Source organism: Ochrobactrum sp. XJ1, from assembly GCF_024701725.1.
GTDB classification, from domain to species: Bacteria; Pseudomonadota; Alphaproteobacteria; order Rhizobiales; family Rhizobiaceae; genus Brucella; species Brucella anthropi.
The window spans coordinates 284,091-339,973 of record NZ_VDGD01000006.1 but is presented as its reverse complement, the minus strand read 5'-3'; the positions used below and the strand labels follow the sequence as shown (position 1 = coordinate 339,973).

The window sequence follows — 55,883 nt, the reverse complement described above, 5'->3', positions numbered from 1 at the left end:
GGGGTCGCATCGCGCAGGTGGTGATTGCGGTCTCACTCGCAGCGATAGCGATTAAGCTTTATATTTGGCTGTAGGATCACTTTTAAGGTGACATCTACCTTCTAAAGTGATTTCAATGATTGCACTTGTAACAAGCGGGTGCAATCAAATGGCCAGCATTACCATCCGTAATCTCGATGATGACGCCAAGGAACGGCTGCGTATCAGGGCAGCGCAGAACGGGCGCTCCATGGAAGAGGAAGCACGCATTCTGCTGGCCGGGCAGGATATAGCTCCACAGGCTGTTGCAGTGTCTCCCGGCGCGGGTGCGTCGCTGGCCGGGAAGCGCATTCTTCTCATTATCGGTGGTGGCATTGCCGCCTATAAGACGCCGGACCTCATCCGCCGTCTGCGCGAACGTGGCGCGCATGTGCGCCCGTTGATGACGGCTGCAGCGCAGCAATTCGTGACACCGCTGACCATTGGCGCAGTTTCTGCCGATCATGTCTTCACCGATCTGTTCTCGCGTGAGGACGAGCAGGATGTCGGGCATATCCGGCTTGCCCGCGATGCGGACCTGATCGTCGTCGCGCCTGCGACTGCGGACCTGATGGCGAAGATGGCGAACGGGCTTGCCGATGATCTGGCCAGTGCGGTGCTGCTTGCTCGCAAAGTTCCAGTGCTTGTTGCGCCTGCCATGAACCCGGCCATGTGGGAGAATCCCGCGACCAGACGCAACCGCCTGACGCTTGAAAAAGACGGCGTTCGCTTCATCGGCCCGGAGAGAGGGGAGATGGCGGAAAGCGGTGAAGCCGGAACCGGACGTATGAGCGAGCCGTTGGCGATTGTCGCGGCGATCGAGAACCTGCTTGCTCCGCAGGCAAAGCCGCTTGCAGGCAAAACCATTGTCATGACGTCCGGCCCGACGCACGAGCCAATTGATCCGGTGCGCTACATTGCCAACCGTTCGTCGGGCAAGCAGGGCCACGCTATTGCGGCGGCGCTGGCGCGGCTCGGCGCGACGGTGCATCTGGTGTCCGGCCCGGTCACCATTCCTGACCCCGAAGGCGTCGATGTCATTCATGTCGAGACGGCGCGTGAAATGAAGGCTGCTGTGGAGCGGCATCTTCCTGCCGATGCGGCAATTATGGTTGCAGCGGTTGCCGACTGGCGCACGGCCAATGAAGCCGGACAGAAGATCAAGAAGAAACCCGGTGAAAGCGCGCCGACGCTTGCCATGGTCGAAAACCCTGACATTCTGGCCGGCGTCGGTCATAGCGACAAGCGCCCCGGTCTTGTGGTGGGCTTTGCGGCTGAAACGCAGGACGTGGCCGGAAACGCGAGAGCCAAGCTTGAGAAGAAAGGCGCGGACTGGATCGTCGCCAACGATGTTTCGCATGCGCCGGATGGCAGCAGCGTCATGGGTGGCGACCGCAATCATGTCCGCATTCTAAGCCGTTCCGGCATCGAGGAATGGCCGGAAATGAGCAAGGAACAAGTGGCTGAAAAACTGGCGGAGAAGATTGCTGAGCGGCTTTTGGAAACGAAAGGCTAAGCGTTCTTGAGCGATGCCGGTTTAGAAAAACTCGTCCAGCAAACGGTAATAGGCAATTTTCGTTTCGTCGATTGCCGGGCCGCCATAAATGTCGAGAAAAGGCTGTACCCATTCGTCGCCCAGATTGTAGCGAATGCTCCAGCAGGCTAGTGCAAGATCCTGATAGCGGTCTGCACGGCCGAGCCTGCCGCAGTCGATAAAGCCTGTGAATGCACATTCGCTGGCCATGAAATTTGGCAAGCAAGCATCGCCGTGAGTCACGACCACATCTTCCTGTGACGGTTTCAGGCGGCAAAGTTCGGTGAACAGGTCTTTGGCGCTGCGGCCTTCGCGCTCGTCATCGAAATCATCTTCATCGACGGCACCGGCTTCGACCCGCTTGCGCGCGTCTTCAATGCGACGGTCCAGCCGGTGGTCGAAGGGACAAGCGGCGGGATCGACGCTGTGCAGCGCCTTCAAGGCTTTCGCGAGAATGGAGACGATGCGGTCCGCCGGGAGAGTGCCGACAGATGAGGCGAGGTCCGATCCGGCAAGGCGCGTCATCAAAAGAAAGTGGCGGTCGGCCTGCGTCTCGTACGTAACGACCTTGGGGCAAGGCAATCCCTGCGTTGCGAGCCATTCGAGCCGGGCGCCTTCACCGGCAAGTTCGCTGACGGTACTTGCCGGTTCGATTTTCAGAACGAGCGGTTCATGTTCGTCATGATCGAGAAGCAGGACATTGGCGGTCGAGCGGCCAAGCTCATCCTGCTGGCTGCTATAACCGGTAAGCCGATGCAGCAGTGCATCGGGCAAATCGAGAGCAGCCAGAACAGGATCGGTCATATCACCTTACCGTATCAGGCCTTGTCGCGGACCTGATAGTCCTTGACGGTGGCAAAGCGAATATCCTTCCAGCGTTCGGCTTCGTAATTGAGAGAGAAGCCGTTCTGGGCAAGGAAGACCGGATCGTGATCGAGGTCGTGGGCGATATCGGCACGATGCGAGGCGATGAAACGGTCGAGTTCGGCCGGATCATCTGCCGTAATCCACCGGCAGACCGAGAAGCGCGACATTTCAAAGCCGACCGGCAGCGAATATTCCACTTTCAGGCGTTCGGTCAGAACGTCGATCTGAAGAGCGCCGACGACGCCGACAATGGCTGGAGAACCGTCATCAGGCACGAAGAGCTGTACGACGCCTTCTTCGGCCATCTGCTGCAGCGCTTCACGCAGCTTCTTGGCTTTCATGGCGTCGTCCAGACGCACGCGGCGCAGGATTTCCGGCGCGAAGTTCGGCACGCCACGGAACAGGATATCTTCACCCTCGGTCAGCGTGTCGCCGATGCGCAGCGTGCCGTGGTTCGGAATGCCGACCACGTCGCCCGCAAAGGCTTCGTCGGCAATCTGGCGCGAACGTGCGAAGAAGAATTGCGGCGCAGACAGGCTCATTGGCTTGCCGGTGCGCACCAGCTTTGCCTTCATGCCGCGCGACAGCTTGCCCGAGCAGACGCGCAGGAATGCGATGCGGTCGCGGTGGTTCGGGTCCATATTGGCCTGAATCTTGAACACGAAACCGGTCATCTTGTCTTCGGTGGAGCCAACCATGCGCGTGTCGGCCTGCTGGTCGCGGGGTGAGGGGCCGAAATCGCAGAAAGCTTCGATGAGGTCGCGCACGCCGTAATTCTTCAGCGCCGAACCGAAATAAACCGGCGTCATATGACCTTCGCGGAAGGAGGCGAGGTCGAACGGACGGCAGACGCCGCGTGCCAGTTCCACGCCTTCGAGCCATGCCTCGCGTTCGTTTTCAGGCAGCAGTGCGGCGGCTTCTTCCGGGCCGCTGACCTTGGTTGGCTGCTCTTCATTGTCCTGACGACGCATCGTGTCGTTATGCAGGTCGAAGGTGCCTGCAAAGCTCTTGCCTGAGCCGATAGGCCAGGTGATCGGGGCCGTGTCGAGTGCCAGCTTTTCTTCGATCTCATCGAGGATTTCGAGCGGGTCGCGCGCTTCGCGGTCCATCTTGTTGACGAAAGTGACGATGGGAATGTCGCGCATACGACAGACTTCGAACAGCTTCAGCGTGCGCGGCTCAATACCCTTGGCGGCGTCAATGACCATGACGGCGGAATCCACAGCAGTCAGCGTGCGGTAGGTGTCGTCTGCGAAGTCTTCGTGGCCCGGTGTATCGAGCAGGTTGAAGATGCAATCCTTGTATTCGAAGGTCATCACCGAGGTGACGACCGAGATGCCGCGGTCGCGTTCGATGTTCATCCAGTCCGACCGGGTCTGGATGCGGTCCTTCTTGGCCTTCACCTCACCGGCGAGCTGGATGGCGCCGCCGAACAGCAGCAGCTTTTCGGTCAGCGTGGTCTTACCGGCGTCCGGGTGCGCGATGATCGCGAATGTGCGGCGCTTGGAAACGGGATGGTCAGCGGGCATGAAGAAACTCGTGATGGCGAAACGTTGGGCTGCGCGTGAAAGCGCGCCGCGAAGATGTTGGGGAGCATCTAGCAGGACTTGGCCGAAAGGTCGAGTTCAAATGAAAAAGCGGCGCAGTGCGCGCCGCTTTGCCAGTGATCTGTGATGTTTATCGGCTCTTGATGCCAAGGCCGAAGGCAATAAAGGACCAGCCCTGGAAGATCAGGTCTATCGCCAGGAAAAGACCAAGAATGAACAGGCTGTTGACCGGCCATTGCATGGCGATGATGAGACCGAGCAGCATGGTGATGACACCGGCTGCGACGATCCAGCCCCAACCGGCGGACGGTTTCGATTTGAAGCCGAGCCAGATGCGGAAAGCGCCGGAGCCGAGAAGAGCTGCCGCCAGAAGGAAGGTCATCACGCCAGCCGCCAGCACCGGATTGATGAAGGCGACGATACCGGCTGCCGTGTAGAGCAGGCCGCTCAGGAGCCAGAAGAAGAAGCTGCCCCATGTTTTGACGCCGAAGGCGTGAATGATCTCGATGACGCCGCCAATCAGCATCATCAGGCCGACATAGTAGACCGAGACTACGGTGGCCAGAACGAGATTACCGAAGGCGATGCCTCCGAGGATCAGCAGTGCGACCCCAAGGGCGACGAACCACCCCCATTTGCTGGAAAGTTCCTTTGGAAAGGTCGGGCGGTCGAAATCATTATGAGCTGTTGCCATGAGACGTCCCTCAAATTGTCATGCCTCGGGAACAATATAAGGCATGTCCGGGATTTGACCAGCTTTTGTGCGAGGCGGGTGGGATCATCGTTGTCTACTCTGTTCGTTCGCTCGACCGCGCATTATATCTCTTTGCTATTGCAGTCGTTTTCCGCTTAAAGTTCATGTGATGTTCGATCTCGTTTCCCACTACTGGCCGCATATCCTGTTCGTTCTGTCGGGCGTTCTGGGCGCGATTGCCGCCATTCACGCGACGATGACGAAGGACGAGGTACGCACGGCCATCGGCTGGGTAGGCGTGATCGTGCTGTCGCCCATCGTCGGGGCGGTGGTCTATGCCATTGCGGGCGTGAACCGTATCCGGCGGTCGACGCTCACCCACCAGCGCGCCAATATGGGCAAGATCGCGCTCTATCACCTGTCGCATTTCGATACGACGAACGACCTCGTGCGCGCCGCCTTCGGACGCCAGTTCGGGGCGATGAAGATATTGGGCGATGCCGTCAGCCTCTATGATTTCACCAGCGGCAACAGCATCGAGATGCTGGAAACGGGGGACGAAGCCTACGCCGCTATGCTCGACGCGATAAGCAGAGCCGAGCGCAGCATCATGCTGGAAACCTATATTTTCGACCGGGACGCCATTGGCGAAAAATTTGCCGATGCTCTGGGTGATGCGGTCAAGCGCGGTGTGGAAGTGCGGGTGCTGGTCGACGCTGTCGGCGCGCGCTATTCCTTTCCGAGCATCGTGAAGCTTTTGAAGGACAAGGGTGTTGCCGTCGATGTGTTCAACGGCAACATCATCATCGGGTTGCGCCTGCCTTATGCGAACCTGCGCACCCACCGCAAAATTCTCATTGTTGACGGCAAGATCGCCTTTACCGGCGGCATGAATATCAGAGCGGGTTTCGTGCGTGCGATCGCGGGCAAAGCGGTTGCCTTCGATACGCATTTCAAGCTTGAAGGCCCGGCGATTGCCGATCTCTTCCATATTGCATCCGAAGACTGGCGCTTTGCGACCGGCGAACTTCTGACCGGCGAGGCATGGAAGATAGCGCCGCCGGAAAACCCGCCGGGAACGGGAACGCTGGTGCGTGTCGTCGGGTCAGGCCCCGACAAGAATGTGGAAACCAACCAGCGCATGATGATGGGCGCTTTCTCGATTGCCGAGCAGCATATTCTCATCATGACGCCTTATCTTCTGCCGGACCGTGAACTGATCAGCGCGCTGGTGACGGCGGCGCGGCGCGGCGTGTCAGTCGATATCGTCGTGCCGGGCGTCAACAATCTGAAGCTGGTGGATCGCGCCATGCGCGCGCAGTTCGACCAGCTGTTGAAGGATGGTTGCCGCATCTGGCGGGCAGGCGGCGCTTTCAATCATTCGAAACTGATGACCATCGACGGTGCTTGGTCTTATGTCGGATCGTCCAATATTGATCCGCGCTCGCTGCGACTGAATTTCGAGGTCGATCTTGAAATTCTCGACCGCGACGTGGCGCGTCAGGTGGAAGAACGCATCGGCAAGGTGATCGAGGGTAGCCGCGAGGTCAATCTTGCGCGTCTCAAGAACAGGCCATTTCTGGAGCGTCTGCTGGACCGGATTATATGGCTGGGTTCGCCGTATCTCTGAGAATTATCCCGTCCTGCTCGTGAATATTTCCGGGCTGAATTCTTCCAGCAGGCTCGTTGCCGATTTGAGGTCAAGATGCGCCTTGATGGGCAGGTGATCGGATGCCAGGCGCGCCAGTGGCGTGTTGTGCACTTCAACCGATGTGACGAGATTGTGCGGTGCTCCGAGCACGCGATCCAGCGCAAAAACCGGGAACCGCGACGGGAAACTCGGGACTGCTGTGGCGACATGGTTGAATGTCGGCATGAGGGCAGCGAGCGACGAGCGCTTGCCGATGCGCCATTCGTTGAGGTCGCCGATGAGCAGGGTCGGCACCGTATCGGCCTCCTGCAAGGCAGTAAGAATACTTTCGGCCTGCTGCTCACGGGAGCGTTTCAGAAGACCAAGATGCGCGGCGATCACGCGCAGGGGGCCTGCCGGAAACTGTAGGTCCGCAACCAGAGCGCCGCGCGGTTCAACACCGGGAAGCTTGAGCTGCTGCACATTGCGCACCACGCCTTCACGAAACAGAAGCACATTGCCGTGCCAGCCGTGGCCCTTGGGCATTGTCGCGGTAATGGGGACCGGGACGAGCCCATGGCGGCGCTCAAGCAGGCCGAGATCAAGCAGGCCGGAACGCTCGCCGAAACGCCTGTCGGCTTCCTGCAGGGCAATCACATCCGCGTCGATTTCACTGATGACTTCAGCCGTTCGCTGCGGGTTGAACTGTTTGTCGATACCGATGCATTTGTGGACATTGTAGGATGCAATGACGATATCACCGCCGGTAATATTGGCGTTGAGCGGCCTGAAACCCGGCCTGTTCCGGATAGCAGTCAGGATGGACTTCGATATCCGGTTTGGTTCTTTCTTTTTCAGCACCCGTTTTTCACCTGTCAGGTATTCTGTTCTGAAAGACTATGACTATGCCGGAGAAATGAACCGGCGATCAGTCTTTATATAGTCAGATTGTATCTCTGTTTGAATAGCAATTCCCTACACAATCAGGCGATCTCAATATCCGAACGCGGAGGATGTTGGCATAGTTCCCAACCTCATCTTGCAATGAAACGGATCAGCCTGTCAGTGAGGCCGGTATAGGGCGGCTTGATGAGGTCGCTCGGAGCCGGGGCATATTTGGTCAGGACGGGCATTGCCTTGGAAAAGGTCAAAAAACCGTCATGGCCATGATACTGGCCCATACCGCTTGCACCCACCCCGCCGAATGGCAGGCTGCTGCAGGCGAAATGGTAGAGCGTGTCGTTGACGCAGACGCCGCCCGCAACGATACGGCTGAGCATCATTTCAATTTCTGCAGTGTTATCGCTGAAGCAGTAAAGCGCCAGCGGGCGGTCAAGCTTGAGAACAAAGCCGATTGCATCGTCGAGCAGGCGATAGCTGACGATTGGCAGAAGCGGGCCGAAAATCTCCTCTCGCATGATCGTGCTGTCGGCGTCAGGTTCCAGCACGAGCGCAGGCGCCGTTGATCGCGGCTGTTCGGAGCCTGCCGGAAGCTCAATGACGACCTCGCTCCTGTTTGCGGCATCGGCCAGGAGTTCCGACAGTCGCGCTTCCTGAGCATCGTTGATGATCGTCGTGCGGTCTTTTTCCGCTGATGCGCTGCCGTAACGTGCCTGCATTTCGGCACGCAGAAGGTTCACGAATTCGTCGCGCTTGCTGTGATGGATCAGAACATAGTCAGGTGCGATGCAGGTCTGCCCCGCGTTGAAGAATTTTCCTGTCGCGATCGCTCGGGCGGCGCGTTTTAGATTGGCGTTTTCGCTGACGATGGCAGGTGACTTGCCGCCAAGCTCAAGCGTCACCGGGGTCAGGTTTGGTGCCGCCGCCGCCATGATCTTGCGCCCGACAGCAGTGGAGCCGGTGAAAAAGAGATGGTCGAATGGCAGTGATGCAAATTGCGCTGACAGGGAAGCATCGCCAAGCGCCACGGTAACACGATCCTCCGGGAACACATCGGCAAGCATGCTTTGCAGGAATTCGGCTGTGCGCGGTGTGTGTTCGGACGGTTTCAGGAAAACGTGGTTTCCAGCTGCTATCGCCGCGACAAGCGGCGCCAAGGCCAGATTGACCGGATAATTCCACGGCGCGATGATCCCCACCACACCGAGCGGAACATAACGGATTTCGGCCTTGGCTGGCCACATTTTCCAGCCTGCCTTACGGCGTTTCGGTTTCATCCAGCGCTTGAGATTGTGCAGGGCATCATCGATTTCGGCAAAGACGACACTGGCTTCACCGAGCAGGGTTTCGTGCAGCGAGCGATTACCAAAATCCGCGCTGATGGCCTTCGCCATTTCATCCAGTCTTGCTTCGAGCCGCTCGCGCAGGCGCTTCAGGTCGTCCAGACGCTGCTCATAGGCCGGGCGGTCTTCAAGCCATGCGTGACGCAGGCGCTCGAATGAGAGCTGCAATGCCTGTTCTTCAGTCGCCATAGGCAAAATCCTCGGTCGAGCGGGCAAAGAGGAATTGCGCAGCATAATAGGTTGCAAGCACCCATAGACCGTTCAGCGGAATGTCGAGGCTGAAGCGTCCATAGGCAAGCAGCGTGTCGCTTGCCATGAAGAAGAGGCCGCCTGCTGCCGCGAGCCATGCGGCATAGCGCTGTGGCGTTTCCGGCTCGGTGCCGAGCGCGCGGCTCATCGCCTGCGCCGCCATGATGCCGAGCGCTGCGGCATAGATGACGACCGGGATTTTCATCGACGTCGGCAGCGACGACCAAAGGCCTGCTATGATGGCCAAGGCTGCGATGGCAAAAAGGACGAAAACGCCTTTATGCGCGGCAAAGCGCGTATGGCGGCAAAGCGCATAGATATAGGCGCAATGGGTGACGAGAAAGCAGATCAGGCCCGCCATGAAATAATCGCCGGGCAACATCAGGAAAAAGTCCCCGAGTGCTGCAAAAGCCAGGCCAAAGGCGACGGCAAAGCCATAGGATTTCGATTTGGGGCGTTCGGCGCAAAGGACGGCGGCGAGCAGCAGCAGGGTTGCGGTTGGCTTGGTCAGATAGTGCAGCCAGCGCCAGGCGGAATCCTCGCCACTATAGCTCATGAGACTGCCCGCAATGGCGCAGATCGCGCAGAACAGAAACAGGCCGTAAAGCGTTCTGTTTCTCCCGAATTCCAGCAAGCCTTTACGGCGCATATTCGCTCCCCGTTATTATATTTGTAAGCAAATGAATTAGAGCAAAGGACGTCGGATTGTGCCGCCAATTACGAGATCAGCGCAATAGGCACAATTCATAGGGCTGTTGACAAAGCCTTGCCGAAGGGGCGGGTTCTCTACTCCAATGGTTCGGGAAGCCCGGCTGGAATCAGGAAAGGTTCTTACGTCGCTCGATTTCTTCTTCCGATGGGTGGTCCATCGCAAAAGATCCGGTCTTGAGTTCGCCTGAACGCTGATAATTGGCAATGATGACGCCGCTGGGCGATGTGGTGGAGCTGACCAGCTTGAAGGCTGATGGCACGGATTGCCCGTCGAAGAGACGCTTACCTTTGCCAAGGACGACCGGATAGATCAACAGCCGCAACTCATCGACCAGATCGCTGGCAAGTAACTGATGGACCAGTTCGCTGCTGCCCGAGACTGACAGGTCAGGGCCTTCCGTGGCCTTGATAGCTCTCAATGAGGCGATGATATCGTCGCCCAGCAGTTCACTGTTCTGCCAGTTCAGGCTTTCCGGCCTGTGCGTCGCGACATATTTCGTTACATCATTGAACATTCTGGCGATCTCGCCTTCGCCGGATACGAAGCCGGGGTCGTTGGGGTCTGTTACCTGATGCGGCCAGTGGGCAGCAAAAATATCGTAGGTGCGTCTGCCCAAAAGCAGGTCGAACGGCTTGGAAAAGCTTTCACCCATGGCTCCGGCAACCACATCGTCCCAATAGGGCACTGTCCAGCCGCCATATTCGAATTGGCCGGTACGATCCTCCTCCGGCCCACCCGGCGCCTGCATCACGCCGTCGAGGCTCAGGAACGTTCCAACAATGATCCGTCGCATGATTTTCCTCCCAGAAAGCCCGCCACGCGGGGCCTACCTTACAAGGTAGGGGCGGATCAGGATAGATGCGGACTGTCAGGAGGTATTTCTGCCGCCTTGCGTCTCTTGCGCTCTAGGAACGATGCCAGATCGTCGCTTTGTTTTTCTGCCAGCCGTTTCGGTGCAGCAGGGGTGAGTCGTCATCAGCCAGCGGCCAGCCGATGCACAGATAGAGGCTGAAGCGCCAGCTGGGCGGAGTCTTGAAAAGCGTTTCCATTGCATGTGGATCGAGAATGGAAACCATACCGACGCCAAGCCCGAGCGATCTTGCCGCCAGATTGAGATTCTGGACCGCCATTGCCGTGCTGTGCTCCAGCGTAATGGCCATGGATTGTCTGCCGAGGCCTTGCCCTTCGACGGGCGCAGTCTCGGTAAAAATGGCAAGCTGCACTGGAGCAACGCGGATGCCTTCCAGTTTCAAATCGCGGTAATGCTCCGCGCGCGAGCCTTCATAGATTTGTGCGGCCGACCGGTTGGCTTCCAGAAAGTTGTCGTGCACCGCTGCACGTATTGCAGCAGTTTCAACTGAAATCACGCGCCAGGGGCGGGCATTGCCGACGGAGGGAGCATAATCCATCGCTTCGTGCAAAGCATCGATGATTCCGCCGTCTATGGCTCTATCGCTGAAGTGACGGACATCGCGCCGCCATTTCAGCAATTCGAAGAAAGCGTCGCGTTCTGAGGGAGAAAACTGCATCGACTGCCAAATCTGTTGGTCGGATTAACCGGCTTGAAGCTTGATCCTGTCGGGACGACAATCCAGAAACAAAAAAGCCCGCTTGCGCGGGCTTTTTGGGGTGCTTCTGGACCTTGGTAGTGGTCTGAAGACTTGGAAATGGTGCCCAGAAGAGGACTCGAACCTCCACGCCCTTGCGAGCGCCAGCACCTGAAGCTGGTGCGTCTACCAATTCCGCCATCTGGGCGACGAGGACCCATCTAAGGGGTCGACCTGTCTCTGTCAATCGCGTTTTCGACATTCAGCCAGCTTTTTTTCAGCCAATGCTTTTTTCGCGTTGAAATGAGGGACGGGCGCGCTGACGCGCCCGACGAATTCACAGCCAAACAGCTATCAGGCTTCGAGAATTTCCTTCGAAGCGACAGTCGAATCGGCATTGAGCCGATAAACGACCGGAACACCGGTGTTGAGTTCCTGCTTGAGAATCTGTTCCGGTGTCAGACCATCGAGCGCCATGATCAGTGCGCGGAGCGAATTGCCGTGGGCTGCAACCAGAACGGTTTCGCCGCGCAGCACGTGTGGCTGCACCGTGTGCAGATAGTACGGCCAAACGCGCGCGCCGGTATCCTTCAGGCTTTCGCCGCCCGGAGGCGGGACGTCGTAGGAACGGCGCCAGATATGGACCTGTTCCTCGCCCCACTTGGCGCGGGCATCATCCTTGTTGAGGCCGGACAGATCGCCATAGTCGCGCTCGTTCAGGGCCTGATCGCGGATCGTCTTGAGATCAGACTGACCGAGCTGGTCCAGAATGTGCTGGCAGGTCACCTGCGCACGCGACAGCGCAGACGTATAGGCGATGTCGAACTTCAGACCGGCAGCTTTCAGGCGCTGGCCTGCGGCCTTCGCCTCGGCATGGCCCTGTTCGGTCAGGCCCGGATCGCGCCATCCGGTGAAGAGGTTCTTGAGGTTCCACTCGCTTTGACCGTGGCGGACCAGGACGAGAGTACGAGACATATGCGACGCTCCGTTAGAGAGCGCATCCCGAAAAGTGTGAAGCGGTTTTCGGATAAGATGCGCGATAAGACAAAACTCTGGAGAGCTGATCTGAACAGGTCGGATCGGCGCTCCGGTGGAAACGATCAGTCGTTCAGCCCGAGAACATCGAGCATCGAATAGAGACCGGGCTTTTTGCCATGGGCCCAGAGTGCGGCCTTGATGGCACCGCGTGCGAACACCGACCGGTCTTCGGCATGATGGGAAAGAACGACGCGTTCACCGGGACCAGCCAGAATCACCGAATGATCGCCGATAACCGAACCGCCGCGCAATGTTGCAAAGCCGATGGAGCCGGTTTCGCGCGGGCCGGTATAACCGTCACGCACGCGCACGCTGTTTTCCGCCAATGCAATGTCGCGCCCCTTCGCTGCCGCTTCGCCGAGAAGCAGCGCGGTGCCGGACGGTGCATCGACCTTGTGCTTGTGGTGCATCTCGAGAATTTCGATGTCGAAATCCGCAGGATCGAGCGCTTGCGCTGCTTTCTGCACCAGAACGGACAGAAGATTGACGCCGAGGCTCATATTGCCGGATTTGACGATGGTTGCATGGCGGGCGGCGGCGCGGATTTTCTCGTCGTCTTCAGCCGAGCAGCCCGTCGTGCCGATGACGTGCACGATGCGCGCTTGCGCAGCAAGCCCTGCAAATTCCACGCTTGCCGCAGGGCTTGTGAAGTCGAGGACGCCGTGCGCCTTGGCAAAGACCGGTAACGGATCGTCGGTGATTGTCACGCCGAGCGGGCCAATGCCGGTGACTTCGCCCGCATCCCTGCCGAGAAGTGGAGAGCTGGAGCGTTCGATGGCACCGACCAGTTTCGCGCCTTCGATGGTCTGGATGGTCCGGATCAATGTCTGGCCCATGCGTCCGCCAGCGCCGACGACGACGAGGCCCACTTCGCTGTTCTGCGTTTCTCCGCTCATCGGGGTTCTCCTGTCCGCAATTCTTCTGCCGTTTTTTCGGTGATGATATCGCCGTTGCCGCTCTGCAATTGATAAAAGCGGGCATAAACGCCGTTCTGGATGCCGATCAGATCGTCGTGACGCCCTTCTTCCACCACACGACCAGCTTCCATCACCACGATGCGATTTGCATTGACCACCGTGGAAAGCCGATGGGCAATCACGATTGTGGTGCGGTTCTGCATGATGCCTTCCAGCGCTTGCTGGACCCGCTTCTCCGATTCGTTGTCGAGGGCGGAAGTCGCTTCGTCGAGCAGGAGAACCGGCGCATTGCGCACGATGGCGCGAGCGATCGAGACGCGCTGGCGCTGGCCGCCAGAAAGCGTCACGCCGTTTTCGCCGACCGGCGTGTCGTAGCCCTGCGGCTGTTGCAGGATGAATTCATGCGCATGGGCAAGTTTCGCCGCCTCGATGATTTCCTCATCCGCCGCGTCCGGGCGGCCATAGCGGATATTGTCGGCAATGGTGCCTTCAAACAGATAGGGCTGCTGCGAGACATAGGCGATGGCATGGCGCAGCGACCGTTTCTTGACCTGTGCGATATCCTGTCCGTCGAACAGGATCTTGCCGCTGTCGAGATCGTAGAAGCGCTGGACAAGATTGATGAGCGTCGATTTGCCCGCGCCCGAAGCGCCCACCACGGCAGTGGTTTCTCCCGCCTTGGCGACGAAGCTGACGCCGTGAAGCACCGGGGCGGTCTCGTTATAGGAGAAATAGATATCCTCGAAGCGGATTTCGCCAGGACCGGCTTTCAGTTCCACAGCGTTTGGAAGATCGCGCTGGCGCGGCTCTATATCCAGCACTTCATAGATCATGCGCGCATTGACGAGCGCCTTTTCCAGCCCGACCTGAAGGCGGGCGAGGCGGCGAGCCGGGTCATAGGCAAGCAGCATTGCGGTGATGAAGGCAAAGGTTGCGCCGGGCGGTTGTTGTTCGAGAATGGCGCGGTAGCCGCTATAGGCCAGCACGCCGGAGACGGCAAAACCTGCCAGCATTTCGGAAATGGGCGTCGTGCGCTCGGAGACCTTGGCGATCTTGTTGCTACGGCCTTCGGACTGGTCGATGAGCTTGCCGATCTTGGCGCGCAACTGGTCTTCCATCGTAAAGGCCTTGACGATGGCAATGCCCTGAATCGATTCCTGCATCGCGCCCAGCAGATGGGAATTGAGATGCACGAGATCACGGGTGACAGAGCGAATGCGGCGCGAAATATAGGCAACGGCGAGAATAAGCGGCGGTCCGATCAGGAAAATCGCAACGGACAGAACCGGATCCATGTAGAACATCATGCCGACGAGACCGACGAGCGAGATGAAATCGCGCGCGATCGACGAAATCGTCATGTTGAGCAGATCGCGAATGCCGGAAACGTTCTGATTGATCTGCGCTGCCAGATGACCGGAACGGGTGTCGTTATAGAAATCGAGACCGAGCTTCATCAGATGGTCGAAAATGCGCTTTTGGTAGCGCGCGACCAGATTGTTGCCGATCTTGGCCAGTTCCACAGCCTGTATATAGCCGGAAATGCCACGCAATACGAAGATGGCCAGCAATGTGCCACAAATGACCCAGACCAGAGCGAGATTTTGCTCATAGAAGATCTTGTCGATCATCGGCTTCATCATATAGGCCAGTGCGCCATTCGATCCGCCGACGATGAGCGATGCCAGAATGGCGATAATGTAGTTCTTTTTATATTCGCGGATGTTTTCCGACATCATGCGCCGGATTACGCGGGTGGCTTCGCCCGTATCGATCTTCTTGTTTTTCTTCTTAAATAGACTCACGTGCAAAAGCGCTTTTTGTCTCTTAGCCCTCCGGCAGGTCCGGCGGCTATCGTTGAAAAATACGACTTCCCATACGGAAACGCTGCACTGAAAAAGCCATCGGCAATTTCAGTGCAGCGTTTCTATAACGTTATCCGTGCGGCTTGACCATCCTCAAGCTTTGCCGGTCAGAGCGGGATGTTTTTAAGCTGAACCATCATCCCGCTCTAAGTTTTTGTTTGAGCATGATTTTACCCGAAGACCGGTTCCCACTTTTCGGAATCATGCTCTAATGCGCCAGCGGCGTCCTTCGGTCGAAACTTCGAAACGGGCGGGGGCCTGCGCAAAGGCGGAAAGCCCTGTGAGGGCTGCAAGCTGGTGCGTGATCACGCGGACAGGAATGTCGCGCATGATGGCCTTGTGCGGGGCTTTGTCTTCGAATGCTTCGCGAAAAGCGCCGGACTTGAGCGCAGAAAGGATGCGCTGCGGAATGCCGCCGGAAAGATAGACACCGCCATGCGCCATGAAGATCAGCGCCAGATCGCCTGCAACGCGTCCGAGATAGGTGACGAACAGATGCAGGGTTTCTTCCGCCTGCGCATTGCTGCCATCGAGCCCTGTTGAAGTGATGTCGGCAGGTGTTTCCAGCGTTGGCGTCACCTTGTCGGCGGCGCATATGGCAAGATAGAGATTGCGCAGGCCGCGGCCGCACAGGATCTGTTCGCCAGCGACGCGGCCGTCGATGCGCTCGATATGCGGGAAGACCTGATAATCGCGTTCAGTGCGTGGGCCGATATCGATATGGCCGCCTTCGCCAGGCACCGGCACCCATGCATGGCGTGTGCGGACAAGACCGGCAACGCCAAGCCCCGTGCCCGGTCCGAGTACGACGCGGGTGGCAATCACTTCTTCCGGCTTGCCGCCAATCTGTTCCAGATGATCGCTGCCGAGAGACACGACGGCAAGCGCCTGCGCCTCGAAATCGTTCAGCACGGTCACGTCCTCGAAACCGAGATCGGCGATCATCTTCTTCGGACGCACGACCCAGTCGCAATTGGTGAGGTCGATTTCGTCACCGTCGACGGGGCCGGCCACGGCGAGAATTGCGGAGCGTGGCCGGATCGAAGTGTGATCAAGAATGGCGCTCTGTATCGCCTCATCGATGGTTGCATAATCCGCTGTCTGGAGAACGGGAAATTCCTTCGGCTCTGCATTGGAATCCACCAAGATAGCAAAGCGGGCATTGGTGCCGCCGATATCGCCGACGAGTACTGGAAACCGGAACCCCTGTTCGACCAGCTCTATCTCTTTGTTTTCATGCATGTTTTTGTCCCAAAGCCGGTTCCCACTTTTGGGAGACATGCTGTACTTCGCCAGCATGCCCTCTCCCTGGTCATGTCTCCCGCCCGCGGTGGTCTTCCGCGGGCGAGCCTGTCTTGTGCAGGATTAGAGCGCGTTTCGATCTGATTGGATCAGATCGCGCTCTAATCATTTGTTTTTACGCGCATCTTTTCCGAAAACCGTTTCACACTTTTCGGGATGCGCTTTAATCAAGCGCTTTGATCAGTTTTTCCGCTGTCGCGCGATTGAGCGCCATTGGAATATCGTAGACGCTGCCAAGGCGTGTCAGCGCCTTCACATCGACATCGTGCGGAAGCGGGGACAGCGGATCGATGAAGAAGATGAGCACTTCCACCGTGCCTTCCGCAATCATCGCGCCGATCTGCTGGTCTCCGCCGAGCGGCCCACTTTTCACACGCTGAATGCTGAGTGAAGGGCAGGCATCCAGAATGAGGCTGCCGGTCGTCCCCGTCGCCACGATGTCAAAGCGGGCCAAAGCCTGCTCATGCGCTTTGGCGAAGGCGACCATGTCATCCTTCTTCTGGTCGTGGGCGATCAATGCGATGCGCAGGCGTTCCGTCATGAATGAGCAACCTTACGAGTTGATAACCTTGTCATTAGCATTCTAAATCGTTTTAAATCTATAGCGAAGTGCCAAAGACCTGAAAAGCGCTAAAAGCCTTTACTGCACGCCGTAGGTGACATCCGCAACCGAATTCGGCGCAGGGCCGTTGAGGACGGCGGCACAGGCCTTCGGCAGATCGGAAACCATCACCGGACGCGGCTTTTTTGGCGGTTCCTTCGACGGCTTTGCGGGCTTCCATGGCTCGTCGGTGAACCACCAGGCGAGCGACTTGTCACAACCGTCGCCAGCAGCCACTTTCGGCTGTCCCTTGCATTGAGGCGAACCGGGCTGGCAGGTCAGGCGCACGTGGAAATGGTAGAAGTGCCCCCAATAGGGGCGAACCTTGCCGAGCCAGCTTCGGTCGCCCGTCACTGTGTCGCAAAGCTGCTTCTTGATGCCCGGATGCACGAAGATGCGCTCGACTTCCGGATAGCTTGCGGCATGCTTGATGAGGGCCGTGCGGGCGGGGGTCCATTTTTTCGGGTCCACATAAAGCGAATCCGGTTTCAGCATCGAAACGGCGGAAACGCTTTCGCGTTCGGCATCGGAAAACCGCTTTTTCGGCATCGGTGTCAGCCAGATATCGGCATCGAGGCCGACCTGATGCGAGGCATGACCGGTGAGCATCGGGCCGCCGCGCGGCTGTGAGATGTCACCGACGAGCAGGCCGGGCCAGCCGTCCTGTGCTGCATCGCGGGACAGTTTCTCCAGAAGACCGATCATGCGCGGATGACCCCAGCGGCGGTTGCGCGAAAGGCGCATGACCTGCCAGTTCGGTCCGTCCGTCGGCAATGCCACCGCCCCGGCAAGGCATCCTTTGGCATAAAAGCCGATGGATTGTGGCTGCTGCGTCAGCACAGGAAGCCTTTCACCGCCGAAAGCCTGTTTGGCCGGCATGTCTTCCGCCATGGCCATTGGCGCGAAGTCGGGCGCGATCATTGCGGCCAGCGAGGCTGCGAGAATGATCTTCTTCAATCTGTTTGCGATCATGGGGCAGTTCCATGTTTTGCCTACAGCATCGGCCCGAAAATCGATTACGATTTTCGGAAAGTACGATGCGTAGATTCGATCGGTTAGAGCATCCTTTGTGCGTCCATATGGACGCACGGCGCTCTAGGGGCTGCGGCTGCGAATCAAGACAACCGGATTGCGGGCATTATGCGGTGTCCACGGCAGGGCTTCAATGGCGGTCGACAGTTTGTGCTGCCGACCGCCATTTCCCTCAGCTCTTTCGTAGCCTTGCAAGCATGGCCAGAACCAGCAACGGCATGAAGGTGCAGAAGGTGATCAATGGCCAGGCAGTATCGCCAGGCAGGAAAATGACCAGTGCGGTTCCTGCGAGACTGACGATCAGGCTCTGAACACAGAAATAGACTGCGACCGCCATGCCCGCATTGTCGTCAAAAGCTGCAAGCGCACCATTCGCCGTCATCGATGCGGTGAGAACGATCCCGACAGCGGCAAGCCACATCGGGACGATGAGGCTTGTGAATGATGGTTGCAGCAGTGTCTCGCCCGCCAGAAGCAGGAGTGCGCTGGCAAGGAGCACGACCATGCCAAGGGCCACGCTTGTACGGGCACCCCATTTCTGCGTCTGGCGCGGCAGGATGCGCGTGGCGGCGATCATGACGCCGGCAACGCTTGCGAAAGCAAGGCTGAATCCTGTTTCGCCGAAGCCGCTGCGTTCGATCAGAATGCGCGGTGCGGTAGAAAAGAATACGAAGAACGTGCCCATCGCCGTGGCAAAGCCGAGCGTGTAGGTCCAGAAGCGGAAATCCTTTATGATCCGCCCCAGACTGCCGGCGTTTGGCGCATCGCCGGTCGGTCGTGTCTCGTGCCAGTGGCGCAAGGCGCGCCATGTTGCGATGAGACCGAACAGGCCCAGCAATGCGAAGATTGTCCGCCATCCGAAACCCTTTGCAATCAGTGCACCGGCAATCGGGCCAAGCGCAGGAACGAAGGAAAGCATGGCGCTGAAAAGGCCGTAGATCGTCGCGCCTTCGGGACGTGTCGCATAGACGTCGCGCACCGTTGCGAAAGTGGCGACAAGTGCCGCCGAGGCGCCCGTTGCCTGTACGAAGCGAAGCGCCACGAATAGCGCGGCATTGTCGGTAATCGCCAGCGCGAAGGACGAAAGGGCGAAAACCAATCCGCCACCAAGCAAGATGGGCCTGCGTCCGAAGCGGTCCGACAACGGGCCGAACAGCAGTTGCCCGACACCCAGCATCACCATGTAGAGGCTGAGCGTCAGCTGCACCATGGCGGGTGTCGTTTGCAGGATGGCGGGCATGGACGGCACGACCGGCAGGTAGATGTCCATGGCCAGCGAGGCGAGAATGTCGAAAGGGGCCATCAGCGCGAGCGCAAATGGCAGGGAGTAACTCCAGCGTGGAGTTTGTTTGTTATCAAAAGGCATGACGAAGCATCCGCTCGAGAAAGAATTCGGGCGGCGATCTGCCTGCTTTACAACGCGTGTCTTATCCGAAAATCGTTACACACTTTTCGGGATGCGCTTTAAGGGAAATTGGTCCGGGGCAGATGCCGCAACAGGTCGGAAAGGCTGTTGCGGCTTATCTGGTTGCGAGTTCGGTGCTGCTCATTCTGTTTTGTCCCGGTTCGATTACGGATGCATTTTTAACAGCCGCATCTGAACAATGCAAATCAGTGCCAGCTATCGTCGCGCCACATGGCCGAAAAGGCGGTCTCGTAGTCGGGATAGGCAAATTCATAGCCGAGATCCCTGATGCGCTGGTTGGAGACACGCTTGTTCTCGCCATAGAAGGAGCGCGCCATCGGCGTCATGTCGGCTTCCGCGAAGGGGACTTCCGGCGGCGGCGTCACGCCCATCAGTTCGGCTGCATAGGTGACGACATCCTGTGGTGGGCTTGGTTCATTGTCGGTGATATTGAAGATGCCGCCCGTGTTGGTTCCTGCCAGAAAACGCAGGCTACCGGCGATGTCATCGACGTGGATGCGGTTGAAGACCTGATTGTCTTTGATGATGCGCCGTGCAGTACCGCGTTCCAGATTAATGAAGGCGTTGCGGCCCGGCCCGTAAATGCCGGAAAGACGCAAGATTGCGAGCGGCGTTCCGTGCCGTTCGCTCAATTGTCCCCATGCTTCTTCGGCTTCCACCCGCTCCAGACTGCGGCGGGACGCAGGCTTGCAGGGAGCAGTCTCGTCCACCCATTGGCCCTGATGGTCGCCATAGACGCCGACCGTCGACAGATAGCCGATCCAGCGAATGGTGTTGTCGGGGCGACGAAGCGCTTCTTCTACAACGGCGACCGCCGGGTCGCCGCTTTCGCCGGGCGAAATCGAAACGACAACATGGGTCGATTGGGCAAGCCGGTCCAGAAGGTCGGGCGAAGGTGTTTCACCGTCAAAGAGCATCGGCTTTATGCCCGCCTTTTCAAGGAGCGGGAATTTCTGCTCGTGCCGCGTTGTCCCGTCGATGCGTTCCGCCTCACCTGTCATCCTTTGAGCAAAGGCTTGGGCAGAATAACCGGCTCCGAACAGAAAAACGCGCATCAAACTTCCTCCATAGAGCGCCGTGCGCCCGTTGGGACGCACATAGGACACTCTAATCCATTGAATCTACGCATCGTGTTTTCCGAAAATCGCTTCCGATTTTCGGGTCGATGCGGTGGTCCACTCTGCTTGCACCGTAGCATCCTCTTCCGATGAGGCCAGACGTTTCTGCATTTCAGCCACACGGTCGGGATTGGCCAATTGCTTCAAGGCCCATATAGCTGCCCCGCGCACGACAGGCGCTTCGTCTTCCAGCAGTCGTTCGACATCTGGCAGAAGCGTTTTATCACCGGAATTACCGGTGGCGATCAGCACATTGCGGAGGAAGCGGTCGCGCCCGATCCGTTTCACCGGGGAACCCGAAAACAAAGTGCGGAACGCGGGATCATCCAGCGTCAACAGGTCGGCCAGACGCAGCGCTTTCAGATCGTCGCGGGCTTTCAGCTTCATTTCGCTGGTTGCCTGCGCAAACTTGTTCCAAGGGCAGACGGAAAGGCAGTCATCGCAGCCATAGATGCGGTTGCCCATCGCCTTGCGGAATTCGTGCGGGATCGGCCCCTTGTTCTCGATGGTGAGATAGGAAATGCAGCGCCTTGCGTCGATGCGATAGGGCGAGGGGAAGGCCTTGGTCGGACAAGCGTCGAGGCAGGCGCGGCAGGAGCCGCAATGGTCGCGGTCAGGCTTGTCGGGCGGAATTTCCGCCGTTGTGAAGATGGAGCCGAGGAACAGCCATGATCCAAGCTCACGGCTTACCAGATTGGTGTGCTTGCCCTGCCAGCCGAGCCCCGCGGCCTCAGCCAGCGGCTTTTCCATGACGGGCGCGGTGTCGACGAAGACTTTGACATCCTGTCCGGCGCGCGCGGCAAAACGGCTCGCCACATGCTTGAGCTTGCCCTTGATGATGTCATGATAGTCGCGGTTTTGCGCGTAGACCGATATGGCCGCGCGATCCTGTTGCTCCAGAATGGCGAGCGGGTTGGCATCCGGCCCGTAATTCATCGCCAGCATCATGATGGAACGGACTTCCGGCCACAGCACGCTTGGATCGCTGCGGCGCGCCTCGGTTTCCTCCATCCATTCCATGTCGGCGTGGTGGCCATCGGCAATATATTGGCGCAGCCGTTCGGGCGCTTGCGGAATTGCATCCGGCGTGGTGAAGGCGACGGCATCGAAACCAACCGCCTTCGCCTCTTCGATCAGGAAGCGCTTCAGCTTTTCGGTTTTCGAACTAGAAGTCGAGGTCGCCATAATGGGCCACCGGGGCAAGCCCGCGCACGCGGTCAGAAAGTAATGGGCGGAAGGCCGGGCGCGATTTCATGCGTGCATACCAGTCACGCGCTGCTTTGGTTTCGCCCCACTCGATTTCGCCGAGATAGTCTAGCACGGAAATGCATGCTGCCGCAGCCATGTCGGCATAGCTTGGATGCGCGCCACCCAGCCAGTCGCGGGTCGCGGCCAGCCAGTCGATATATTTCATGTGCTGGCGGATATTGGTGCGGGCGGCGCGGATAGCGGTCGAATCCGGCGCGCTACCGCCCATTTCGGCTGCCATCTGCAGCTTGAACACACGTTCGCGCGCGATGTGGCGTGTGACTTCATTTTCGAATTTCAGCAGAAACCAGTCAACGAGGCGGCGCACTTCGGCGCGCTCCATCGGGCTTTCCGGCAGAAGGCGGCGGCTGCGTTTCAAGGCGCCACGGGTTTCGTCCAGATATTCGGCAATCACCGTCGCGCCGACGACCGGAAGGTCATTTTCAGCCAGAAGAACGGGCAGGGTGCCCGCCGGGTTCAGCGCCAGAAATTCTTTGCGACGTGACCACGGTCGTTCCTCGATCAACTCCGCTTCAACGCCATACTCGCCGAGGATGAGCCGCACATAGCGCGAACCCGAAGACATGGGATGATGAAAAAGCGTAAGCATGATCGACGCGATACTCTCGACTGAAGCTTGAATTGAACGTCCGGAGATAGCACGGCGGCTGGCGTTTGCGCATGCAGCAGGCTATTCCTGCTACCGAGCGATTCGACGCCGCCTCAACGGAATATAAAGTCTATAAGGGCTATGTCTGCGTGAGACAAGCAATCGCTGGAAGTGCTCGTTTTTGCCTCGGCAACCGCAATCGCGGCCCGGTCTTGCTGCCATCATGGTGCCCAATATTCTAAGGTGCTGACTTCATGGATGTTTTTAATCTGCTGGAAGCCGCGTTTCTCGGTCTTATCGAAGGCTTGACCGAATTTATCCCGGTTTCCTCCACCGGGCATTTGCTGCTGATCGGCCATTTTCTTGGTTTTGAATCCACAGGAAAAACCTTCGAGGTTCTGATCCAGCTTGGTGCCATTCTGGCCATCTTGACTGTCTATTCGGCAAAACTTCTGAAAATCCTGACCGATTTTCCCCGCGATGCCCGCACGCGGCGCTTCGTCTTCGGCATTCTGGTTGCCTTCCTGCCCGCTGCTGTCATCGGCGCGCTGGCGCACGGCTTCATCAAAAGCGTGCTGTTTGAAACGCCGATGCTTGTCTGCATCATGCTCATCATCGGCGGTTTCATCCTGCTCTGGGTGGACCAGCTCAATCTGCGTCCGCGCTATCATGATGTGATGGATTATCCGCTGCCCATGTGCCTCGCCATCGGCTTCATCCAGTGCCTGGCCATGATACCAGGCGTGTCGCGCTCCGGCTCCACCATTGTCGGCTCGCTTCTGCTGGGGGCCGACAAGCGCTCGGCGGCGGAGTTTTCGTTCTTCCTCGCTATGCCGACCATGGCAGGCGCTTTTGCCTATGACCTCTACAAGAGCCGCAATATCCTGTCGCTCAACGACGGTGCGCTGATCGGGGTCGGCTTCGTAATGGCTTTCATCTCGGGCGTTTTCGTCGTGCGCTATCTGCTTGACTATGTGTCCCGCCACGGCTTCAAGCTGTTCGGCTGGTGGCGCCTGATCGTCGGATCGGTGGGGTTGGCTGCGCTTCTCGTCTGGGGATGAACGTCGTCAAATTCAGACAAAGCTCGGCGTATAAAAAATCGGGCAAAAGAAAAGGGGCCTTTCGGCCCCTTGTTCATTTTCCGATGAGCGGAATGTCTCACGCAAAACCGGTTTTGGTGTACTGGCCGGCAACGCGGTAGCGCCACAGATAGGATGGCAGTACGGCGTCAACGCCTTCCGGCGTGATGCCCATGCCTTCCAGCGTGCGGCCTTCCTTGATCGCCTTTTCGGAAACGACATTGTCGAATTTCAACAGCGTCACCTGATCGTTGGTGAGCATCGGGTTCGGCAGCAGGCCGAGGATCGATGCCTGCAAACGGGCAACCCACCAAGGCATGGAAATGATGAGGCGCTTGCGGGCGATAACGCCGAGCATGTCCTTCATCCAGTTCTTGAACGGCTGCACATCCGGGCCGCCGAGTTCATAGACGCCACCCGGCATCAGCTTGCCATCGACGGCGCGGGCGACGGCTTCCGCAACATCACCGACATAGACCGGCTGGAGCTTCGTTTCGCCGCCGCCGATAGCTGGCAGGAACGGCGAGAAGCGCGCCATGTTGGCGAAGCGGTTGAAGAAGCGGTCTTCAGGGCCGAAAATGATCGAGGGGCGCAGGATGACGCTTTCCGGCAGAACGGAAAGAACGGCGTTTTCGCCTTCGCCCTTGGTGCGTGCGTAATCCGATGGCGAATTGACGTCGGCTGCGAGCGAGGACAGATGCGTCATGCGAATGCCTGCGGCCTTGGCGGCTTCGGCGATGTTCTTCGCGCCCAGCACCTGAACGGTGTTGAAACGCTGGCGACCGCTTTCAGCAAGGATGCCGACGAGGTTCACGACATGGTCGGAACCCTTGACGACATGTTCGACCGAAGCGCGGTTGCGGACATTGGCCTGCACCATCTGAATCTGGCCGACATTGCCGAGCGGAGCCATGTAATAGGCAACTTCCGGCTTGCGCACGGCAACGCGCACGCGATAGCCGCGCTTGGTGAGACTTGCGACGACCGCGCGCCCGACAAAGCCGGAGCCGCCGAAAACGGTGACCAGTTTCGGCCTGTTGTGGACTTCGTTCGGTTCGGTCTTCATCCTAAACTCCTGCATGAAAGCCAGCTGCGCCGCTTGCAATGAGCGGCGACAATGCGTCTATATTGCCGGTGATTTATCGCCTTTTGGCCACAAGGCAAAGGGGACTTGTTGTCACGATCATGATAGCAGGACTTTTTCCCATGTTCGTTTTTTTGTTTCAACGTGAACTTATCCGAAAACCGCTTTGAGATTCCGCTTCTTGCTGTTAAATCGCGCGCATGAGCACACCACTTGACCATATTCGCAATTTTTCGATCGTCGCCCATATCGACCACGGCAAATCGACGCTGGCCGACCGCCTCATTCAGTTGACCGGCGGGCTGGACACGCGCGAGATGAAGGATCAGGTTCTCGACTCGATGGATATCGAGCGCGAGCGCGGCATCACCATCAAGGCGCAGACCGTCCGTCTCAGCTACAAGGCGAAGAACGGCGAAGATTATGTGCTGAACCTGATCGACACGCCCGGACACGTCGACTTCGCCTATGAAGTCTCGCGCTCGCTGGCCGCGTGCGAAGGTTCGCTTCTGGTGGTGGACGCCTCTCAGGGCGTGGAAGCGCAGACGCTGGCCAATGTCTATCAGGCCATCGACAACAATCATGAAATCGTGGTCGTGCTGAACAAGATCGACCTGCCCGCTGCCGAGCCTGAGCGCGTCAAGCAGCAGATCGAGGAAGTGATTGGCATCGATGCCGCGCAGGCCGTGCATATTTCGGCCAAGACCGGCATCGGCATCGAGGATGTGCTGGAAGCCATCGTCACCCAGTTGCCCGCGCCGAAGGAAGGCGACCGCAATGCGCCGCTCAAGGCCATGCTGGTCGATAGCTGGTATGACAGCTATCTCGGCGTTATCGTTCTGGTGCGCATCATTGATGGCGTTCTGAAAAAGGGCCAGACCATCCGCATGATGGGCACGGGCGCGAAATATCCGGTGGAACGCACCGGCGTGTTCACGCCGAAGATGGTTCAGGTGGACGAACTCGGTCCCGGCGAGCTTGGCTTCATCACCGCTTCGATCAAGGAAGTGGCCGACACCCGCGTCGGCGATACGATCACCGAAGATCGCCGCCCGACGAACAAGATGCTGTCTGGCTTCAAGCCCGCGCAGCCGGTCGTGTTCTGCGGCCTGTTCCCGGTCGATGCGGCGGATTTCGAGGACCTGCGCGCTGCCATGGGCAAGCTGCGCCTCAACGATGCGTCGTTCTCGTTCGAAATGGAAACCTCCGCTGCGCTCGGCTTCGGCTTCCGCTGTGGTTTCCTTGGTCTTCTGCATCTGGAAATCATTCAGGAACGTCTTGAGCGCGAGTTCAATCTCGACCTCATCACGACCGCGCCTTCGGTTGTCTATCGCCTGAACATGCAGGACGGTTCGCAGAAAGAGCTGCACAACCCGGCCGATATGCCGGATGTGGTGAAGATCAATGCGATTGAAGAACCTTGGATTCGTGCGACTATCATGACGCCGGATGATTATCTCGGCGCGATCATGAAGCTCTGCCAGGAGCGCCGTGGTCTGCAGATTGATCTGACCTATGTTGGTCCCCGCGCCATGATCACCTATGATCTGCCGCTCAACGAGGTGGTGTTCGATTTCTACGATCGCCTGAAGTCGATCTCGAAGGGCTATGCTTCGTTCGACTACAATCTTTCGGATTACCGTGAGGGCGATCTGGTCAAGATGTCGATCCTTGTGAACGAGGAGCCGGTCGACGCGCTTTCGATGCTGGTTCACCGCTCGGCGGCGGAAAAGCGTGGCCGCGCGCTGTGCGAAAAGCTGAAGGAGCTGATCCCGCAGCACATGTTCAAGATTCCGATCCAGGCAGCGATTGGCGGTCGTATCGTAGCACGCGAGACCATCTCGGCGCTGCGCAAGGACGTGACGGCCAAGTGCTATGGTGGTGACGTGACGCGTAAGCGCAAACTTCTGGAAAAGCAGAAGGAAGGCAAGAAGCGCATGCGCCAGTTCGGCAAGGTCGAAATCCCGCAGGAGGCCTTCATTCAGGCGCTCAAGATGGGCGATGATTGATCATTTGGTGATCTGTTGAATACTGTCTTGGATTGGGCGCTTCGGCGCCCCTTCTTTTTGAACTTTGACGATGCCAATTTCGTCCTCATCCTGAGGAGCCTCCTGAGCTTGCGAAGGAGGCGTCTCGAAGGACGAGGGCGACAGCGCTCCCCTCAGCCCTTCGAGACGGCTCCCATGAGCTACGCTCAGAGTGCCTCCTCAGGATGAGGGGGAAGGCGGGACGAGGTAGACGTCCCGATCTCATCCCCGCTTCGACAATACAGGCAGGCCCTCATAATTTAGCGCAATCAACGCTTCTTTCTTTGCACGTGACCATCCTTTGATCTGCCGTTCGCGCGCGATGGCATCGATAATCCGATCATATGTTTCTGTGAAAACAAGTTCGATCGGTCGACGCTTCTTCGTATAGCTATCGTAAATACCTTCATTGTGTTCCCACAATCGGGCTTCGATGCTCTGCTTGGTGAGACCGGTGTAATATGAACATTCTGCGCAACGCAGAATGTAGACTGTTACTTCCATGACTTGCCCCCGCGCGTCTTTGGAAGCTAGATGTTGATGCAAGTTTGCCTGTCTAACAAGCCGGCAATAGACTTTAAGATTGCCCTAGTTCCGAAGGTTGAAATCAATGTCCGAACATCCCCGTATCTCCATCACCTACTGCACCCAATGCAACTGGCTGCTGCGTGCTGCGTGGATGGCGCAGGAACTGTTACAGACTTTCGGGCAGGATTTAGGCGAAGTGGCGTTGCGTCCGGGGACTGGTGGAGTGTTTGAAATCCGTGTTTATATGCCGGATGGAAGCGAAGAACTCATCTGGGAACGCAAGCGTGACGGCGGATTTCCGGAAGCCAAGGTGTTAAAGCAGCGCGTGCGCGATCTGGTCTGGCCGGAACGCGATCTCGGTCATTCCGACCGGCCAGCTAATATTTGACGAGCCGTTGTGCTGCCCGCCCTTTCGACAGGCTGAGAATGAGGGTCGAGTTGTGCGTTTCCCTCGTCCTTCGAGACGGCGCTTCGCGCCTTCTCAGGATGAGGGAAATAGCAGAGTCGCTATTCTGAGCCGAAGAAATTAATCCTCATCCACCACGCGCAGGCGCATTTGAGTGGGAGTGTTTTCCGCCTGTCTCGTTTGCGGGCGGGATGCTTCCTCTGCGGGTGCAGGGCCAAATTCCAGCGCTTCGATCTTCGCGCCGCGCCGGGTGACCTTGTTGGAAGATACAAGAATATCGTCAATATCCTTGTTGGCCTGCACGAAATGGGTCTGCAGCTTGCGCACGCGCTCGTCGAGGCGGCCCACATCTTCCATCAAGCGGATCACTTCGCCCTGAATCACATGCGCCTGCTCACGCATGCGGGCATCCTTCAGGATTGCCTGAATGACCTGAATCGACAGCATCAGCAGCGACGGCGAGACAATGACGACTCGCGCCCGATGCGCACGCTGGATCAGGGCCTCGAAGTGCTCGTGAATATCGGCGAAGATGGACTCCGACGGCACGAACAGAAAAGCCGTATCCTGTGTTTCGCCGGGGATCAGATATTTGTCCGAGACATCCTTGATATGCACTTCCATGTCGCGGCGGAACTGGGCGACTGCTGCCTTGCGCGCCTCCGGCTGTTCCGTTTCGCGCATCGAATTCCAGGCTTCGAGCGGGAATTTTGCGTCGATCACGAGCGAGGGTGCATTGTTCGGCATCCGTACAAGGCAGTCGGGACGGGTGCTGTTGGAAAGCGTTGCCTGAAACTCGTAGGCCCCCTGCGGCAGGCCGTCGGCGATGATCGCTTCCATGCGCGACTGGCCGAAAGCGCCGCGCGTCTGCTTGTTGGCGAGGATCGCCTGCAATTGCACCACCTGTCCGGCGAGCGACTGGATATTGTTCTGCGCCGTGTCGATGACGGCAAGACGTTCCTGCAATTTGGCGAGATTTTCATGCGTCGAGCGGGTCTGTTCGGTCATGGTCTGGCCGATGCGATGCGTCATGCCGTCGAGCCGTTCGCGGATCGACTGGTTGAGTTCCGCCTGCCGTGAGCCGAATACCTCGGCCATGGTCTGCATCCGGCCCTGCATCTCGGCCTGTGCCTTCAGGATTTCCGCCATGCGATATTCTGCATCCCGGGCACGGTCCTCGGCCTGTGCTTCCGCAACCGCGCGAAGTCGGGCAGAGCGCCTCGCCGCGATCAGAAAAATCGCAAGACACAGCACCAGCACGACGATACCCGCCAGCAGGATATTCCCCAGCGTGAAGGATGTGGCACCGAGCTGCAGAATCGGCTCATTCAGGAGATTCTGATTTTCCATGAAGAGAGCTTAGCTGATTCGTATCGTCTTGATGAGATCAAAACGAGAACATTTTGCAAAGTGTAATTGACGATTCTCGCGTGAGCCATTACGTGAAAGCCCATGTCTGTAAAACCGCTTGTCATCCTTCCCGATCCCGTCCTGCGCCAGGTTTCCAAGCCTGTGGAGCGCTTTGACGACCAGCTGCGCAAATTTGCCGGCGACATGTTCGACACCATGTATGATGCGCCGGGCATTGGCCTCGCCGCCATTCAGGTAGGCGAACCGATCCGCATGCTCGTCATCGACCTTGCCAAGGAAGATGAACCGAAAGCGCCGCATGTCTTCATCAATCCCGAGATTGTCGGCGTGACGGATGAAGTCAGCACCTATGAGGAAGGCTGCCTTTCGATACCGGATTATTATGCCGAAGTGGAACGGCCAGCCGCCATCAAGGTCAATTACTTCGATGCAGATGGCAAACAGCATTTGATCGAAGCCGACGGGCTGATGGCTACCTGCCTGCAGCATGAGATCGATCATCTGAACGGCGTGCTCTTCATCGATCATATTTCCAAGCTGAAGCGCGATATGGTCATCAAGAAGTTCAAGAAGCTCGCCAGCCAGCGCGCGCCCGGGAAAGTGCTTTAATGCGTGTCGTTTTCATGGGGACACCGGAATTTTCCGTGCCGATCCTCACCGCCATCATCGGTCACGGTTATGAGGTTGTTGCGGCCTATACGCAGCCGCCGCGTCCGGCTGGCCGTCGCGGGCTGGAGCTGACCAAGTCACCGGTGCATGAAAAGGCCGAACAGTTCGGTATTCCGGTGTTCACGCCGAAGAGCCTCAAGGGCGTGGAAGAGCAGGACGTTTTCGCAAGCCTCGAAGCCGATGTCGCGATTGTCGTGGCCTATGGTCTGCTGCTGCCGCAAGCCATTCTGGATGCACCGCGCCTCGGTTGCTATAACGGCCATGCCTCGCTGCTGCCGCGCTGGCGCGGGGCTGCTCCGATCCAGCGTGCCATCATGGCAGGCGATAGCGAAACCGGCATGATGATCATGAAGATGGATGCCGGGCTCGATACCGGTCCCGTTGCCATGGCCGAAAAGGTTGCGATCACGCCGGACATGACGGCAGGCGAACTGCATGACCGTCTGAGCATGATCGGCGCCGACCTGATGATCCGTGCGCTGGGCGCGCTTGAGCGTGAAAGCCTTGCCTTGCAGCCGCAGGCGGAAGAAGGCGTCACCTATGCCGCCAAGATCGACAAGGCCGAGGCGCGCATCGACTGGTCGAAGCCGGCACAGGACGTGCACAATACCATTCGCGGTCTGTCGCCCTTTCCGGGTGCATGGTGCGAGATGGAAATCAATGGCGCTGTCGAACGTGTGAAGCTTCAGCGCTCGGCGCTGGGTGAGGGGTCCGGGGAACCGGGCACGGTGCTGGACGATCGCCTGACGGTTGCCTGCGGGGAAAGGGCCGTGCGGCTCGTTACGCTGCAGCGTTCCGGCGGCAAGCCATTGCCCGCGCAAGAATTTCTGCGTGGCGCACAGGTTTCGAAGGTTCTGTAAGCGGTGCCGCGCTACAAGCTCACTGTCGAATATGACGGCACGCCCTATGTTGGCTGGCAGCGGCAGGAAAACGGCCATGCGGTGCAGAATGCCATCGAACTGGCATTCAAGAAGTTCTGCGGGGAAGATTTGACGCTGAGTGCGGCTGGCCGCACCGATGCAGGCGTGCATGCAACCGCACAGGTCGTGCATGTCGATCTCACCAAGGATTGGGGTGCAGGCAAGGTGCGCGATGCGGTCAATGCGCACCTCGTCATGGCGGATGAGCGCGTCAGCATCTTGAATGTCGAGAAGACGACGGACACATTCGATGCGCGTTTTTCAGCGCGTGCCCGGCATTATCTCTATCGTATCCATAATCGCCGTGCGCCTCTGGCGATTGATTATCAGCGCGCATGGTGGGTGCAGAAGCGACTTGATGCTGAAGCGATGCACGAAGCAGCAAAGCGGCTCCTGGGCGAGCACGACTTCACGACGTTTCGCGCCACGCAATGCCAGGCCAAGAGCCCGGTCAAGACGCTCGACCGGCTCGATGTCATCCGCAACGGCGATTACGTGGAAATGCGCGTTTCGGCGCGGTCTTTCCTGCACAATCAGGTCAGGTCCTTCGCAGGCAGCCTGATGGAAGTGGGTGTTGGCCGCTGGACGGCGGATGATCTGCAAGCGGCTTTGGAAGTCAAAGATCGCAAGGCCTGCGGGCAGGTTGCCCCGCCCTATGGGCTTTATCTGATTGGTGTGGACTACGCCTTTCCGTACTGAGACCCGAAGCGCGCTCTAGGGAATCAAGAGTAAACTTCCGGATGATTTTCCCGTCTCCAGCGCACGATGGGCCTGTTCTGCCTCGCTCAGCGGATAGGTTGCCCCAATCGTTCCAGTCAGTCCCTTTTCCATGATGTCGAAAAGCTTGGAAGCGGAGTTTCGGTAGTTATCCAGATCGTTGATGTAAGCGATCACGCTTGGCCGGACGAAAGAAAGATCTGCTTGATTGCCGAGTGCATCAATGACGGTCTGGGAGATTTTTCCACCGGCCTGACCGATGCTCGCCAGAGTTCCAAACGGGCGCACGCATTGTGCCGTTTTGGCCAGAGTTTCACCGCCGATCCCGTCATAGGCGACGTGAACGCCCTGTCCATCCGTGAGGCGCCGGGTGGCTGTCACGAAATCGCAATCGCGTCCGACGAGCACATGATCGGCACCGTTTTTGCGCGCCATTTCGGCTTTGTCTTCCGAGCTGACCGTTCCGATCACAGTTGCTCCAAGAGCCTTGCCCCAGCGGGTCAGCAAAGTGCCCAGTCCGCCTGCGGCTGCATGCACCAGCATGATTGTATCCGGGCCAACGGGAAATGTATTGGTGAGGAGCATGTGGGTGGTAAGACCGCGCAGCATGGTCGCTGCCGCCGACTGCGAGGAAATTGTGCTGGGCAGTAGCAGCGCCCTTTGGGCCGGTAGAAGCCGGGTTGAAGCATATGCCCCCACTGGCAGGCCCGCATAAGCAACCCTGTCGCCTGGCTTGAGGTCGGTTACATCCGATCCGACAGCTTCCACCACGCCTGCACCTTCGACGCCGAGCACTGCCGGAAAGGACGGCAGCGGATAGAGGCCGGTCCGATGGTATATGTCGACAAAGTTCACGCCGATTGCCTCGTGGCGAAGACGTATCTCGCCCGCACCGGGGCTTCGGGGTGTCTGCGGGTCTGTCTGAAGCAGCCCTGCTTCACCTGTTTCGTTCAGAATGATCTCGTAGTCCATCAGTCAGCCTCCGTTGCAATCCGTGGCAGTATCGCGGATAGAGAAACGGGAAAAAATTGCCGATTTGATCGCAGCGTATGGGAAAAATTTCACAATGGTGAATTGGGAAAGCGTGCGTTACTTTGTGGCTTTGGCCGATACGGGGACTCTGTCCGGTGCCGCGCGATTGCTCAATGTAGAACATGCGACGATTGCGCGACGTGTGGCAGCTCTGGAATCCGAAACCGGTTTGAAACTGGTTGATCGTCGGGGGCGACGTTTTCTGCTGACGGAAGACGGCGAGCGGATTGCGGCGATTGCCCGCAAGATGCAGGACGAGGCACAAGCCATCAGCCGTTTCGGCGCAGTTCGGGATACGGGCATAAGCGCGACCATCACGCTCACCGCGCCGCCGTCCTATGCGGTTGCAAGACTGGCGAAGCCGCTCGCTGCCGTGTCAGAACAATATCCGGGTATCCATATGCGTGTGATGGGAGAAGCACGCTTCAGTTCACTGAACCGTCGGGAGGCGGATATAGCTATTCGCCTGACGCGCCCGACAACCGGCGATCTCACCATTCGCAGGCTGGGCGAGGAAGCTTTCCGCCCTTATGCGAGCCGGGATTATCTGGCGCGAACTCCTCCTGAAGAATGGCAGTTCATCGCTTATGATGAAAGTCTGGAAGACGCTCCGCAGCAGGCCCATTTGCTTGCTTTGGCTGGTGCCCGGCCAATCGCCCTGCGCGCCAATACGCTGGAGATGCAGCTCGCTCTTGTAAGAGAGAACGCAGGCATAGCCATGTTGCCTGATTTCATGGCTGAGACGCAGGAGCAGCTGGTGCCAGCGCTGCCGGATCATGCCCCGCTCATACGCGAGGTGTGGATGGTCGTTCATTCCGATATGAAGACGGTTCCGGCTCTCCGTGCCGTCATGGCCGAGATCGCCAGCGCCCTCAATCATCCCATGCCGATATAATGGCTTTCGCTTTAATAGGCGTGCGGATCAAAGCCGATCCCGAGCAGTTGCTGCAGCAGGACGGTCAGGAACAGTGAGCCAAAGACGATGCAGGCGAAGAATGGTGCCGCATAGGCATGTGGGCGCTGCAACGCGACAAAAGTCAGCCGGTAGCTCAGCACAATGGATGCGCCGAACATGATGAAGGCAAACAGTGTCGCGATGTCGAATCGTCCGGGAAAGAAGAGCTGTAGCAGTGTAATGGGTGCGAAGACCCACGAAAGCAGTGCGCTGCCCCAGTTGGTGGCAATCACGAAAGCCGCATAACGCTTGGCAATGCCGATCCGCTTGGCGATAAGGCCGATGATGACGAGCGGAATAATCCAGGCCGCTATGTCCACGAAGGCTGCGCGCGTGACGATGGCAAAGCGCAAGCCTGCCTCCTCGCGACCTGCCGTCAGATCCGCGGCATAAGCGACCCAGCTTGCGAAGAGCGGCGGCAGTGCAATCGCTATCGCAAAGAAGGACGACCAGAAGCCCTCGGCGGAAATGTCGAGATAGCCCAGTCCTTCCTTGCGCCCGAGCATCATTTTCCAGACGCCCCAGAAATATCTGAAAATATCGTCCAGGCTTGGCATGAGATTCCCAATTTTTCGCGTAATCCCGGCGGAACAGTCATGCGACTTTCCGGGGCTATGCGTTACCCAAAGAAATCGGCGATGAAGCGTTCATAAATCTGTGTCAGGCCTTCGAGGTCGGCAAGGGCCACGCGCTCGTCAACCATATGCATGGTCTGTCCGACAAGGCCGAACTCGACCACCGGACAGTAATCCTTGATGAAACGGGCATCGGACGTGCCGCCCGATGTCGACAGTTCCGGGCGTTTGCCCGTTACGGCCTCGACGGAATCCGTCAACGTGCCGATCAGCTTTTCGTCACGGGTCAGGAACACATGGCTCGGATGCTCGCGCCAGGCGAGTTCGTATTTGATCGGTGTTTCGCGACCTGGTCGCAGGCGATTGTCGCTGGCGGCTTTTTCGAGGCGCGCGATGATTTCGGCCTGCAAGGTCTCTGCCGTCCAGGTGTCGTTGAAGCGGATGTTGAACGAGGCCGTTGCCTTGTTCGCAATGACATTGGTGGCCTTGTTGCCGACGTCGATGCTCGTCACTTCCAGATTGCTGGCCTGGAAATTGGCCGTCCCTTGGTCGAAAGCCGGATAAAGCAGGCTGTCGACCAGCGTGGTAATGCCGCGTACCGGGTTTTCGGCCAGATGCGGATAGGCGGCATGGCCCTGCACGCCATGGACGGTGATCGTGCCGGACAGCGAGCCGCGCCGTCCGATCTTGATCGCATCGCCGAGTGCATTCGGGTTGCTCGGCTCTCCGACGATGGATGCATCCCAGCTTTCGCCGCGCTGCTTCGCCCAGTCGAGAAGCTTGACCGTGCCATTGATGGCCGGGCCTTCCTCGTCGCCGGTGATGAGGAACGAAACGCTGCCCTTGATGCTGCCGTGCTTTTCGATGTGACGGGCAACTGCGGCCACGAAACAGGCGACACCGCCCTTCATGTCAACCGCACCGCGACCGTACATCACGCCGTCTTCAATAGCGGCAGAAAAGGGCGGGTGTTTCCAGTCGCCCTCATTGCCGGGAGGCACGACATCGGTATGTCCCGCAAACATCAGATGCGGGCCATTGCCCGATTTGCGTGCATAAAGGTTTTCGATGTCGGGCGTGTCTTCATCGTGGAAGACAGGTCGTTCCACCGAAAACCCCATCGGCTTCAACATTGCTTCCAGCGCCGTCAGCGCACCGCCCTCGGCAGGCGTTACGGATGCACAACGGATGAGGGCGGCAAGGTTATCGGCGGGATTGACGGCTAAGCTCATGAGATCGGGACTTTTTTGAAAAGGGAATCGTCTGACGGCGAGATTATCGCGCATCCCGAAAAGTGCGAAGCGGTTTTCGGAATAAGATGCGCGTTGAAACAAACTGCATCCCGAAAAGTGCGAAGCGGTTTTCGGAACAGGATGCGCGTTGAAAAAACAGGCCGGAAGCCGGCGGATGAAACAGCAATCCGATGGTTGCGCGCAGGCGGCATCGTTTCGCCTTTCACTTGTTTTTCTCAACCGGTTTCAATTTGGGAACGAAATTTCCTTGACCGGAGGGGGCCTGTCATCGTTAGTTAAAAATAAGTTGATAACGAGACCCGCAAAGGGCCGCTCAACGGGGACTCTTTTTAAATGGGAAACTGCGCATGCGTTTTGTCACTTCTGCGATAGCAGGCATGATGGTGCTCTTCGGGGCGACGACAATACCGGCCAAGGCCGCGCAATGGAGTGAAGCAGGCGGGCTTACAAGCATTCCTTACGGACACAAGGAGTACTGCGATCGTAACAAGCGCGATTGCGGTGCGCATCGCGTATTGCCGCCGATGAAGATGACCCCGCAGCGCGCGAAGCTGCTGCAATCGGTCAGCAGCTCCGTCAATCGCCGCATCAAACCGGTCTCCGATCAGGATAATTATGGCAAGCGCGATTACTGGACCATTCCGGTCAACGGCAAGGGCGATTGCGAAGACTATGTCCTGATGAAGCGGGCCCAGCTGATGGCGCGGGGTATCAGCCCGTCACAGCTTCTCATTACTATGGTACAGGGCAGCGAGCCGCATGTCGTCCTGACCGCCCGCACAGATCATGGCGACTATATCCTCGACAATCTGCGCGACGAGGTGTTGCCGGTCGAGAAAACTTCGTACCGCTATATCAAGATGCAGTCGCCTGCCAATTCCGGTCAGTGGGTTTCCATTGCCGGGCGTTCGGTCGCTGTTGCAAACAACTGATCGGGGTTACAGCGTTCAATCAAGAGCTGGTCCAATTGAATGTCATCAAGCCGCATTTCGATGCGGCTTTTCTTTTGAGTATGGGCTGATTTGACTGGCTGAACGATGCCAGCCGCAAATCAGGGTGTCATTTCGACGAAGCTTGCGTCGTTTGCAAAGGACCGATTTCGCGAAAAATCGCATCATTGTTCACTCTCATTGGACAATATATTGGGACAGACTGTTCGCTCTTTTTGAACAAAAGACACTTTGTAACAGTCGTGTGATTGCTGGTATATCAATTAAGTATTTGATTTTGTTATTATTTTATAATTTCAATTATCGTCCTCCAAGAAAATGGCCGCACAAATGTGTGATAAAGAAAACATTTTCGTGACTGGAACTTTTGCCCACTGTCACCCATTTCAGCTGCATCGGAACGACGAACAAACGCCGCTCCACTTTCCAAGGAGATAGGAAAATGAAGAAGATTGTTCTTGCTGCCGCTGCTCTTGCTCTTACCGCTGGTGCCGCTTTTGCAGAAAACCCACATGTCGGCGAACCTGCCGATCTTTATGCAAATGACCGTACGCCGGTTGCAACGCAGAGCCAGAAGCTCGATTACACGGCTCCTGCCTCGATCAACAAGGCAACGGTTTATCAGGATGGTTCGGCTCACCGCTTCGGTGACGCATCGCCTTCCTCTTACCAGAACTAAAAGTCCGCTCGGACTTTTGGCCTCTCCGGTCCAGACGGACCGGGCATGAATGAAATACCCACATTGCATGTATTCCCGAAGGTGTCGGGGCATTTCCTCCCAGATGTGCCTGACACCGTAGGGCGGGCCACGAAGGCCCAGCTAACCAAAGGTCCCCTCTATGCCTGAGATGCAGTCTCAAGGTTCAGCCGGTTAAGCACCGATGCCGGGGACGCCATGGAGAAAAGGAATAAAGAAATGAAGAAGTTTGCTCTCGCCGCTCTTGCTGTCGCTCTTAGCGCCGGTGCTGCCTATGCCGAAAACCCGTTCGTTGGCCAGCCGCCTGCAATGGCTGCTCAGGACAAGGCTTTCGTTCTTCCTGGCGAAACGCCGGTCGCTTCGACCCGCAGCAACATCGACTATACGGCTCCGGCTGCCATTCGTCAGTCTGCGCCAGTTAATCAGGACGGCTCGGCTCATCGCTTCGGCGACGCTTCCCCGTCCAGCTACCAGAACTAATTTGTTCTGACGGCTGAGCCTGTCGGTCGCCCTGCATCGTCCGTTGCGTTCCTCCCCCTCACGCATGTGACACGCGGGGCAGCCGAAGGGCTGCCAAGAAATCTCCCCGGAGGATGGCGTCAGTGTCTCCCCGGACTGCCCGGATCAGAGGCATTGCGCCATCCGAAGGGGCGACCATTAAATGCAAAAAGGCGACGCCAGCAGCGTCGCCTTTTGTTTTTAAGCACGCTCTCAGTCATTGTCGAAACGCGCTATCCATTTGTTTTAAGAATGTCTTTATCCCGAAACCGGTTCCCACTTTCGGGAGACATGCTCTAGTCACGCAGCAATTCGTTGATCGAGGTCTTGGAGCGGGTCTTTTCATCGACGCGCTTGACGATCACGGCGCAATAGAGGCTCGGACCCCAGTTTTCGCCGGGAACGTTCTTGCCCGGCATGGTGCCTGCAACGACGACCGAATAGGGCGGCACTTCGCCATAGAAGACTTCGCCGGTTGCGCGATCCACGATCTTGGTCGATTTGCCGATGAAGACGCCCATGCCGAGGACCGAACCTTCACGCACGATGCAGCCTTCAACGACTTCCGAGCGGGCACCGATGAAACAATTGTCTTCGATGATGGTTGGACCGGCCTGCATCGGTTCCAGAACGCCGCCGATGCCGACGCCGCCGGAAAGGTGAACGTTCTTGCCGATCTGTGCACAGGAGCCGACGGTGGCCCAGGTGTCGACCATGGTGCCCTCATCGACATAAGCGCCGAGATTGACGAAGGATGGCATCAGGATCGCGTTTGGCGCGATATAGGCCGAGTGGCGCACGATGCAGTTCGGTACGGCGCGGAAGCCTGCCTTTTCGAATTCATTGGCTGTCCAGCCGTCGAACTTCGATGGCACCTTGTCCCACCAGGAGGACTGGCCGGGGCCGCCCTTGATGACTTCCATCGGGTTGAGACGGAAGGAGAGCAGAACTGCTTTCTTCAGCCATTGGTTGACTTGCCAGTTGCCGTCCGCCTGTTTTTCTGCGACACGGGCTTCACCGCGGTCGAGCAGAACGAGCGATTGTTCGACGGCTTCGCGCACTTCGCCGCGCGTTGCCGTGTTGATACCGTCGCGCTCGTCAAAAGCCTTGTCGATTGTCTTCTCAAGGGAGGCGAGGTCTGGCTTGGTCATAGGGTGCGATCTCCATGAAGGGGCGGCGGAAGGCAGGCGTGGACAAGTCCGGCCTGTTTGCTGGGAAATTGATTAAGCGAAGGCGCCATGAGGGTCAATGTCGTTCGTGATCTGATTGCAGTGCCACGTTTGAGACAGATTAAGCATTTAGCGCCAGAATGGATGCTGTTATACCAAAACCCGATGAGCTTGACTCATCGAGTTTTGGTTAAGCCCGTGCGGCAATTGAGCATTTTCAGGGCTTGGATAGCGTCAGCATCTCAGCGCCCTGGTATTACGCGTTGAATGGCGATAATGAAGGAGCAGGTGAGAGCATGAACCCGATGGAGAAGTCTGGCTGGACGCCATTCCCGAATTCTGAGGAAGCGGTCAAGCAGGCGCGCACCGTACCGCAGACGCCACAGACCGAAGCCCCTGCCTATCGCCTTGCTTTCACGGACGATGATTTCCTGACGCGGCGCGAACTGCGGCCGATCCGGCTGCAGCTTGAGCTTCTGAAACCTGAAATGATTCTGGCCGACCGGGGTATCAAGTCCACTGTCGTCATGTTTGGCGGTGCGCGCATTCCGGAGCCCGGCGGCGAGGCATGGGCAGCCAAGAACGAGGTTCAGAAGAAGAACCTTGAAGCCAATGCGCATTATTACGAGGAAGCGCGCAAATTCGCGCGGCTTTGCTCCGAATATTCCGCGACGACCTATTATCGCGAATTCATCGTGGTGACGGGCGGCGGTCCCGGCGTCATGGAAGCGGGCAATCGCGGAGCCGCCGATGTCGGTGCGCCGACGATCGGTCTCAACATTGTGCTGCCGCACGAACAGGCTCCCAACGCCTATGTTACGCCTGACCTTTGCTTCAACTTCCATTATTTTGCGATCCGCAAGATGCACTTCCTGATGCGCGCCAAGGCGATCTGCGTGTTCCCCGGCGGCTTTGGAACGATGGACGAGCTTTTCGAGGCGATGACGCTGATCCAGACCAACCGTATGGAGCGCGTGCCGCTGATACTGTTCGGTAAGGAGTTCTGGACCAAGGCGATCAATATCGAGTTTCTGGCTGAGCAGGGTACGATTTCGCCTGCCGATATCGAACTGCTCAACTTTGTCGAAACCGCCGACGAAGCCTGGGAACAGATCAAGGATTTTTACAAGCTCTGATCACCCCGGATTTTCTGTTCGATGCGCCCGGCCAAATGGTCGGGCGTTTTCTTTTGCGGCTCTTCTTCTGCTCGATAGGGACGAGGGCGGTGAACGAGTGTCACCAGCACGACCGAGATAATCATCAGGAGATACCACGAGCCGAGCTTGCTCATTGAAACGAGTTCCCAGCCATTGCGCTGGTTCGGATAAAGCCAGGCCTTCGACCATGTGCCGATGTTCTCGGCAATCCAGATGAAGAGCGAGGTCAGCAGAAAGGCGACCAGCAACGGCATTTTGTGCCGGAAGCGGAAGACGCGGTAATGCATCGTCGTGCGCCAGAAAAGGACGAAGGTCGCAGCAAACAGCAGCCAGCGCATATCCCAGATGAAGTGGTGCGCGAAGAAATTGATATAGATCGCGGCGGCCAGAACAACGGTCATCCAGAGTGGTGGATAGTGGTTCAGCCTTATATCGAAGATGCGATTGATGCGCGCCATATAGGAGCCGACAGCTGCATACATGAAGCCGGAAAACAGAGGAACGCCGCCAATGCGGAAGAAGTTTTCCTCCGGATAGACCCATGAACCGGCATGGGTCTTGAACACTTCCATCGCTGTGCCGACCACATGGAAGATGAGGATGACCTTGGCTTCCTCCCACGCCTCCAGCTTGAAGACCAGCATGGCAAGCTGGATAGCAAGGGCGGACAGGAACAGGAAATCGTAGCGCGTGATAAACCCCGCGCCGCCATCCGGCCAGAACCAGCGGGTGAGGATGATGAGCGCCAGCATGGCGCCACCGAAAAGGCAGGCCCATGCCTGTTTCAGCCCGAAGACCAGAAACTCGATCAGCGCATCGCTGATCCGGTGACGCGGCAGATTGTCGAGAAGGCGGTGGGCGGCCTTGTCGATGCGTCTTTCAAGGCCGGTGAATTGCCTATCGGTCTGCAATTATGGTTTCCAGAAACTGGGTCAGATTATCGGTCACATAGTCCACCTGATCGGTGAACTCGGGATCGCTTTCCCATATCTCGGAAAATGTAGGCTCAAAATTGTTCGGCACGACCAGCACCGTTTTCATGCCGAGGGCTTTGGGAACGACCAGATTGCGCGCCAGATCCTCGAACATCACGGCCTTGCCCGCATCGATGCCGAAGGCGCCGAGGAAGCGGTCATAGGTGACCCGTTCAGGCTTCGGTGTCAGGCCAGCTGCGACGATGTCGAAAATATCGTCGAAATCATCGAGAATTCCGAGCTGGCTGGCAGCGCGTTCGGCATGACCGCGATCACCATTGGTAAAGATGAAGCGACGGCCCGGCAGTGCCTTGATCGCCCGTCCCAACGCCGGATCGGGCGTCAGCCAGGAATAGTCGATGTCATGGACTTGTCTCAGAAAATCGTCCGGGTCAATCTGATGGCACTCCATCAGGCCTTTCAGCGTGGTGCCATATTCCAGATAGAACTGCTTCTGAATCTTGCGCGCTTCGTCACGTGGCAGTTTCAGCAAAGTCTCGACATAGCTCGTCATCTTCACGTCGATCTGCGAGAACAGATTGGCGGCGTGCGGGTAGAGCGTGTTGTCGAGGTCGAACACCCAGTCAGTGACATGGGCGAAGGCAGCTCTGTCCGGAATATCGGTCATGGTCGATCCTTAAGGCACGATCAAGGTGCCGGCACCATGTTCGGTGAAAAGCTCCAGCAGCACGGAATGCGGGGTCTTGCCATTCAGAATGACAACGCCTTCGACGCCCCGGCGGATTGCTTCGATGCAGGTTTCCACCTTGGGGATCATGCCGCCGGAAATGGTGCCGTCCTTGATGAGCGCCTGCGCATCGGCAACGGACAGTTCCTTGATGAGGTTCTTGTCCTTGTCCAGCACGCCCGGAACATCGGTCAGGAACAGGAGGCGCGTTGCGGCGAGCGCCCCGGCAATCGCGCCTGCAAACGTGTCGGCGTTGATATTGTAGGTATGGCCGTCGCGACCCGGTGCGACCGGCGCAATGACCGGTATCATTTCGGAGCGCGCCAGAAGATCGAGCAGGGTGCGATCCACTTCCGCCGGTTCACCGACAAAGCCGAGGTCCAGCACCTTCTCGATATTGGAATCCGGGTCGATGACGGTCTTGTGCGCTTTCTGCGCAAAGACCATGTTGCCGTCCTTGCCGCAAAGACCGATCGCCCATTCGCCTTCGGCATTGATGAGGGCGACGATTTCCTTGTTGATGGAACCGGCCAGAACCATTTCCACCACTTCGACGGTCTTTTCGTCGGTGACGCGCAAGCCGCCTTCAAAGCGGGATTCGATACCGAGCTTGGTCAGCATGGCCTGGATCTGCGGGCCGCCGCCATGCACGACAATCGGATTGATGCCCGATTGCTTCAGAAGCGCGATATCGCGCGCGAAGGCCTTGCCCAGTTCCGGATTGCCCATGGCGTGGCCGCCATATTTCACAACGACATGCTTGTTCTCGTAGCGCTGCATATAGGGCAGGGCCGCGGACAGGAGTTGCGCTTGCATTTCGGGATTTTCAAGTGTCGTCATCGCGGGCTCCATGGCAGGCGACAGGGCAAAAAGAGGCAGGCTTTTCTAGACCGGATTCATCGTAATTGGAATCCGCAGTTGCTTATTTTTCGCTTTCCCGGTCGCGATTATTTGAATTTGCGGCCCGAAACGTGCCCAACAAAAAGCCGGTCTGCGCTCTATGCAGGTTTTTACCCGGAATGATTTTCAGAGACCGCATCATGCGCAAAATATTCCTCACTGTTCTTGCCTGCCTGCTTGGCACATCTGCATCCTGTGCTGCGCCTGCAGCAACGACTGAAACGATCATCCTCATCCGGCATGGAGAAAAGCCCAAAGGTGGCATGGGACAGCTCAGCTGTCGTGGGCTCAATCGTTCCTTGAAACTGCCTGCCGTCATTGCAAAAGATTTCGGCAAGCCCGATGCCATTTTCGCGCCCGATCCTGCCAAGGAAAAGAAGGATAGCGGTATTTCCTATGCCTATAACCGACCGCTGGCGACGGTGGAGCCGACCGCCATCCGTTTTCAGATGCCGGTCGATACGCGCTTCGGCTATGATGAGATCGGCAAATTGCAGGCGGTACTTGGGCAGCCGCAATACAGCAATGCGACGATACTGGTCGGCTGGGAACACAAGCAGCTCTACAAGCTGGCCAGAAATCTGCTCAAGGACAATGGCGGAGATAAAGCTGCGGTGCCGAAATGGCGCGGCAATGATTTCGACAGCATCTATGTGCTGCGTATCAAGCGCGGCGAGGGGCATGTAAGCGCTCGTTTCGAGCGCCTCAATCAAGGGCTGGACGGGCAGCCGGAAAGCTGCCCGAGCTAGAGCATGTCCCCAAAAGTGGGAACCGGTTTTGGGATTAGGACATGCGTCAGAATAGATAGTATCAGGCTTCCTTGATAAGCAATGCGATTGCTGCACGCAGCTCGTCGAGGCCTTCGCCTTTTTCCGACGAGGTCGCGATGATGCCCGGAAAGCAGGCGGCACGCTTGTAGGTAAGCTTGTGCGTTTCTTCCAGAAGGCGCGGTACGCCCGCGGGCTTGATCTTGTCGATCTTGGTGAGCACGATCTGGTAGGAGACGGCCGCCTTATCAAGAAGATCGAGCACTTCCGCGTCGTTCTTCTTGATGCCATGGCGGGCATCGATCAGCACATAGACACGTTTCAGTGTGGTGCGTCCGCGCAGATAATCAAACACAAGGCGCGTCCAGGCATCGACCTGTGCTTTCGGTGCTTCGGCGAAACCGTAGCCCGGCATGTCGACCAGTGCGAGCGGTGGCAGATCGCCGTTTTCGCCGGAATAGCCGTCCGGCACGAAATAGTTCAGTTCCTGCGTGCGGCCCGGCGTATTGGATGTACGCGCAAGGCCCTTCTTGTTGACGAGCGCGTTGATCAGTGACGACTTGCCGACATTGGAGCGGCCTGCGAAAGCGATTTCGACCGGACCTTCCGGCGGCAAGAATTTCATCGATGGCACGCCACGGATGAAGATCCACGATTTCTTGAAAAGCAGGCGTCCTTCCTCGACGAGTGCCGCCTGGACTTCCCGGACCGCATCCGCCGCTGCCTGAGCGGCCCTGATCGCCGCCTGCTTCTTATCCTGCTGGTTCAATGGTTCTGTCCCGGTCGGTATGTTCTCTTGTGTACACGCATCAATGTTATGAGCCGTATTGTCAACATGAAGGCACAAAAAACCCCGCCGAAGCGGGGTTCTTTCAAGTCTATTTCTTCGCCTCTTTCGGCTTTCGCTTGAAGAGGCCCTTGAGATTGTCGAAGAGCTCGATCTTCACGCCCTGGCGCTTCATGATGATGCCCTGCTGGGTAATGGAGAGCAGGTTGTTCCATGCCCAGTAGATCACGAGACCAGCCGGGAACGAAGCCAGCATGAAGGTGAAGATCACCGGCATCCAGGTGAAGATGGCGGCCTGCGTTGGATCCGGAGGCGTCGGGTTCATGCGCATCTGCAGGAACATGGTGATGCCCATCAGGAGCGGCCAGACGCCGATCATCAGGAAGTGCGGCACGCCGAAAGGCAGGAGGCCGAACAGGTTGAAGAGCGAGGTCGGATCGGGCGCTGCAAGATCCTGAATCCAGCCGAAGAACGGCGCATGGCGCATTTCGATGGTGACATAGAGCACCTTGTAGAGTGCGAAGAACACCGGAATCTGCACCAGCACTGGCCAGCAGCCTGCGAGCGGATTGATCTTCTCTTCCTTGTAGAGCCGCATCATTTCCTGCTGCTGCTTCATCTTGTCATCCGCATATTTCTCGCGGATTTCAGTCAGCTTCGGCTGCACCAGCTTCATGCGTGCCATCGACTTGTACGACTTGTTGGCAAGCGGGAAGAACAGGCCCTTGAGGAGAACGGTGACGACCAGAATGGCGACGCCGAAATTGCCCGAGAACTTGTAGATCCAGTCGATGAGGTAGAACATCGGCTTGGTGATGAAGTAGAACCAGCCCCAGTCGATCAGCAGTTCGAACTGCTTGATACCGAGCTTTTCTTCATAGGCCTTGATGTTGGAAACGACTTTCGCACCGGCGAAGACGTGGTTCTTCAGCGTCTGTGCCTGGCCGGGTGCAATGGTCATCGGCGCGCCGAGGAAGTCGGTCTGGTAGCGCGGGCGATCATTGGTGAAGTGCGAGAAGCGACCGGTGAACTTTTCGTCCTGCGGCGGAACGAGCGTTGCCGCCCAGTACTTGTCGGTGATGCCGAGCCAGCCACCGCTCACGTCCTTGAACGAAATGTCCTTGTCGTCCTCGACCTTGGAATACTTGATTTCCTGCAGGCCGTCCTGACCCATGACGCCGATCAGGCCTTCATGAAGCACATAGGTGGCGCTGGCATGTTCCGGCTGGTTGAAGCGGGTCACGCGGCCATAGGAGGCCAGCGAGATCGGCGCGCCGGTATTGTTGGTGATCGTGTCTTCAACGGCGAACATATAGGCGTCGTCGACCGAAATGACGCGCTTGAAGGTGATGTTCTTCTCGTTGGTATAGGTCAGCGTGACCGGCGTGGATGGCGTCAGCTTGTTGTTGCCTTCCACGGTCCAGACCGTGTTCGGACCCGGAACCGGGCCGGTCGTGTCGTTGCCGGTGAAGCCGAGTTCGACGAAATAGCCCTGCTTCAGCGCCGAGGGCGCGAGCAGTTCGATCTGAGGCGAATTATCATCGACGGTCTCGTGATATCTCTTCAGGAAGAGATCATCGAGGCGCGCGCCGGTCAGGTTGATCGAACCGCGCAGCGAAGGCGTATCGATTTCGACGCGCTGCGTCTGGGCAACGGCTGCCTCGCGGGTCAGCGTGCCGCCAGCGGCTGCAACATCGCTATGGCCGGGAATATTTCCGGACGTGGCGGGCATCTGCGGCGTGTCGCCACTTTGCGCCTGTTGTTGCGTTGCCTGTTGTTTCTGCTGCTGCTGCTCCTCAATGCGTGCCTGCTCCCGCTGGGCTTCCGTTTTCGGACCCAGATAAAACACTTGCCACAGCGTTAGCACGAGGATGGACAGGGCAATGGTGATGAAGAAATTACGATTATTTTCCATTGACGGGTCCTGATTCCGGTCTTTCCGTTCGGCGTTTCCCATCGCCCCGCCGTTCACCCTTCGCCTTGATGCGGCGGGAGAGTTCTTCGGTCAGTCGCGAAAAGGGCGCAGTGAGGGCTTGCTCGCGCGCTACGATCACATAGTCGGTCGAAGGCGCCATGTCACGCCCTGCGTGACAACGAACCGCTTCTCTCAGCCTGCGGCGGATGCGGTTTCGTATCACGGCGTTGCCGTTTTTCTTCGTTACGGTGAAACCTGCACGGGGTTTTTCGCCGATTTTGGCGGTTTGCGATTCTTCTTCGGTCCGCTCGCGGACTTCGAGAAGAAACAGTGGACCACGTCGCTTTTCACCATTCCTCAAAGCCAAAAACTCCGCTCTCTTGCGAAGGCGGAGTATTTGTTTCGGCTTGTTCATTTCTTTATTCACCGCGCTGCAGCGCGGGAAAAGATTAAGCGGAAAGCCGCTTACGGCCGCGCGAACGGCGAGCGGTGAGAACCTTGCGGCCGCCGGTGGTTGCCATGCGTGCACGGAAACCGTGACGACGCTTGCGGACGATCTTGGATGGCTGGTAAGTGCGCTTCATTTATTTAATACCGCGGTGTGCGGCCCTTCTTGATTCTGTTTTTCCGTTGAACACGATCTTGTCCGAAAACTGTTTTCCACTTTTCGGGATCACGCTCTATTGAACAGGAGCTGGTTCTTGTCCCTTGCGACGGACAGCACAAAACCATCCGTAAAACCGCACGGGCGAACGTGACGCGGCTTATAGGGGGAGGGGGGCAAAGAGTCAATGGTGACGGGCGCTAAAGCTTGTCTTCCAAAAGTGGGAACCGCCTTCACGGGGAAATCAGTCCACTGGACTGATTTCTGATCCCGCTATGATGGGAAAAAGACATGCTTGATATGATCACAGCTGTGCTTCAATCGCAGCCTTATCGATGACTGACCAGACTTTCCTTATGAGCGTATTCTCGAACTCATAGAAAACATTCTCTGCGAACCGGACCCGTTTGCCGTTGACCGGGAGGCCGAACAGTAGCCCTTTCGGCGTACAGTCGAACTGAAGCCGGCTGGCAATATAGGGCGGCTCGCTGACAAGCAATTCTATGTTGAAGCGCAGGTCGGGAATCGCCTCGAAATCCTGTTCCAGCATCGTGCGATAGCTGCCAAGCCCCAAAGGTCTGCCATTGTGAATGGCCTCCTCGTGCACATAAAGTCCGAGGTCGTCCCAGTCCTGCCGGTTCAGGCATGCAATATAGTCGCGATAAATCTCGGCGAGTGGTTCCGACATGGCTGTCCTCCTCTTCGGAGCGGTTCCAGTTGGAGCGGTGTCGCTGGAACTGCTCCAAGTATTTGTTTCGTAGCATTATCCTCACGCAAAACCGCTTCGCACTTTTGCTGGAAATGTTCTTTTTACTGAAATTGCATCATTCGGACCGGCATTGGCATTGCCAAAGCAGACTAGGGCTTTAATAAGGATGCGCAACATTTTCACATGCGGGACTGGTCCCGCAGAAGAGCATTATTGAGAGGAGTTCACCATGAGCATCCGTCGCATTGGAGTCGGCCCGCGCATGAGCCAGGCCGTCATTCACGGCAACACTGTTTATCTCGCCGGTCAGGTGGGAAATCCGGGCGCCAGCGTTACCGAACAGACCAAGGCCGTTCTGGTCGAGGTGGACCGCCTTCTCAAGGAAGCGGGCTCCGACAAGACCAAGATCCTTCAGGCCATCATCTGGCTCGCCGACATGAAGGATTTTGGCGAAATGAACGCTGTCTGGGATGCATGGGTCGATCCGGCTCACACGCCTGCCCGCGCCACCGGCGAAGCAGCGCTGGCAACGCCAGACTACAAGGTTGAAGTCATCATCACCGCTGCGGTGTAATTTCTTCATATCGATGCGAACCCCGTCGAAGCTTCGGTTTCGGCGGGTTTTTTTATTCGCGGATACGTTGCGAAAAGCCGTCCCGTCCACCCGCGAGCGCTCTTGCGTCGATTGACGCGCGTTTGCGTGCTTCCTCCAGCGTGCCGCCATTCTCGATCCAGCCGTGATCGTACAGATAACCGGGCAGGTAGCCTGACAGGAGGATGCGGTAGTCGAACGGGAAGGTCGGATCCAGCACCCGCGCCATGTGGAAGATGATCGTGGTGCAGTTTGCGGTCAGCGTATTATAGAATTTCGGCTGCTCTGCCAGCTCATTGCCAAGCTCGACATAGGACAGGAAAAGTTCGCGCGCGCCCACCGGCGGCAGCTTCACGCGGTAGCGATAGACGTTTTCCTTGCGGACATTGGTGCGCAGATAAATGATGTCCTGCTCTTCGGCGGCAATCATCGCCAGCTCATATTTGCGGAAGAAACCGGCGATGGGCGAATAGACTTCATGGTGTTCGCGGCGGATTTCGCCGGAAAAGACCACATGACGGCCATCCTCGAAGCCGAATGACAGAAGCGTATGGGCGATTGCCGGGCCCGACCAATAGGACAGATAAACGTCCACCGTCGCAATCTTGCTGAGGTCGTAGGTTTCCTCTTTCCAGTTGGGCGTAAAATCTTCTGTCGTTCGCCAGGTGAAATCGCGGACATTGGAAAGGGTGACGATGTCGCCATTGATCTTTCCCGTCACCGTGCGGGCGACGTCGGGCGCCCAGATGCGGTTGAGGGAGGGGCGGACTGTGGACCATGCCCCGAGCATCACCAGCGCCAGAAGGCAGAAGACCAGTCGCCTGCGCCAGCAGCTGTAATGTCTTTCGCCTGCAATCACGCCCAGAGCGATCAGAAGCCAGACGGCGATGATCGATCCGCGCATGGCATCGCCGAAGGGCAACTGGAACCACATGGCAAAGCTGGCCCATATCGCAAAGATAAGGACGAATAAAATGAAGACGAACTTGCCTGCGATGCGGACGGGAGCCGATTTCAGGAGAGATGACATATGCATTCCGTATTCGTCGGTTGCCGCTGCCAGGAATTATTCTGTGTGCGGAAATCGGCGGGATACTGACATGATTTGCATCCCTATGTCATGGGGTAACGGTTAGAATAGTAAATTTAAGTTTCTACATTAGAAACCGTAGAAAGTTATTGGTGTGTCAGGGCTTATTTCTTTACTGCCATTGCTTCGCCGCGCGGGCGGGAAACAGGCTTGCGGTTGCGGGCGTGCGGACGCACCAGACGCCATAGAAGCAGTGCGCTGACGATCCCGGCATAGATGACCGGTTCGGCGGGCCAGCTTTTCACCGACATGATGAAATGGATCGCGCCGCCAGCGATTGCGACATAGACCAGCTTGTGCAGGCTGTTCCAGCGGCGGCCGAGCTTGCGGATCGACCAGTTGTTGGAGGTCAGCGCCAGCGGCACCAGCAGGACCAGACTGATCATGCCGATGGTGATGAAAGGCCGCCGCACGATATCGGTGACAATGGCGGAAATGTTCAGGCCCTGATCCAGCACCATATAGGTGGCGAAGTGCATCAGCGCATAATAGAAGGCGAGCAGGCCGAGCGCCCGGCGATAGCGCAGAAAAGCCATGCCGGTCAGGTCGCGGATCGGCGTTACCATGAGGGTCAGAATGAGAAAGCGCAGAGCCCACAGGCCAAGCGTGTGTTCGAAAGTCTTGACCGGATCGGCACCAAGGTTGCCGCTTGCGCCCAGATAGAACGTCCAGACTGCCGGAACGAAACCGACCGCATAAAGCAGCCAGATCTTCCATTCACCGGGACGAACTGTCTTCTTTTTGCCTGTCTGGGCCGCTGCTGCCATGTCAGTAATTCACCTTCAGGTCCATGCCCGCATAAAGTGAGGCGACTTCCTCGCCATAACCGTTGAACGGCAAGGTGGGGCGGCGGCCCGAACCCAAAAAGCCGCCTTCGCCGATACGCCGTTCGGTCGCCTGGCTCCAGCGCGGATGATCGACCTCCGGATTCACATTGGCATAGAAGCCATATTCGTTAGCGGCCTGCTGCTGCCATGAGGTTGGCGGCTGCTTTTCGACAAAGCTGATCTTCGTGATCGCCTTGATCCCCTTGAAACCGTATTTCCAGGGCGCCACGAGCCGGATCGGCGCGCCGTTCGCATTGGGCAATGTCTCGCCGTAAAGGCCGACCGAAAGGATCGTCAGCGGATGATTGGCTTCATCGAGACGCAGACCCTCGATATAGGGCCAGTCGAGAACCTGAAAGAGGCCGGTCTGGCCCGGCATTTCTTCCGGTCGCACCACGCCGGTAAAGGCGATGTATTTGGCGGAACCAAGCGGCTCCACCTGCGACAGAAGGCTTGCGAGCGGAAACCCGATCCACGGAATGACCATCGACCATGCCTCGACGCAGCGCATCCGATAGATGCGTTCTTCAAGCGGCATCCTGGCAATCAGTTCCTGAATGTCGAATTCCTTCGGCTGTTTCACGAGGCCATCGACGGTGAGCTTCCAGGGCAGCGGCTTGTAGCTGCCGGAATTGGCGGAAGGATCGCTCTTGTCCGTGCCGAACTCATAGAAGTTATTGTAGGTCGTGACAGCGTCCTGCGGCGTCAGCTTTTCATCCACCTGATAGGCGGAGGCCTTTGCCTTGAGCGGTTCGGCAAAGGCGGTTGATGCAACACCAGCCGCGGCCAGTGCACCCGCGCCGACCATGAAGTTGCGACGGTTCAGATAGAGGCTCTTGGGCGTCACCGCATCATAAGTGAGACGGGCGGATGAAAAACGCCCGGGTTTGAAGCTGCTCATGGTCTCTCCCACTTCCAAAACGATTAGCCTGCTCTTGCAGATACGATCCCACGTAAAGGCGTCAAAAGCATGGATAATTTGCGAACACGATGTTGTTCACGCATTGTTGAGATCGCGTGAAGGCGTAACAGAATTGTAACACAATGTAACTTTTCGTGCATTCTGCCATATTCTCGCTAAAACTCTGCTGTTAACGGCATTACATTAGCGCATCCCGAAAGCGCTTCCTGCAAAAGCATGGGCGATTTCGGAGAGATGTGTCGGGTCATGTGATTATCGCCGGCAGGGGTGGGGACGCACCCGGGAAGAGCTGCCTTCAAACCTTCGTTAACGTCTCATTGGCTATATTGAGATCATGGTAAAGAAGATGTTTATTGCCGCTTTGGCGGCAGCTGCATTCACGGTGGCGGCCGGCTCGGCTCTGGCCGAAGGACAGCCCGTTTCGACGAACGGTCAGGGCAAGGTTCTGAGCGCTATTGCTGCATCGATGAAAGAAGAGCAGGGCGCTCCCAAGCTGGGTGAAGGCGTGACAATGCGCGAGAAGAAAATGGATACGGAAACGACCCCGGAACAGAATTTTTCGCGCAGCAAGCAGTTCATTCATCGCTTCTACAAGCCGGAAAATGCTTCGAATGAACTGGTTATTCTGCTGCACGGTTCGGGTGGCAATGAAACCAGCCTTGTGCCGCTGGCTTCCAAGATCTGGCCGCGCGCCACACTGCTCGGCATTCGCGGTCGCGTGATGCAAGATGGCGGTACACGCTGGTACAAGCGCATCTCGCCGGTCAAGTTCGACCAGAAGGACGTGAAGCTCGAAGCCAATGCGTTCGTGACCTTTTTGACGCGTCTGGCCGATGACAAGGACCTCGACCTCACCCACGCAACTTTCGTGGGCTATTCGAACGGCGCCAATCTTCTGGCTGCAACCATGATGCTGCACCCCGATCTGGTGAAGCGCGCCATTCTGATGCGCTCGATGCCGGTTCTGGATAACGCCCCTGTCGCCAATCTGAGCAAGGCGCGCGTTCTGACCATCACAGGCGAAGAGGACAAGCTCTATTCACCGTTTGCGCCAGCGCTTTCCGCACTTCTGCGCTCAGGTGGTGCCCGCGTCGATGCCCGCACCATCGATGCGGATCATATGCTGGGTGAAAAGGATATCGCCGCCATCACTCAATGGGTGGCATCGCTCGGACCAGATGGTGCGCCTGCGGTTGCAAGACGCGGACAATAATATCGACTTGATTGAAGCCCGGTCAGTTTCCCTGATCGGGCTTCGCGATCATGCATCTGCGCGGTAGCGAAAGTGACCGGTAATGGGAAACTCAAACAGCCGGTCTTCAATCCGGGTTCCCGCACCAATATTGTGAACAACCAACAGACGTGTGCCCTCGGCATTATAGCGCTGTGTAACGATGGCTATATGCGGCAGGTTTCCCGGAAGCATCTGCGCGACGAGATCGCCGGGACGATAATCCTCAGCAACTTTTGTAACCGGTAAGGCCGCTTTGCTCCTGTTGAAAAATACGGCAAGGTTCGGCACGCGACGGTGGTCGATATTCGGGTCGGGGCGCTTCAGGCCCCAGTTTCTCGGATATTGCCTGAAAGCTTTCCGCATATCGTTGTGGACCAAGGCCTGCAGGTCCGCATTCAACCCCTGCCGATAGGCGCGGATGATGACATCGGTGCAGACGCCTCGATCGAGAGGAACGTCCCCGCCGGGATATTTCAGCTGCGTATAGGCGGGGTCATAGTGAACCGTCGTTCCCACCTGGCTTTCCGCTGCCGCAATCAGCTTTTGTGCCCACGGCTCAGCCTCCACCGAAGGGAGCGCCGCAGAAGTCTTTTCAACGAACAGATTTGTCGAAAAGACTGCCGATACTCCGCCGAGGACAATAGAACGACGTGAAAGCATACTGAAATTCTCTTCCTCCTGTATGAACAGGATAAAACCGCTGAAGATCGATTACGATTGTTGGTCCGGTGTTGGTATGGTCTATTAGCAACTCTAGATTTAAATAAGGAAATCGTATGATTCTAAGAAGTGCTAAAGGTTCTTCTGTCCTGATGGCCGTAATTGGTGCGGCTCTTGTGGCAGGCGGGTTTTATTACCAAGCCAGTGGTTCGTCTGTTTCCAGCGCGGATCAACAGCGCTGCGAACAAATCATCCAGAATATTTATGGTGATAATGCCGATGCCAAATCGTCGTTGCTGCCGAAATGCAACGAGCCCGGCATGGTCGCGATGATGGATGCCAGGGCTGGTGGCTCTGGCGCGTCGGAAGCTGCCGCAGCCATTGCCTCTGCCAATCAGACCGACATAACGTCGAATGCATTGGGTTATGGGGTGATGGGCGTCGGTGTTGCGCTGGTGATTTCGGGTCTTTTCGGTATGGCTCGTGCCAAACGAAACGGTCAGGTCTGAGGATCTGCAAGCAGTCTGCTTGTGTAGATGAAACGGGGAATCAGTCCATTGGACTGTTTCCCCCCGCGACCTGCGGCTTCTGTTCAGGAATTAGAGTGCGTTTCGATCTGATTGAATCAGATCGGCGCTCTAATCATTTGTTTTTACGCGCATCTTTTCCGAAAACCGTTTCACACTTTTCGGGATGCGCTCTAATCCGCTATCGAAACCACACCGCAATCCCCGGCCTCGGAGCCGAAGACGAGGCGTTGGCCCTGTTCATCCCAGCCCATGCTGGTGATTGCGCCCTTGCCGGGGCGGCGCAGCAGAACTTCCTTGCTGTCGGCGAAACGAGCAACCAGGATCATGCCGTCATTATAGCCGATGGCTGCAATGTCCTCGACCGGATGGCAGGCAACGGATGTCACCATGCTATCGCCACGAAGACCGAGTTCCAGAGGAGCCTTGCCCATCGGGCCGTCCTTGCCCGCAAAAGGCCAGACGATTGCTGCCGGGGCGCCGGAGGTGGCCAGCCACTTGGCCTTGGCGCTCCACGACCAGTCTTTCACCTTGGCCGGATAGCCGGTCATGCGCATGTGCTTTGTATCTTCGAGACGCCAGCCATGCAGGGCATTTTCCTGCATCGAGGTGATGAGGAAGCGACCATCGGGTGAAAAGATTGCGCCGATATGTGCGCCTTTCCATTCCAGTTCGACAGGCTTCGCCGCCGTTCCGGTCCAGATCAGGGTTGCACCATTATAGCGGGCAATCGCCAGCCGCTGGCCCTTTGGCGCAAAGGCAATGCCTTCGACGCTGCGTTCCTGCGCAAATTCCTGCACCTTGCCGTCAGACGTGCGCACCCAGGCGGTGCGACCCGATGCAAAACCGACAGTTCCGCCGGGGCCTGCTGCCACGGCGGTCATCCATTTGCGCGGGATCTTCGCAAGTTCAGTTACCGTCCCATCGGCGTCGGTACGGCACACGCGACCGTCTTCGCCGCCAGTGATGAGCGACTTTCCGTCAACGGAAACGGTCGCGCTCAACAGTCCGTCATGGGCTGCCGATGTCTTGCTGCCGTTGTTGAGCTGATGGATCGAGCCATCGGCCATTGCGAAGAAGGGAATGCCGCCGACAAAGCGCGCATAAAGACAATGACCTTCAAGGTCGAGCGGAGCTACTGTAGGCATCGGCTTCCGGTATTGTTCTAGAGCGTGTTTCGATCTGATTGAATCAGATCGGCGCTCTAACTGTTTGTTTTAACGCGCATCATATCCGAAAACCGTTTCACACTTTTCGGGATGCGCTCTATTGATAAAAGCATTTCCAGCAAATGCTTGGCGCAGTTCTACTGGAAATGCATAAAAATGGACAGATAGAGCATTTCCCGGTTCGAACAGAACCGGAAGCGCTTTATCGGGCCTGACTGTTTTCGAAGCCGGCCTTCAGGGCGGCGGGGTCGAGTTCACGTCCGATGAAGACGAGGCGGCTTTCACGCTTTTCGTCTTCCTTCCAGGCACGCTGGTGGTCACCTTCGATGATCATGTGCACGCCCTGCACCACATAGCGGTCCGGATCGTCCTTGAAAGCGATGATGCCCTTGAGGCGCAGAATGTTCGGTCCTTGCGTCTGGGTGATGTTCTGAATCCACGGGAAGAATTTCGCCGGGTCGATTTCACCAGCCCTGAGCGACACCGACTTCACCGTCACATCATGGATCGGTGAGGCGTGATCGTGGTGATGGTCATGATCGCAGTCGGGACCGCACACATGGTCATGGTCGTGATGGTGGTCATGATGATCGTGATCATGCGCATGATGATGATGTCCATGGTCGTGACCATGATGGTCATGATCATGGTCGCAATCCGGTCCGCATACGTGATCGGGATGATCATGGTCGAGAAAGTGCGGATCGTTGTCCAGAACGCGCTTCAGGTCGAAGGCGCCGCGATCCAGCACGCGGTCGAGCGGAATGGAGGCGCGCTCGGTGCGGTGGATGATGGCATGCGGATTGATGGCGCGAACGGTCGCCTCGATGGCCGCCAGCTCCTGCGGCGTCACGAGATCGGTCTTGTTGATGAGCACCACATCGGCAAAGGCGATCTGGTCTTCCGCCTCGCGGCTGTCCTTCAGGCGCAGCGGCAGATGCTTGGCATCGACAAGGGCGACAACGGCGTCGAGACCGGTCTTGGCGCGCACGTCATCATCCATGAAGAAGGTCTGCGCAACCGGAACCGGATCGGCAAGGCCGGTCGTTTCCACAACGATGGCGTCGAAACGACCCGGACGGCGCATCAGGCCTTCCACCACGCGGATCAGGTCGCCACGCACGGTGCAACAGATGCAGCCATTGTTCATTTCATAGATTTCTTCGTCCGACTCGACGATCAGGTCGTTGTCGATGCCGATCTCGCCGAATTCATTGACGATCACGGCGTAACGCTTGCCGTGATTTTCGGTCAGGATACGGTTGAGAAGAGTGGTCTTTCCCGAACCCAGATAACCGGTCAGAACGGTCACGGGAATGCGGCCAGCTTCAGTGGTCGTCTTGGTTTCAGACGGAGCTTCGGTTTGGGCTTCAGCCTGGCTCATGGTTATGCCTCTTGAAGTTGTGGCCTTTTGAAATCGTGGTCCGGGATGGCCAGTGCGCGGCCAGCGCGAGCGGCACAGCACCGAAACCTCGGATAGGACAATTCATATAAGGGAAGGGCAGCGTGAATGCCATATGCAATGCTATAATATTACATTCGCCTAATCACATTCACGCCAGTTGGAACACGGGCCTTGCAGTGTCTAACCTGCCTGATTGGCGAGACGTTGCAATTCGAACCGGGCGAGATCGAACCTGTCGACATCGCGCAGCAGTTCGATAAAGCCCGTCACCGCGTTGGTGATCAGCTTTTCCCCGGCTTCTGCCGTTGCGGCAGCAGCGTTGCCAGCAACCCCTTCCGGGTTGAGATCGTGCATCTTCCAGCCGAAGGCATGAGGGCCATAGGCGCGCAGGAACTTGAATTCCTCGGCGTAACGTGACTGGGCGTTGGAGAAATTGCGTGCCTTCGACATGTCCACCAGATCGGGGCGCAGCGCCAGCATCACCGATGTCTCGATGAAACCGCCATGAATATCGAGCGCTTTTTCCTCCGGCGTAATCAGGCCCTCCGGCAGGCCGAAGCGGGTCCAGCTTGTGGCGACCGCCAGCATGTCGAGCCGCGTGCGCAGTTCGGTTGCGACAATTGTCATCAATGGCGAATTTCCGCCATGCGCGTTCAGCATGACCAGTTTGCGAATGCCGCCAGCGTGAAGGTTTTCACCAATGCCGATCCACTGGTTCACGGCCTCGGCGAAGGCGAGGCTCTGGGTCCCTTCCGTATCCATGTGTTCGATGGAATAGCCGACCGGCTGTGCAGGCAGGAAATTGACGTTCAACTCGGCAGGCAGCGC

Annotated in this window: 58 protein-coding genes and 1 tRNA gene (2 of these 59 cut by a window edge); 18 read left to right on the top strand and 41 right to left on the bottom strand. The window is 57.6% G+C overall.

The window, feature by feature from the left end:
• Together ubiB and coaBC are read left to right on the top strand one after the other, a co-directional pair.
• Positions 1-74, top strand: partial view of a 2-polyprenylphenol 6-hydroxylase gene (gene ubiB / locus FG152_RS13320; protein ID WP_010659384.1) — the 3' end only. Its footprint begins 1,510 nt before the window's first position; 74 of the gene's 1,584 nt are visible here — the last part of the coding sequence; its start codon lies beyond the left edge, outside the window; its stop codon occupies positions 72-74.
• Positions 75-148: 74 nt separating this feature from the next.
• A complete protein-coding gene (coaBC, locus tag FG152_RS13315; protein ID WP_226622093.1) occupies positions 149-1,534 on the top strand; it encodes a bifunctional phosphopantothenoylcysteine decarboxylase/phosphopantothenate--cysteine ligase CoaBC in 1,386 nt (461 codons plus the stop codon).
• A 21-nt stretch (positions 1,535-1,555) separates the two neighbouring features.
• Here coaBC and FG152_RS13310 read toward each other — a convergent pair whose 3' ends face one another.
• The 3 genes from FG152_RS13310 to FG152_RS13300 form a co-directional block, all read right to left on the bottom strand.
• The gene (locus FG152_RS13310) at positions 1,556-2,356 is read right to left on the bottom strand and encodes an APH(3')-II family aminoglycoside O-phosphotransferase (RefSeq protein WP_010659386.1); all 801 of its coding nucleotides are present in this window, start codon (positions 2,354-2,356) and stop codon (positions 1,556-1,558) included.
• A 14-nt stretch (positions 2,357-2,370) separates the two neighbouring features.
• The gene (locus FG152_RS13305; RefSeq protein WP_010659387.1) at positions 2,371-3,948 is read right to left on the bottom strand and encodes a peptide chain release factor 3; all 1,578 of its coding nucleotides are present in this window, start codon (positions 3,946-3,948) and stop codon (positions 2,371-2,373) included.
• 148 nt (positions 3,949-4,096) lie between these two features.
• Positions 4,097-4,660 carry an HdeD family acid-resistance protein gene (locus FG152_RS13300; RefSeq protein WP_010659388.1) on the bottom strand — a complete coding sequence of 188 codons (564 nt, stop codon included), beginning with the start codon at positions 4,658-4,660 and terminating at the stop codon, positions 4,097-4,099.
• A gap of 169 nt (positions 4,661-4,829) precedes the next feature.
• Between FG152_RS13300 and cls the strand changes: the two genes are divergently transcribed.
• Complete coding sequence (gene cls / locus FG152_RS13295; RefSeq protein WP_010659389.1) at positions 4,830-6,290, top strand: cardiolipin synthase; 1,461 nt, start codon at positions 4,830-4,832, stop codon at positions 6,288-6,290.
• A gap of 3 nt (positions 6,291-6,293) precedes the next feature.
• Here cls and FG152_RS13290 read toward each other — a convergent pair whose 3' ends face one another.
• From FG152_RS13290 to FG152_RS13215, 16 genes are all read right to left on the bottom strand, one after another.
• Entirely contained in the window at positions 6,294-7,151 is an 858-nt protein-coding gene (locus tag FG152_RS13290) for an endonuclease/exonuclease/phosphatase family protein (protein ID WP_498986779.1), read from the bottom strand.
• Positions 7,152-7,324: 173 nt separating this feature from the next.
• A complete protein-coding gene (locus FG152_RS13285) occupies positions 7,325-8,722 on the bottom strand; it encodes a coniferyl aldehyde dehydrogenase (protein ID WP_010659391.1) in 1,398 nt (465 codons plus the stop codon).
• On the bottom strand, positions 8,712-9,431 hold the full coding sequence (locus FG152_RS13280; protein ID WP_029376033.1) for a lysoplasmalogenase: 720 nt from the start codon (positions 9,429-9,431) through the stop codon (positions 8,712-8,714). Before FG152_RS13280 ends, FG152_RS13285 begins: the two co-directional genes overlap by 11 nt.
• A 169-nt stretch (positions 9,432-9,600) precedes the next feature.
• Complete coding sequence (locus FG152_RS13275; protein WP_010659393.1) at positions 9,601-10,287, bottom strand: dihydrofolate reductase family protein; 687 nt, start codon at positions 10,285-10,287, stop codon at positions 9,601-9,603.
• A gap of 112 nt (positions 10,288-10,399) precedes the next feature.
• Positions 10,400-11,023, bottom strand: coding sequence for a 5,6-dimethylbenzimidazole synthase (gene bluB / locus FG152_RS13270; protein WP_010659394.1), 624 nt, complete (start codon positions 11,021-11,023; stop codon positions 10,400-10,402).
• A gap of 139 nt (positions 11,024-11,162) precedes the next feature.
• A tRNA-Leu gene (locus FG152_RS13265) sits at positions 11,163-11,249 on the bottom strand.
• A 146-nt stretch (positions 11,250-11,395) separates the two neighbouring features.
• Positions 11,396-12,016: a 2,3-bisphosphoglycerate-dependent phosphoglycerate mutase gene (locus FG152_RS13260; RefSeq protein WP_010659395.1), complete on the bottom strand. Its 621-nt coding sequence runs from the start codon at positions 12,014-12,016 to the stop codon at positions 11,396-11,398.
• 125 nt (positions 12,017-12,141) lie between these two features.
• Complete coding sequence (dapB, locus tag FG152_RS13255; protein ID WP_010659396.1) at positions 12,142-12,975, bottom strand: 4-hydroxy-tetrahydrodipicolinate reductase; 834 nt, start codon at positions 12,973-12,975, stop codon at positions 12,142-12,144.
• On the bottom strand, positions 12,972-14,801 hold the full coding sequence (locus tag FG152_RS13250; RefSeq protein ID WP_010659397.1) for an ABC transporter ATP-binding protein: 1,830 nt from the start codon (positions 14,799-14,801) through the stop codon (positions 12,972-12,974). Before FG152_RS13250 ends, dapB begins: the two co-directional genes overlap by 4 nt.
• 261 nt (positions 14,802-15,062) lie before the next feature.
• Positions 15,063-16,103 carry a glucokinase gene (locus tag FG152_RS13245; protein WP_010659398.1) on the bottom strand — a complete coding sequence of 347 codons (1,041 nt, stop codon included), beginning with the start codon at positions 16,101-16,103 and terminating at the stop codon, positions 15,063-15,065.
• Positions 16,104-16,326: 223 nt separating this feature from the next.
• Positions 16,327-16,704, bottom strand: coding sequence for a methylglyoxal synthase (locus FG152_RS13240; protein ID WP_010659399.1), 378 nt, complete (start codon positions 16,702-16,704; stop codon positions 16,327-16,329).
• A gap of 99 nt (positions 16,705-16,803) precedes the next feature.
• Positions 16,804-17,736 (bottom strand): penicillin-insensitive murein endopeptidase, encoded by a 933-nt coding sequence (mepA, locus tag FG152_RS13235; RefSeq protein WP_071632555.1) that lies wholly within the window; start codon positions 17,734-17,736, stop codon positions 16,804-16,806.
• Positions 17,737-17,968: 232 nt separating this feature from the next.
• Positions 17,969-19,162, bottom strand: coding sequence for a CmlA/FloR family chloramphenicol efflux MFS transporter (gene cml, locus FG152_RS13230; protein WP_010659401.1), 1,194 nt, complete (start codon positions 19,160-19,162; stop codon positions 17,969-17,971).
• A 245-nt stretch (positions 19,163-19,407) separates the two neighbouring features.
• Positions 19,408-20,277: an SDR family oxidoreductase gene (locus FG152_RS13225; RefSeq protein WP_010659402.1), complete on the bottom strand. Its 870-nt coding sequence runs from the start codon at positions 20,275-20,277 to the stop codon at positions 19,408-19,410.
• Positions 20,278-20,343: 66 nt separating this feature from the next.
• Entirely contained in the window at positions 20,344-21,525 is a 1,182-nt protein-coding gene (queG, locus tag FG152_RS13220; protein ID WP_010659403.1) for a tRNA epoxyqueuosine(34) reductase QueG, read from the bottom strand.
• On the bottom strand, positions 21,506-22,198 hold the full coding sequence (locus FG152_RS13215) for a glutathione S-transferase family protein (protein WP_010659404.1): 693 nt from the start codon (positions 22,196-22,198) through the stop codon (positions 21,506-21,508). The genes queG and FG152_RS13215 overlap by 20 nt, the downstream gene beginning before the upstream one ends.
• 254 nt (positions 22,199-22,452) lie before the next feature.
• On the opposite strand from FG152_RS13215, the gene FG152_RS13210 reads away from it, so the two are divergent.
• On the top strand, positions 22,453-23,259 hold the full coding sequence (locus tag FG152_RS13210) for an undecaprenyl-diphosphate phosphatase (protein WP_010659405.1): 807 nt from the start codon (positions 22,453-22,455) through the stop codon (positions 23,257-23,259).
• 97 nt (positions 23,260-23,356) lie between these two features.
• Here FG152_RS13210 and FG152_RS13205 read toward each other — a convergent pair whose 3' ends face one another.
• Positions 23,357-24,343 (bottom strand): complex I NDUFA9 subunit family protein, encoded by a 987-nt coding sequence (locus FG152_RS13205; protein ID WP_029929346.1) that lies wholly within the window; start codon positions 24,341-24,343, stop codon positions 23,357-23,359.
• Between the two features lie 218 nt (positions 24,344-24,561).
• Between FG152_RS13205 and lepA the strand changes: the two genes are divergently transcribed.
• The gene (gene lepA, locus FG152_RS13200; RefSeq protein ID WP_010659407.1) at positions 24,562-26,370 is read left to right on the top strand and encodes a translation elongation factor 4; all 1,809 of its coding nucleotides are present in this window, start codon (positions 24,562-24,564) and stop codon (positions 26,368-26,370) included.
• Positions 26,371-26,610: 240 nt separating this feature from the next.
• Here the strand turns inward: lepA and FG152_RS13195 are convergent, their stop codons facing one another.
• Positions 26,611-26,892 carry a GIY-YIG nuclease family protein gene (locus tag FG152_RS13195; RefSeq protein ID WP_010659408.1) on the bottom strand — a complete coding sequence of 94 codons (282 nt, stop codon included), beginning with the start codon at positions 26,890-26,892 and terminating at the stop codon, positions 26,611-26,613.
• A gap of 106 nt (positions 26,893-26,998) precedes the next feature.
• Between FG152_RS13195 and FG152_RS13190 the strand changes: the two genes are divergently transcribed.
• The gene (locus FG152_RS13190; protein WP_010659409.1) at positions 26,999-27,304 is read left to right on the top strand and encodes an Rdx family protein; all 306 of its coding nucleotides are present in this window, start codon (positions 26,999-27,001) and stop codon (positions 27,302-27,304) included.
• A 138-nt stretch (positions 27,305-27,442) separates the two neighbouring features.
• Here the strand turns inward: FG152_RS13190 and FG152_RS13185 are convergent, their stop codons facing one another.
• On the bottom strand, positions 27,443-28,672 hold the full coding sequence (locus tag FG152_RS13185) for a DNA recombination protein RmuC (RefSeq protein ID WP_498986760.1): 1,230 nt from the start codon (positions 28,670-28,672) through the stop codon (positions 27,443-27,445).
• Positions 28,673-28,774: 102 nt separating this feature from the next.
• Here FG152_RS13185 and def point away from each other — a divergent pair, with 102 nt between their 5' ends.
• The 3 genes from def to truA are packed head-to-tail and all read left to right on the top strand — an operon-like array spanning position 28,775 to position 30,981.
• Complete coding sequence (def, locus tag FG152_RS13180; RefSeq protein ID WP_010659411.1) at positions 28,775-29,302, top strand: peptide deformylase; 528 nt, start codon at positions 28,775-28,777, stop codon at positions 29,300-29,302.
• Positions 29,302-30,222 carry a methionyl-tRNA formyltransferase gene (gene fmt / locus FG152_RS13175; RefSeq protein WP_010659412.1) on the top strand — a complete coding sequence of 307 codons (921 nt, stop codon included), beginning with the start codon at positions 29,302-29,304 and terminating at the stop codon, positions 30,220-30,222. The genes def and fmt overlap by 1 nt, the downstream gene beginning before the upstream one ends.
• A gap of 3 nt (positions 30,223-30,225) precedes the next feature.
• Entirely contained in the window at positions 30,226-30,981 is a 756-nt protein-coding gene (truA, locus tag FG152_RS13170; RefSeq protein WP_010659413.1) for a tRNA pseudouridine(38-40) synthase TruA, read from the top strand.
• A 15-nt stretch (positions 30,982-30,996) separates the two neighbouring features.
• Here the strand turns inward: truA and FG152_RS13165 are convergent, their stop codons facing one another.
• Complete coding sequence (locus FG152_RS13165; protein ID WP_010659414.1) at positions 30,997-31,971, bottom strand: quinone oxidoreductase family protein; 975 nt, start codon at positions 31,969-31,971, stop codon at positions 30,997-30,999.
• Positions 31,972-32,065: 94 nt separating this feature from the next.
• Here FG152_RS13165 and FG152_RS13160 point away from each other — a divergent pair, with 94 nt between their 5' ends.
• Entirely contained in the window at positions 32,066-32,926 is an 861-nt protein-coding gene (locus FG152_RS13160) for a LysR family transcriptional regulator (protein WP_010659415.1), read from the top strand.
• An 11-nt stretch (positions 32,927-32,937) separates the two neighbouring features.
• Here FG152_RS13160 and FG152_RS13155 read toward each other — a convergent pair whose 3' ends face one another.
• Positions 32,938-33,543 (bottom strand): hypothetical protein, encoded by a 606-nt coding sequence (locus FG152_RS13155; protein ID WP_010659416.1) that lies wholly within the window; start codon positions 33,541-33,543, stop codon positions 32,938-32,940.
• 62 nt (positions 33,544-33,605) lie between these two features.
• Positions 33,606-34,793 (bottom strand): succinyl-diaminopimelate desuccinylase, encoded by a 1,188-nt coding sequence (gene dapE / locus FG152_RS13150; protein WP_010659417.1) that lies wholly within the window; start codon positions 34,791-34,793, stop codon positions 33,606-33,608.
• Positions 34,794-35,194: 401 nt separating this feature from the next.
• On the opposite strand from dapE, the gene FG152_RS13145 reads away from it, so the two are divergent.
• The 3 genes from FG152_RS13145 (at position 35,195) to FG152_RS13135 (ending at position 36,941) form a co-directional block, all read left to right on the top strand.
• Positions 35,195-35,746 carry a transglutaminase-like cysteine peptidase gene (locus FG152_RS13145; protein WP_010659419.1) on the top strand — a complete coding sequence of 184 codons (552 nt, stop codon included), beginning with the start codon at positions 35,195-35,197 and terminating at the stop codon, positions 35,744-35,746.
• A gap of 460 nt (positions 35,747-36,206) precedes the next feature.
• Positions 36,207-36,443 carry a hypothetical protein gene (locus FG152_RS13140; RefSeq protein WP_010659420.1) on the top strand — a complete coding sequence of 79 codons (237 nt, stop codon included), beginning with the start codon at positions 36,207-36,209 and terminating at the stop codon, positions 36,441-36,443.
• Positions 36,444-36,680: 237 nt separating this feature from the next.
• Positions 36,681-36,941, top strand: a complete 261-nt coding sequence (locus FG152_RS13135) for a hypothetical protein (RefSeq protein WP_010659421.1) — start codon at positions 36,681-36,683, stop codon at positions 36,939-36,941.
• 314 nt (positions 36,942-37,255) lie between these two features.
• Here the strand turns inward: FG152_RS13135 and dapD are convergent, their stop codons facing one another.
• Entirely contained in the window at positions 37,256-38,110 is an 855-nt protein-coding gene (gene dapD / locus FG152_RS13130) for a 2,3,4,5-tetrahydropyridine-2,6-dicarboxylate N-succinyltransferase (protein WP_010659422.1), read from the bottom strand.
• 314 nt (positions 38,111-38,424) lie between these two features.
• Between dapD and FG152_RS13125 the strand changes: the two genes are divergently transcribed.
• Positions 38,425-39,264: an LOG family protein gene (locus FG152_RS13125; RefSeq protein WP_012091443.1), complete on the top strand. Its 840-nt coding sequence runs from the start codon at positions 38,425-38,427 to the stop codon at positions 39,262-39,264.
• On the opposite strand, the gene FG152_RS13120 is transcribed toward FG152_RS13125, so the two are convergent.
• The 3 genes from FG152_RS13120 to argB are packed head-to-tail and all read right to left on the bottom strand — an operon-like array spanning position 39,252 to position 41,787.
• Positions 39,252-40,196, bottom strand: coding sequence for a DUF817 domain-containing protein (locus tag FG152_RS13120; protein ID WP_010659424.1), 945 nt, complete (start codon positions 40,194-40,196; stop codon positions 39,252-39,254). The two genes, FG152_RS13125 and FG152_RS13120, sit on opposite strands and share 13 nt — an antisense overlap.
• The gene (locus tag FG152_RS13115; protein WP_010659425.1) at positions 40,183-40,887 is read right to left on the bottom strand and encodes a pyrimidine 5'-nucleotidase; all 705 of its coding nucleotides are present in this window, start codon (positions 40,885-40,887) and stop codon (positions 40,183-40,185) included. Before FG152_RS13115 ends, FG152_RS13120 begins: the two co-directional genes overlap by 14 nt.
• Positions 40,888-40,896: 9 nt before the next feature.
• Positions 40,897-41,787 carry an acetylglutamate kinase gene (gene argB, locus FG152_RS13110; protein ID WP_010659426.1) on the bottom strand — a complete coding sequence of 297 codons (891 nt, stop codon included), beginning with the start codon at positions 41,785-41,787 and terminating at the stop codon, positions 40,897-40,899.
• A 200-nt stretch (positions 41,788-41,987) separates the two neighbouring features.
• Between argB and FG152_RS13105 the strand changes: the two genes are divergently transcribed.
• Positions 41,988-42,596 (top strand): hypothetical protein, encoded by a 609-nt coding sequence (locus FG152_RS13105; protein WP_029376034.1) that lies wholly within the window; start codon positions 41,988-41,990, stop codon positions 42,594-42,596.
• A 61-nt stretch (positions 42,597-42,657) separates the two neighbouring features.
• Here FG152_RS13105 and yihA read toward each other — a convergent pair whose 3' ends face one another.
• From yihA to FG152_RS13080, 5 genes are all read right to left on the bottom strand, one after another.
• Positions 42,658-43,284, bottom strand: coding sequence for a ribosome biogenesis GTP-binding protein YihA/YsxC (gene yihA, locus FG152_RS13100; protein ID WP_036563705.1), 627 nt, complete (start codon positions 43,282-43,284; stop codon positions 42,658-42,660).
• A gap of 208 nt (positions 43,285-43,492) precedes the next feature.
• Positions 43,493-45,316: a membrane protein insertase YidC gene (gene yidC, locus FG152_RS13095; protein ID WP_010659429.1), complete on the bottom strand. Its 1,824-nt coding sequence runs from the start codon at positions 45,314-45,316 to the stop codon at positions 43,493-43,495.
• Complete coding sequence (gene rnpA / locus FG152_RS13090) at positions 45,306-45,731, bottom strand: ribonuclease P protein component (RefSeq protein WP_010659430.1); 426 nt, start codon at positions 45,729-45,731, stop codon at positions 45,306-45,308. Before rnpA ends, yidC begins: the two co-directional genes overlap by 11 nt.
• 34 nt (positions 45,732-45,765) lie before the next feature.
• Positions 45,766-45,900, bottom strand: coding sequence for a 50S ribosomal protein L34 (gene rpmH / locus FG152_RS13085; RefSeq protein WP_010659431.1), 135 nt, complete (start codon positions 45,898-45,900; stop codon positions 45,766-45,768).
• Positions 45,901-46,224: 324 nt separating this feature from the next.
• Positions 46,225-46,608, bottom strand: coding sequence for an ester cyclase (locus FG152_RS13080; protein WP_010659432.1), 384 nt, complete (start codon positions 46,606-46,608; stop codon positions 46,225-46,227).
• Positions 46,609-46,858: 250 nt separating this feature from the next.
• Between FG152_RS13080 and FG152_RS13075 the strand changes: the two genes are divergently transcribed.
• The gene (locus FG152_RS13075; protein WP_010659433.1) at positions 46,859-47,203 is read left to right on the top strand and encodes a RidA family protein; all 345 of its coding nucleotides are present in this window, start codon (positions 46,859-46,861) and stop codon (positions 47,201-47,203) included.
• Positions 47,204-47,255: 52 nt separating this feature from the next.
• On the opposite strand, the gene FG152_RS13070 is transcribed toward FG152_RS13075, so the two are convergent.
• From FG152_RS13070 to msrP, 3 genes are all read right to left on the bottom strand, one after another.
• The gene (locus FG152_RS13070) at positions 47,256-48,251 is read right to left on the bottom strand and encodes an Lnb N-terminal periplasmic domain-containing protein (RefSeq protein ID WP_010659434.1); all 996 of its coding nucleotides are present in this window, start codon (positions 48,249-48,251) and stop codon (positions 47,256-47,258) included.
• Positions 48,252-48,415: 164 nt separating this feature from the next.
• Entirely contained in the window at positions 48,416-49,078 is a 663-nt protein-coding gene (gene msrQ / locus FG152_RS13065; RefSeq protein WP_010659435.1) for a protein-methionine-sulfoxide reductase heme-binding subunit MsrQ, read from the bottom strand.
• Position 49,079: 1 nt separating this feature from the next.
• The gene (gene msrP / locus FG152_RS13060; RefSeq protein WP_010659436.1) at positions 49,080-50,039 is read right to left on the bottom strand and encodes a protein-methionine-sulfoxide reductase catalytic subunit MsrP; all 960 of its coding nucleotides are present in this window, start codon (positions 50,037-50,039) and stop codon (positions 49,080-49,082) included.
• Between the two features lie 355 nt (positions 50,040-50,394).
• Between msrP and FG152_RS13055 the strand changes: the two genes are divergently transcribed.
• Positions 50,395-51,273: an alpha/beta hydrolase gene (locus tag FG152_RS13055; protein ID WP_010659437.1), complete on the top strand. Its 879-nt coding sequence runs from the start codon at positions 50,395-50,397 to the stop codon at positions 51,271-51,273.
• Between the two features lie 48 nt (positions 51,274-51,321).
• On the opposite strand, the gene FG152_RS13050 is transcribed toward FG152_RS13055, so the two are convergent.
• Positions 51,322-51,954, bottom strand: a complete 633-nt coding sequence (locus tag FG152_RS13050; protein ID WP_010659438.1) for a DUF1287 domain-containing protein — start codon at positions 51,952-51,954, stop codon at positions 51,322-51,324.
• A 116-nt stretch (positions 51,955-52,070) separates the two neighbouring features.
• Between FG152_RS13050 and FG152_RS13045 the strand changes: the two genes are divergently transcribed.
• On the top strand, positions 52,071-52,463 hold the full coding sequence (locus FG152_RS13045; protein WP_050897434.1) for a hypothetical protein: 393 nt from the start codon (positions 52,071-52,073) through the stop codon (positions 52,461-52,463).
• A gap of 191 nt (positions 52,464-52,654) precedes the next feature.
• On the opposite strand, the gene FG152_RS13040 is transcribed toward FG152_RS13045, so the two are convergent.
• The 3 genes from FG152_RS13040 to FG152_RS13030 form a co-directional block, all read right to left on the bottom strand.
• A complete protein-coding gene (locus FG152_RS13040; RefSeq protein WP_010659440.1) occupies positions 52,655-53,629 on the bottom strand; it encodes a WD40 repeat domain-containing protein in 975 nt (324 codons plus the stop codon).
• A gap of 223 nt (positions 53,630-53,852) precedes the next feature.
• Complete coding sequence (locus tag FG152_RS13035) at positions 53,853-55,034, bottom strand: CobW family GTP-binding protein (protein WP_010659441.1); 1,182 nt, start codon at positions 55,032-55,034, stop codon at positions 53,853-53,855.
• A gap of 201 nt (positions 55,035-55,235) precedes the next feature.
• Positions 55,236-55,883 carry the 3' portion of a creatininase family protein gene (locus FG152_RS13030; protein ID WP_010659442.1) on the bottom strand. Its footprint extends 135 nt past the window's final position, so the window shows 648 of its 783 coding nt (coding positions 136-783); its start codon lies off the right edge, out of view; its stop codon occupies positions 55,236-55,238.

Coding starts and splice junctions, on each gene's coding strand:
- lepA (WP_010659407.1), top strand. CDS start 24,562: ATGAGCACACCACTTGACCATATTCGCAATTTTTCGATCGTCGCCCAT.
- FG152_RS13040 (WP_010659440.1), bottom strand. CDS start 53,629: ATGCCTACAGTAGCTCCGCTCGACCTTGAAGGTCATTGTCTTTATGCG.
- FG152_RS13190 (WP_010659409.1), top strand. CDS start 26,999: ATGTCCGAACATCCCCGTATCTCCATCACCTACTGCACCCAATGCAAC.
- FG152_RS13280 (WP_029376033.1), bottom strand. CDS start 9,431: ATGCGCCGTAAAGGCTTGCTGGAATTCGGGAGAAACAGAACGCTTTAC.
- argB (WP_010659426.1), bottom strand. CDS start 41,787: ATGACGACACTTGAAAATCCCGAAATGCAAGCGCAACTCCTGTCCGCG.
- FG152_RS13105 (WP_029376034.1), top strand. CDS start 41,988: ATGCGCAAAATATTCCTCACTGTTCTTGCCTGCCTGCTTGGCACATCT.
- FG152_RS13285 (WP_010659391.1), bottom strand. CDS start 8,722: ATGGCGACTGAAGAACAGGCATTGCAGCTCTCATTCGAGCGCCTGCGT.
- dapD (WP_010659422.1), bottom strand. CDS start 38,110: ATGACCAAGCCAGACCTCGCCTCCCTTGAGAAGACAATCGACAAGGCT.
- FG152_RS13185 (WP_498986760.1), bottom strand. CDS start 28,672: ATGGAAAATCAGAATCTCCTGAATGAGCCGATTCTGCAGCTCGGTGCC.
- FG152_RS13195 (WP_010659408.1), bottom strand. CDS start 26,892: ATGGAAGTAACAGTCTACATTCTGCGTTGCGCAGAATGTTCATATTAC.
- rpmH (WP_010659431.1), bottom strand. CDS start 45,900: ATGAAGCGCACTTACCAGCCATCCAAGATCGTCCGCAAGCGTCGTCAC.
- dapB (WP_010659396.1), bottom strand. CDS start 12,975: ATGAGCGGAGAAACGCAGAACAGCGAAGTGGGCCTCGTCGTCGTCGGC.
- coaBC (WP_226622093.1), top strand. CDS start 149: ATGGCCAGCATTACCATCCGTAATCTCGATGATGACGCCAAGGAACGG.
- FG152_RS13075 (WP_010659433.1), top strand. CDS start 46,859: ATGAGCATCCGTCGCATTGGAGTCGGCCCGCGCATGAGCCAGGCCGTC.
- mepA (WP_071632555.1), bottom strand. CDS start 17,736: ATGATCGCAAACAGATTGAAGAAGATCATTCTCGCAGCCTCGCTGGCC.
- FG152_RS13125 (WP_012091443.1), top strand. CDS start 38,425: ATGAACCCGATGGAGAAGTCTGGCTGGACGCCATTCCCGAATTCTGAG.
- queG (WP_010659403.1), bottom strand. CDS start 21,525: ATGGCGACCTCGACTTCTAGTTCGAAAACCGAAAAGCTGAAGCGCTTC.
- dapE (WP_010659417.1), bottom strand. CDS start 34,793: ATGAGCTTAGCCGTCAATCCCGCCGATAACCTTGCCGCCCTCATCCGT.
- FG152_RS13240 (WP_010659399.1), bottom strand. CDS start 16,704: ATGACGGAACGCCTGCGCATCGCATTGATCGCCCACGACCAGAAGAAG.
- FG152_RS13165 (WP_010659414.1), bottom strand. CDS start 31,971: ATGGACTACGAGATCATTCTGAACGAAACAGGTGAAGCAGGGCTGCTT.
- FG152_RS13155 (WP_010659416.1), bottom strand. CDS start 33,543: ATGCCAAGCCTGGACGATATTTTCAGATATTTCTGGGGCGTCTGGAAA.
- bluB (WP_010659394.1), bottom strand. CDS start 11,023: ATGCAGTTTTCTCCCTCAGAACGCGACGCTTTCTTCGAATTGCTGAAA.
- FG152_RS13160 (WP_010659415.1), top strand. CDS start 32,066: ATGGTGAATTGGGAAAGCGTGCGTTACTTTGTGGCTTTGGCCGATACG.
- FG152_RS13245 (WP_010659398.1), bottom strand. CDS start 16,103: ATGCATGAAAACAAAGAGATAGAGCTGGTCGAACAGGGGTTCCGGTTT.
- FG152_RS13135 (WP_010659421.1), top strand. CDS start 36,681: ATGAAGAAGTTTGCTCTCGCCGCTCTTGCTGTCGCTCTTAGCGCCGGT.
- FG152_RS13055 (WP_010659437.1), top strand. CDS start 50,395: ATGGTAAAGAAGATGTTTATTGCCGCTTTGGCGGCAGCTGCATTCACG.
- msrP (WP_010659436.1), bottom strand. CDS start 50,039: ATGAGCAGCTTCAAACCCGGGCGTTTTTCATCCGCCCGTCTCACTTAT.
- yidC (WP_010659429.1), bottom strand. CDS start 45,316: ATGGAAAATAATCGTAATTTCTTCATCACCATTGCCCTGTCCATCCTC.
- FG152_RS13210 (WP_010659405.1), top strand. CDS start 22,453: ATGGATGTTTTTAATCTGCTGGAAGCCGCGTTTCTCGGTCTTATCGAA.
- FG152_RS13305 (WP_010659387.1), bottom strand. CDS start 3,948: ATGCCCGCTGACCATCCCGTTTCCAAGCGCCGCACATTCGCGATCATC.
- rnpA (WP_010659430.1), bottom strand. CDS start 45,731: ATGAACAAGCCGAAACAAATACTCCGCCTTCGCAAGAGAGCGGAGTTT.
- FG152_RS13260 (WP_010659395.1), bottom strand. CDS start 12,016: ATGTCTCGTACTCTCGTCCTGGTCCGCCACGGTCAAAGCGAGTGGAAC.
- cml (WP_010659401.1), bottom strand. CDS start 19,162: ATGCCTTTTGATAACAAACAAACTCCACGCTGGAGTTACTCCCTGCCA.
- FG152_RS13275 (WP_010659393.1), bottom strand. CDS start 10,287: ATGCGACGGATCATTGTTGGAACGTTCCTGAGCCTCGACGGCGTGATG.
- FG152_RS13310 (WP_010659386.1), bottom strand. CDS start 2,356: ATGACCGATCCTGTTCTGGCTGCTCTCGATTTGCCCGATGCACTGCTG.
- FG152_RS13115 (WP_010659425.1), bottom strand. CDS start 40,887: ATGACCGATATTCCGGACAGAGCTGCCTTCGCCCATGTCACTGACTGG.
- FG152_RS13225 (WP_010659402.1), bottom strand. CDS start 20,277: ATGCGCGTTTTTCTGTTCGGAGCCGGTTATTCTGCCCAAGCCTTTGCT.
- FG152_RS13140 (WP_010659420.1), top strand. CDS start 36,207: ATGAAGAAGATTGTTCTTGCTGCCGCTGCTCTTGCTCTTACCGCTGGT.
- FG152_RS13215 (WP_010659404.1), bottom strand. CDS start 22,198: ATGCTTACGCTTTTTCATCATCCCATGTCTTCGGGTTCGCGCTATGTG.
- fmt (WP_010659412.1), top strand. CDS start 29,302: ATGCGTGTCGTTTTCATGGGGACACCGGAATTTTCCGTGCCGATCCTC.
- FG152_RS13300 (WP_010659388.1), bottom strand. CDS start 4,660: ATGGCAACAGCTCATAATGATTTCGACCGCCCGACCTTTCCAAAGGAA.
- FG152_RS13145 (WP_010659419.1), top strand. CDS start 35,195: ATGGTGCTCTTCGGGGCGACGACAATACCGGCCAAGGCCGCGCAATGG.
- msrQ (WP_010659435.1), bottom strand. CDS start 49,078: ATGGCAGCAGCGGCCCAGACAGGCAAAAAGAAGACAGTTCGTCCCGGT.
- def (WP_010659411.1), top strand. CDS start 28,775: ATGTCTGTAAAACCGCTTGTCATCCTTCCCGATCCCGTCCTGCGCCAG.
- FG152_RS13050 (WP_010659438.1), bottom strand. CDS start 51,954: ATGCTTTCACGTCGTTCTATTGTCCTCGGCGGAGTATCGGCAGTCTTT.
- FG152_RS13045 (WP_050897434.1), top strand. CDS start 52,071: ATGATTCTAAGAAGTGCTAAAGGTTCTTCTGTCCTGATGGCCGTAATT.
- cls (WP_010659389.1), top strand. CDS start 4,830: ATGTTCGATCTCGTTTCCCACTACTGGCCGCATATCCTGTTCGTTCTG.
- FG152_RS13070 (WP_010659434.1), bottom strand. CDS start 48,251: ATGTCATCTCTCCTGAAATCGGCTCCCGTCCGCATCGCAGGCAAGTTC.
- FG152_RS13035 (WP_010659441.1), bottom strand. CDS start 55,034: ATGAGCCAGGCTGAAGCCCAAACCGAAGCTCCGTCTGAAACCAAGACG.
- FG152_RS13080 (WP_010659432.1), bottom strand. CDS start 46,608: ATGTCGGAACCACTCGCCGAGATTTATCGCGACTATATTGCATGCCTG.
- FG152_RS13205 (WP_029929346.1), bottom strand. CDS start 24,343: ATGAAGACCGAACCGAACGAAGTCCACAACAGGCCGAAACTGGTCACC.